Below are 57,671 nucleotides of genomic sequence, written 5' to 3'. Positions count from 1 at the left end.
CAGGCCGCTGCCGAGGCCGGTGGCCTTGGGGCCGGGGGCGAAGACGCGGACCGGACCGGGGACGGGGCGCTTGCCGATGCCGGTCACGCCGGTGTCGGCGTAGTCGACGGGGGTGGCGCGGCCGAGGTTCACGGAGATCAGATGGGTGGTGCCCTTGGTCATGGAGGACACGCTAGCCGAGCTGCCCCAAAGGGGCACATGGGTATTGACGCTCCAGTCAAAGCAGGCCTTATGCTCGAAGGGTGATCGAGGCACGTCATCTCCGGGTTCTGCGCGCTGTCGCCGGGACCGGGTCCTTCTCCGCCGCCGCCCGTGAGCTCGGCTGCACCCAGCCGGCCGTCTCCCAGCAGATGAAGGCGCTGGAGCAGTCGGCCGGCACCCCGCTGCTCATCCGCACCGGCCGCGAAATGCGGCTGACCCAGGCCGGTGAGGCCCTGGTCCGCCACGCCGCCGGGATCCTGGCCGGGCTGACCGCCGCCGAGGAGGAGGTCGCGGCCATCGCCGGGCTGCGCGCGGGCCGCGTCCGGCTGGTGTCCTTCCCCAGCGGCAGCTCCACGCTGGTGCCGACCGCGCTCGCGGCGATGCGCGCCGAGCACCCGGGGACGCGCATCTCCCTGGTCGAGGCCGAACCGCCGCGCTCGGTGGAGATGCTGCGCGAGGGCGACTGCGATCTGGCGCTGGCCTTCCGCTACGGGGGCTCCTCCGGGTCCGCCGCCGAGTGGGAGGACCTCGTGGTGCGGCCGCTGCTGACGGACCGGCTCGTCGGGCTGGTCCCCGAAGGGCATCCGCTGGCCGGGGCCGAACGGGTGGGCATGGCGGAGCTGGCGCAGGAGCCCTGGATCGCGGGCTGCCCGCGCTGCCGCCGCCATCTGGTGGAGGTGTGCGAGGGGGCGGGTTTCACCCCGCGCATCGACTTCGCCACCGACGACTATCCGGCGGTGGTGGGGCTGGTGGGCGCGGGGCTGGGCGTCGCGGTGCTGCCGGAGCTCGCGGTGGAGTCCGTACGGGCCAAGGGCGTGAGCACCTTGGTGGTGGAACCGGCCGTCGAGCGGGAGGTCGTGGCGCTGACCCTGCCCGACCTGGCCCGGGTGCCGGCCGTGGCTGCGACCCTGGCCGAGCTGGAGCGGGCCGCCGCGCGCTGACGGGGCCGCCGCGCGCTGACCGGGCGGCCGCCGCGCGGCTGAGCACACCCCGGGCAGGGGCGCACCTCCGACGACGGCCGGGGGCGTACGGCCGTACGGGTGCGGTCGGCGCCGGCGCGGCACGCCCGGGCAGCCGGGAGCTGCTGCCCGCCCGGGTGTGCCGGGGTCGGGAGAAACGTTCCTTCGGGCGTTTCCGGCGGCCCTCAGTGCGGAGCGATCGGTCCGATCGTGCTGGATGCGGGGATCAGGCGGTGGCGGGCTCGGCCCATCAGCTCCTCGCGTTCGTCCTCGGTCAGGCCGCCCCACACCCCGTAGGGCTCACGGACGGCGAGTGCGTGCGCGGCACATTCCGCGCGCACCGGGCATCGCATGCAGACCTCTTTAGCCGAGGCCTCGCGCGCACTCCTGGCCGCGCCCCGCTCGCCTTCCGGGTGGAAGAAGAGGGAGCTGTCGACTCCTCGGCAGGCAGCCAGCAGCTGCCAGTCCCAGAGGTCGGCGTTCGGTCCGGGGAGGCGGGAGAAATCTGCCATTGGTAGTCCTCTTGGTGCCGGTACTGAGGCGGATACGGTCCATGTCTCCACACCTACTGTCGTAGTAGATGTAAATATGACTCATTGGGAATCTAGCCTCAGACACATGCCAAACGGAAGGAAAGCCGCCAAATAGGGCATAGCTCCAGATGGAGGACACGCGGGTGGTGGTGTCCGCGTCGTGATCGCTTCCTCACGTAGAGTGCCGAAGGTGTCCGTCCGACCCGTAACTCTTTCGAGTGACCATCGTTGAGAGTGCGAAGGCGGTTGAACCAAGAAGTTCTCGGACAGGTGTCCGGGGACATCGACCGCACAGGTGACGATACGTACCAGCCTGGAGGCTCAAGGTGACGCGCATCAGCAGCTGCGGAGGGCGGTCATGACATCCGTCCTCGTCTGCGACGACTCCCCGCTTGCCCGAGAGGCGCTCCGCCGCGCGGTTGCCACCGTGCCCGGCGTCGAGCGTGTGACGACGGCTGCCAACGGCGAGGAAGTCCTCCGCCGCTGGGGTGCCGACCGCTCCGACCTGATTCTGATGGATGTACGGATGCCCGGACTCGGCGGTGTCGAGACGGTCCGCCGTCTCCTCTCGGCCGACCCCGGCGCCCGCATCATCATGCTGACGGTCGCCGAGGACCTGGACGGCGTGGCCCTCGCGGTCGCCGCCGGAGCCCGGGGCTATCTGCACAAGGACGCCTCGCGCGCCGAACTGCGGGCCACGGTCACCCAGGCCCTCGCCGACCCGACCTGGCGACTGGCCCCGCGCCGGCTCCGCTCGGCCGAGATGGGCGCCGCGCCCACGCTCACCGCGCGAGAGATCCAGGTGCTGGAGGGCATGAGCCACGGCCGGTCCAACGCGGAGATCGGGCGCGAGCTCTTCCTCTCCGAGGACACGGTCAAGACCCACGCCCGCCGGCTGTTCAAGAAGCTCGGCGCCTCCGACCGGGCGCACGCCGTGGCACTCGGCTTCCGCTGGGGCCTCGTCCGCTGACCCCCGGGTCACGGCCCGGTCCGCCGCAGACCGCGAGGCCGACGGCCGGCTGCTGAGAGCGGTCCCGTCCGCCTGGGGCGGACGGGGCGGCAGCACCACCTCTCCCCCCGGCTGCCGCCGGGGCGTCCCGGCGGTGCCCCTCCGCCCGGAGGCGGCGGCGCGCCCGGCCCCGTACGGCGGGCGCGGTCCTGTCGGTCCTACCCGGTGCGCACCCGGGGATCGGCGGGGCACAATCCAGGGGACGTGTCGCTTCGTGCGCGATGCCGCATCCTTGAGGGTGTGCCGCATTCTTGGAGATGTGGAGTCCTCGGGGAACCCTCGGGGACCATTCGGCCGAGCGGGGAGGGGAGGGCGCACATCATGAGTTCCGGCGCACCCGCTCATAACGCTTCGATGCACAACGCGGGCCACGGTGCCACGGATCCTCCGGCGCCAAGGCACCATGGATTGATGCGCGACGACGAGGCCCAGGGGTCCCCCGCGGCCACAGGCCCCACCGGCGCCGCCAAAGGCGGCGGTGCCGGGCCTGTCAGTGCGCTCGTACGCCGTGCGGTGGAGGGCGACGAACAGGCCACGCACGACCTGCTCGCCTTCGTGCACCCGCTGGCCATCCGCTACTGCCGCACCCGGCTGTCGCGGCTCCCCGGTGACGCTCGTCACTTCGTGGAGGACCTGGCGCAGGAGGTCTGCGTCGCCGTGCTGATGGCCCTGCCGCGCTACCGCGACACCGGCCGGCCCTTCGAGGCCTTCGTCTTCGCCATCGCCGCGCACAAGGTCGCCGACCTGCAACGGGCCGCCATGCGCCACCCCGGCAGCACGGCCGTGCCCTCCGACGAGATGCCGGAGCGTCCCGACGACTCGCTCGGCCCGGAAGAGCGGGCGCTGCTCAGCAGCGACGCCGCCTGGGCCAAGAAGCTGCTGGCCAACCTCCCGGAGAACCAGCGCGAGCTCCTCGTCCTGCGGGTGGCGGTCGGGCTGACGGCCGAGGAGACCGGACAGATGCTCGGCATGTCCCCGGGAGCGGTGCGGGTGGCCCAGCACCGCGCGCTCAGCAGGCTGAGGGCGCTCGCGGAGCAGTAGGAGGCCGAACGGTCGCATGCCTCGTAGGAACCAACGAATCTTCCGGTCGATCTTCATCGTGGAATGAGACGCGTCGGGATCCCGTTAGCATGGACATCCGCGCTGAGCAAGACCATTTGGGAAGGTGTCATGACCGCCGACGGAGTGCCCGACAAATTCGCCACGCTCGGACTGACCTACGACGACGTGTTGCTGCTGCCGGGCGCGTCGGACATGTCGCCTGACGCGATCGACACCTCCTCCCTCATCTCGCGCAACGTCCGGGTGAACGTTCCGCTGCTGTCGGCCGCCATGGACAAGGTCACCGAGGCCCGCATGGCCATCGCGATGGCCCGTCAGGGCGGCGTCGGCGTCCTGCACCGCAACCTCTCCATCGCCGACCAGGCCAACCAGGTGGACCTGGTCAAGCGCTCCGAGTCCGGCATGGTCACCGACCCGATCACCGTGCACCCGGACGCGACGCTGCGCGAGGCGGACGAGCTCTGCGCGAAGTTCCGCATCTCCGGCGTCCCGGTCACCGACCCGGCGGGCAAGCTCCTCGGCATCGTCACCAACCGCGACATGGCCTTCGAGTCGGACCGCAGCCGCCAGGTGCGCGAGGTCATGACCCCGATGCCGCTGGTCACGGGCAAGGTCGGGATCTCCGGTGTGGACGCCATGGAGCTGCTGCGCCGCCACAAGATCGAGAAGCTTCCGCTGGTCGACGACGCGGGCATCCTCAAGGGCCTCATCACCGTCAAGGACTTCGTCAAGGCCGAGAAGTACCCGAACGCGGCCAAGGACAAGGACGGCCGGCTGCTGGTCGGCGCGGCCGTCGGCGTCGCCGGTGACGCGTACGAGCGCGCCCAGGCCCTGATCGAGGCCGGTGCCGACTTCATCGTCGTCGACACCGCCCACGGCCACTCCCGCCTGGTCGGCGACATGGTCGCCAAGATCAAGTCGAACTCCGGCGTCGACGTCATCGGCGGCAACGTCGCCACCCGCGACGGCGCCCAGGCGCTCATCGACGCCGGCTGCGACGGCATCAAGGTCGGCGTGGGCCCCGGCTCCATCTGCACCACCCGCGTCGTCGCCGGCATCGGCGTCCCGCAGGTCACCGCGATCTACGAGGCCTCCCTCGCCGCCAAGGCGGCCGGCGTCCCGGTCATCGGCGACGGCGGTCTCCAGTACTCCGGCGACATCGCCAAGGCCCTGGTCGCCGGAGCCGACACGGTGATGCTCGGCTCGCTGCTCGCGGGCTGCGAGGAGTCCCCGGGCGAGCTGCTGTTCATCAACGGCAAGCAGTTCAAGTCCTACCGAGGCATGGGTTCGCTCGGCGCGATGCAGTCCCGCGGCGACCAGCGCTCCTTCTCCAAGGACCGGTACTTCCAGGAGGGCGTGGGCGGCGACGACAAGCTCATCCCCGAGGGCATCGAGGGCCAGGTGCCCTACCGCGGCCCGCTCTCGGCGGTCGTGCACCAGCTCGTCGGCGGTCTGCGCCAGTCGATGTTCTACGTCGGCGGCCGCACCGTCCCCGAGCTGCAGGACCGGGGACGCTTCGTGCGGATCACCTCGGCGGGCCTCAAGGAGAGCCACCCGCACGACATCCAGATGACGGTCGAGGCACCGAACTACTCCCGTAAGGGGTAGCAGGCGTCAGCGCAGGAGGCGGGTCCGGGTTTCCGGGCCCGCCTCTCGCCGTTGCCGGGGGCGCTCTGCCCCCGGACCCCCGCGCCTCGAACGCCGGCGGGGCTGCAATCGTGTCCGTACGGCGGTCATCGGAACGCGGGCCCCCGGCGTTCGGGGATACTGGACGGGCAGACCCAGAGGAAAGGCCACCACACGTGACTGAGATCGAGATCGGGCGCGGCAAGCGCGGCCGCAGGGCGTACGCGTTCGACGACATCGCCATCGTCCCGAGCCGGCGGACCCGGGACCCGAAGGAGGTCTCGATCGCCTGGCAGATCGACGCGTACCGCTTCGAGCTCCCCTTCCTGGCCGCCCCCATGGACTCGGTCGTCTCCCCGCAGACCGCGATCCGCATCGGCGAGCTCGGCGGCCTCGGCGTGCTGAACCTCGAAGGCCTGTGGACCCGCTACGAGGACCCGCAGCCGCTGCTCGACGAGATCACGGAGCTGGACGAGGAGGCCGCGACCCGCCGCCTCCAGGAGATCTACTCCGCGCCGATCCAGGCGGACCTGATCCGGCAGCGCATCAAGGAGGTGCGCGACTCCGGTGTCGTCACCGCCGCCGCGCTCTCCCCGCAGCGCACCGCCGAGTTCTCCAAGGCCGTCGTCGACGCGGGCGTGGACATCTTCGTGATCCGCGGCACCACCGTGTCGGCCGAGCACGTCTCGGGCGCCGCCGAACCGCTGAACCTGAAGCAGTTCATCTACGAGCTCGACGTCCCGGTCATCGTGGGCGGCTGCGCCACCTACACCGCGGCCCTGCACCTGATGCGCACCGGCGCCGCGGGTGTCCTCGTCGGCTTCGGCGGCGGCGCCGCGCACACCACGCGCAACGTGCTCGGCATCCAGGTCCCGATGGCGACCGCCGTCGCGGACGTGGCCGCGGCCCGCCGCGACTACATGGACGAGTCCGGCGGCCGCTACGTGCACGTCATCGCCGACGGCGGCGTGGGCTGGTCGGGCGACATCCCGAAGGCCGTCGCCTGCGGTGCGGACGCCGTGATGATGGGCTCCCCGCTCGCCCGTGCCACGGACGCGCCCGGCAAGGGCAACCACTGGGGCATGGAGGCCGTCCATGAGGACGTGCCGCGCGGCAAGAAGGTCGACCTGGGCACCGTGGGCACCACCGAGGAGATCCTCACCGGTCCCTCGCACAGCCCCGACGGCTCGATGAACATCTTCGGCGCCCTGCGCCGCTCGATGGCCACCACCGGCTACAGCGAGCTCAAGGAGTTCCAGCGGGTCGAGGTCACCGTGGCGGACTCTCAGCACAGTCGCTGACGGTCGTACGCGGGCACGTACGGACGTACGTACGCAGGAGGGCCGGCACCCCGTTCGGGGCGCCGGCCCTTCGGCGTGTCTCAGCCCCGGCCCTTGAGGCGGTGGCGCAGCACCAGGAGCCACGGGACGACGAACATCAGGCAGACGAGGCCGAAGCCGATCACGCTGGTCCAGTCGGGCCCGTCCGGGGTGATCTCCGCGTCGGTCTCGCCGAGCACGAGCAGGCCCAGGACGACCGTCAGGAACCCGGAGATCAGGCCCAGCAGCCACAGCACGACCGTGATCCCCGTCTTGCGGGCGGCCTTCGGCTCGGCCGGCTCCGCCTTGCGGGGCTGCGGGATGCGGGCGGGGTCGCGGGGCGGCATGCGGATCACCGAGGCGGGCGGGACGCCCGCGTCCAGGGGCGCCAGTTCGGCGGCGGTGATGCCGTGCAGGGTCGGCTCGACGGTGAGGGTGAAGCCGTCGTGGCCGACGAGGTGGCGGGCGCCGTCCGGGAAGACGTACATCAGGGAGCACTCGGCGTACCGGACGGTCACCTGGTTGTCCGGGCCGACCAGGCTGACGCCGTCGCCCGCCACGAGCAGGGCGACCTTCCGGTCCTCCAGCGAGGTGTAGCGGCGTCCGGTGACCGTGTCGGGGGAGGCCGCGGGGGCCGCGGTGAGCCCGGCCCAGTCCAGGTCCCTGCCGGGCACCTGCACCAGCGCGCCCGCCCACAGCTCGCGCGCCACCTCGTGGAGATCTGCGACGGTGACCGCCTCGATCTCGGCCCGCGCCTCGGCGACGGTGAGGTCGCGGTGGCGCATCAGCAGGTTCATGGCCTGGGCCGGGAGCTTGGCCGCGGCGAGCTCCGGGGCGTCGAACTGGGCCAGCGCGGCCGTCCGTACGGCTTCCAGGTCGGCCTTCTCGATGCGGCCGGCGCGCAGTTTCGCGAGGACGTCGACGAAGGCGCCGACCATCGCGTCCTGCTTCTCGGGGAGCGCGTCGGCGTACGCGACGACGGTCGCGGAGTCGGTGTCGCGCGAGCAGTACTCGGCGGCCGCGGTGTAGGAGTAGCCGCCCTTCTGGCGCAGGGCGCGGAACAGCTCCTTGCCCAGGATCTCGGTCAGCAGCCCGGCCTTGGTCGAGCGGGGCAGGACCGAGGTGAGGACCAGCCCGCCCTCGTCGCCGCGGAAGTAGGCGGGGGTGACGGGCAGGGCGGAGCTCGCCTCGGGGGTGGGTATCCACTCGCCGGTCGGCAGGGTGAGGTCGAGGCCCTCGGGGAGGGTGTCGCTGGTGATCCACAGGACCGCGTTCTCGGCGGTGAAGCGGGTCGTGGCCCAGTCGCGGACGTTGTGCGGGGTGATCCGGTGCAGGCCGGCCTCGGCGTAGTCGGTGAGGCCGTAGGAGCGGGAGCCGTAGCGCCACAGGGCCATGCCGTGGCCCGGGCCGCGGCTGCGGCCGGCGGCCTCGGTGCGCAGGATCTCCTTCTCGGTCTCGAGCCGGTCCATGGGCAGGTCGCGCAGGGCCGCGCAGACGCCGTTGAGGTACTCGACCACGTCGGCCGGGGTGCCGGTGACGTGGAAGTGGGTGTACGCGGCGGCGGTGGCGCCGTTGTAGTGCAGGTCGCTCAGGCCGTGCCGGTGCAGGGCGAGGTGCTCGACCAGGTGGGTGATCCCGCTGGTGGCGAGGGTCTCGTCGGCGCGGCCGACGCGGAAGAGCAGGCCGGCGGTGACGGGGCCGGAGCGCGGGGCGAGGAGCGTGCGGATGCCGTCGACGGTGGTGTGCGTGATGCCGTCGGCGTCGGTGGTGGCGGGGGGTGCGGTGGCTGCCGGGGCGGTGGTGTCCGGTGTGGTCGTGTCCGCGCCGGGGGTGTCCGGGCCGGTGGTGTCCGGTGCGGTGGTGTCCGGGCCGGTGGTCTCGATGTTCATGTGGTCCTCAGCCCTTCGCCAGTGCGGTCTTGCGGTGGCGCACGAACACGGCCTCGTGGTCGTTGCTCAGGTAGCCCCACGGGAACTCGCTGGCGTTGTCGCCGAGGGCGCGGAAGTGCGGAGCCGCCTCGGCGTGCCGGCCGGCGGCGCAGTGCGCGGCGGCGAAGGCGCTGTGGGCGTTGACGGCGTGGTGGGCGTCGGCGCGGAAGGCGGGGTGCAGCACGGACCGGGCCGCGGCGTCGAGCAGCCGCGCGTGGTTGCCCGGTTCGCGCAGGTACGCCTCCGCGCTGCCCTTGCTCTCCTTCTGCGACAGCTCCAGGTACTGCTCCATCTGGGCTATGGCCACCAGGGCCCCGCTGGGGCTGCCCTCCGGAGCCGCGGCCGCGCACTGCTCGGCGAAGCCGTGGGCGGCCTCCCAGCTGCCGCCCCACTTGGGGCAGATCTGCTGGAGCAGCTGCGACTGGCCGCTGTAGTGGTGCGGGTGGTGCTCGGTGAGCCGGTCGTAGCGGCGGCGGGTCTCGCTCAGGCCCAGTTCGAGGCCGCGGGAGGTGATGACGCGCAGGTACCAGGCCAGGGCGTACTCGGGGTACTCGGCGCAGACGTCGATGAGCAGGACCTCGGCGCGCCGCAAGTAGGCGTGGAAGTCGCGGAACTGGTCCTGCGACACGTGCTCGGCCCGGTGGCCGGAGCGGATGGCCCAGCCGATCTGGACCAGCCGGTCGGCGAGCAGGGTCCGCGCCAGCGGGTCGCGCGGCCCGCGGTCGGCGTGCGACTGGAGGAAGGTTTCCGCTCCGTCGGTCTCGGCGACGATCCTGCTGGCGAGGGCCCGGTCGTCCTCGGAGGAGAGCGATTCGAGACCGGAGTGGACGGCGTCCCAGTCCCCGCGGCGCACGGCTTCGCGCAGTGCGGCGAGGGAGGGGATGCGGTCGGCGGGTTCGAACACGGGCCGACCGGGAGGAGGAAGAGCAGACACGCGCGGATCATATGATCGGCCGCCCTGTCGCCAACAGGGTTTCAGGCCGCCTTCAGATCACGATCGTGCCTGCTCAGCGCGTTGTCCGGAGGCCGGACCTCAGTTGCCGGCCTTGCGGGCCGTCTGGAACGCGGCATATCCACCGAGGGCGAAGAAGAGGACCGAGATCGGGTCGAAGTTGTCCAGGAAGGACTGGTGCACGTCGGCGATCCTGCTGGTGAGCAGCTCGGTCACCGAGATCGGGAAGGTCTTGGAGATCAAGATCGCCTCGGCCAGGAGGTAGCCGACGTAGACACCGAGCAGCGTCAGCACGGCGCTCAGGGCCGGAAGGATCGGGTTGCGGCCGCCGAGGCGGGCCGCGACCAGACCGACGAGGAGGCCGACACCGGCGGCCGCGTAGCCGATCTGGTATTCGATCCCGCCCATGAGGCCGCCGTATGCGGCGCCCGCGATCAGAGCCGTGACGGCAGCCGCAGCGATCGCCAGGCCGAGGTTGCCGCTGCGGGCCGGAGCCGGTGCGGGCGCCTCGGTGTAGGAGTAAGGCGCGGGCGGCTGGAAGTTCTGGCTCATTGGGAAATCCCCCCCAGGGATTCGGGCGTACGGGTGCCACTCGGGCATAAGTACGAGATAAGTGACGCCGCAGGCTAGCAGTCGCTTCCGACATCCGCCGGGGGGATTTCGGCGCAGGGGGAGGAACCCTCAGAGGCGGTGGGCCGCCCCCACCGGGCTGGCGCCGCGGGTGTCCAGGAGCAACTGGGCCTTCACCGCGAGTCCTTGCAGGTCGTAGGTGCGGTGGTGCTGGAGAAGGATCGTCAGGTCGGCGTTCGCGGCGGCCTCGTACAACGATTCGGCACGCGGGACCGGCTGGTCCCGGACCCGCCAGCCCGCGATGTACGGGTCGTGGTAGCTGATGAGCGCCCCCAGGTCGAGCAGGCGGCTGGCGATCTCGCGGGCCGGGGAGCCCTCCTGGTCGGCGAGGTCGGGTTTGTACGTGACCCCGAGCAGCAGGACCCGGGCGCCGCGGGCGGATTTCCCGTGCTCGTTCAGCAGGGTGGCGGAACGCTGGATGACGTACTGCGGCATCCGGTTGTTGATCTCCTGCGCCAGGCCGACCATGCGCAGGGGGTGGCCGGGGGTGCGGGTGGTGTGGGGGAGGTAGTTGGGGTCCAGGGGGACGCCGTGGCCGCCGACTCCGGGGCCGGGGCGGAAGGCCTGGAACCCGTACGGCTTGGTCTCCGCGCAGCGGATGACGTCCCACAGGTCGACCCCGAGGTCGTGGCAGAGCACCGCCATCTCGTTCATGAGGGCGATGTTCACGTGCCGGTAGTTGGTCTCCAGGAGCTGTACGGTCTCGGCCTCGCGCAGGCCGCGGGCGCGCACCACCTTCTCGGCGAGGCGGGCGTAGAAGGCGTGCGCCGACTCGGTGCAGGCGGGGGTGAGGCCGCCGATCACCTTGGGCGTGTTGGAGATGCCGTGGGTCCGGTTGCCCGGGTCGAGGCGGCTGGGGGAGTAGGCCAGGTGGAAGTCCCGGCCCGCCCGGAGCCCGGAGCCCTCTTCGAGGATCGGGCGGAGGTGGTCCTCGGTGACGCCCGGGGCGACGGCCGATTCGAGGATCACGGTGGTGTGCGGGCGCAGCCGGGCGGCGAGCGCCCGGCCGGCCTCGCCGACGGCGGACAGGTCGAGCGCGCGGTCGGCGCCGAGCTGGGTGGGGGCGCAGATGACGGCGGTGCGGACCCTGCCGAGCTCGGCGGGGTTGGTGGTGACCCGGAAGCCGGCCGCCGACATGCGGCGGATCTCGGCGGCGGTGAGGGTGGAGTCCGTGACCGGACCGCTGTCGTAGCCGACCGTCTCGATCCCGGCGGCGACGGCCGCCTGGGCGAGGGGGAGGCCGAGATGGCCGAGTCCGATGACGGCGAGGTCTGCGGGCATGGGGGTGCCGTCCCTTCCCTGACACGAGGGGGATGCGCGCGCAAGCCCTGTGGACAGGGGGAGCCCCCAGGGAGCTGGCGCAATGTCAGACTAGGCGTATATATGACAGATATGTCGCATTCTGGGGTGGTGATCACCGTTGTGTTGTCCACAGGCGGTGGCTGATGTGGGTGCGGGCGGTCAGAATCGGGCTACGGGGGATGTGAGCGGGATCACCCGCACGACGCGGGGAGCACCCGCACCAACGGGAGGCAGCCGTGAGGACAGCGACACTCGGACCGGCGCAGCGCGCCGAGGACCTCGCCCGGATGGCCGAGCGGGAACTGGACGTCCTGGTCGTGGGCGCGGGAGTGGTGGGCGCCGGCACCGCGCTCGACGCGGTGACCAGAGGCCTCGCCACCGGGCTGGTGGAGGCGCGTGACTGGGCCTCGGGCACCTCCAGCCGCTCCAGCAAGCTGATCCACGGCGGCCTCAGGTACCTGGAGATGCTCGACTTCGCCCTCGTCCGGGAGGCCCTCAAGGAGCGCGGCCTGCTGCTGGAGCGCCTCGCACCGCACCTGGTGAAGCCGGTGCCCTTCCTGTACCCCTTGCAGCACAAGGGCTGGGAGCGGCTCTACGCCGGATCGGGCGTGGCGCTGTACGACGCGATGTCGGTCTCCAGCGGCCACGGGCGCGGCCTGCCGGTGCACCGGCACCTGTCGCGCAAGCGGGCGCTGCGGGTCGCGCCGGCACTGCGCAAGGACGCCCTGGTGGGCGCCCTTCAGTACTACGACGCCCAGATGGACGACGCGCGGTACGTGGCCACGCTGGTGCGGACGGCCGCCGCGTACGGGGCGCAGTGCGCCAATCGGGCGAGGGTGATCGCCTTCCTGCGCGAGGGCGAACGGGTGGTCGGCGCGCGGGTGCAGGACGTGGAGGGCGGAGGCGAGTACGAGATCCGCGCGAAGCAGATCGTGAACGCCACCGGGGTGTGGACGGACGACACCCAGGCGCTGATCGGGGAGCGCGGCCAGTTCCACGTACGGGCCTCCAAGGGCATCCACCTGGTCGTCCCGAAGGACCGGATCCATTCGAGCACCGGGCTGATCCTGCGGACCGAGAAGTCGGTGCTGTTCGTCATCCCGTGGGGGCGGCACTGGATCGTGGGCACCACGGACACCGACTGGGACCTGGACAAGGCGCACCCGGCGGCCTCCAGCGCGGACATCGACTACCTGCTGGAGCACGTGAACTCCGTGCTGGCGGTGCCGCTGACCCGCGATGACGTGCAGGGCGTGTACGCGGGCCTGCGGCCGCTGCTGGCGGGCGAGTCGGACGCCACGAGCAAGCTCTCGCGCGAGCACACGGTGGCGCACCCCGTGCCGGGGCTCGTGGTCGTCGCGGGCGGCAAGTACACGACGTACCGGGTGATGGCGAAGGACGCGGTCGACGAGGCGGTGCACGGGCTGGACCAGCGGGTCGCGGACTGCGTGACGGAGGACGTGCCGCTGGTGGGCGCGGAGGGCTACCGGGCGCTGTGGAACGCCCGGGCGAGGATCGCGGCCCGGACGGGCCTTCACGTGGTGCGGGTGGAGCACCTGTTGAACCGGTACGGGTCGCTGACCGAGGAACTGCTGGACCTCATCGCCGCCGATGCGGGGCTCGGCCAGCCGGTGACCGGGGCGGAGGACTACCTCCGGGCGGAGATCGTGTACGCGGCCTCGCACGAGGGCGCCCGGCACCTGGACGACGTACTGACCCGGCGGACGCGGATCTCCATCGAGACCTTCGACCGGGGGACCCGGTCGGCGCGGGAGTGCGCGGAGTTGATGGCCCCGGTGCTGGGCTGGGACAAGGGGCAGATCGAGAAGGAAGTGGAGCACTACGAGAAGAGGGTGCAGGCGGAAAGGGAATCGCAGCGCCAGCCGGACGACCAGACGGCGGACGCGGCGCGGCTGGGGGCGCCCGACATCGTTCCGTTGTAAGTCCGGGATGCGGAAGGGGGAACCGCGGACCCGGGGCGCCCGTCCGTTGCGTAGTGAGGAACAATGAGGGTTCTGCCGGGGCGGGTTACCCGACGGATTCTGCCGGAGCGGGGCACCGGGAACCCCGGCGGCTGCCGGGACGGCCGCAACGGCCGGGGCAGCCGGAGCAGGCGGCACGATCGCAGAGGGGACGCATGTCGAAGCCGGAGCACACCGAGCAGCCGGGGGCGGGCAAGACCGATCCGGCTGGGCCTTCCGAGGCTGTGGCCGACGCGGAGCCTGCGGCGGTTGAGGCTGCCCCCAAGAAGCCGAAGCCGACGCGGCCGGCCAAGGCCGAGCCTGCGGATGCCGAGCCCGTAACGGCCGAGGGCGATCCCGGGAAGCCTGAGGACGAGCCTGCGGCGGCGGAGGCCGAAGCCGAACCTGCGGATGCCGAGCCGGCAGCGGCCAAGGCGGATCTGGCGAAGCCTGCTGCCAAGCCTGCGGCGGTGAAGCCGGCTGCGGTCAAGGCTGACCTGACGAAGTCTGCCGCCGCGGCGGAGGCCATAGCCGAGCCTGCGGATGCCGAGCCTGTGGATGCCGAGCCCGCGGCGGCCGAGGCCGATCCGGTGAAGCCTGAGGTCAAGCCTGCGGCGGCGAAGGCCGAGGCCGAGCCTGCGGAGGCCGAGCCTGCGGATGCCGAGCCCGCGGCGGTGAAGCCGAGTGGGGTCAAGGCCGATCTGGCGAAGCCTGTCGCCGCGGCCGAGGCCGAGCCGGTGGAGCCCGCGGTGGCGAAGCCGGCCGCCGTCACTCCCGCGGCGAAGGCGGATGCCGTGGCCGCCGAGGTCAAGGCCAGGGCCGAGGCCGCCAAGGCGGCGGGCAACGGGCAGGACGAAGGGCGGCTGCTCGCCGGCCGCTACCGGCTCGGCGCCGTGCTCGGCAAGGGCGGCATGGGCACCGTATGGCGTGCCGAGGACGAGACCCTGGGCCGGACCGTCGCCGTCAAGGAGCTCCGCTTCAGCAGCGGCGTCGACGAGGACGAGAAGCGACGCCTCATCACGCGAACCCTCCGCGAGGCCAAGGCGATCGCCCGGATCCGCAGCGGCGGCGCGGTCACCGTCTACGACGTCGTCGACGAGGACGCCCGTCCCTGGATCGTCATGGAGCTCATCGAGGGCTCCTCGCTCGCCGAGTTCGTCCGGGAGAACGGCCCGCTCACCCCGCACCGCGCCGCCGAGGTCGGCCTCGCGGTGCTCGACGTCCTGCGCGCCGCGCACCGCCAGGGCATCCTGCACCGGGACGTGAAGCCGTCCAACGTGCTCATCGCGGGCAACGGCCGCGTCGTCCTCACCGACTTCGGCATCGCGCAGGTCGAGGGCGACCCCTCCGTCACCTCCACCGGCATGCTCGTCGGCGCCCCCTCCTACATCTCGCCCGAGCGCGCCCGCGGCCACAAGCCCGGCCCGCCGGCGGACATGTGGTCGCTCGGCGGTCTGCTGTACGCCTCGGTCGAGGGCGTGCCCCCGTACGACAAGGGGTCCGCGCTCGCCACCCTCACCGCGGTGATGACCGAGCCGGTGGACCCGCCCAAGAACGCCGGTCCGCTGACCGACGTCATCTACGGCCTGCTCGCCAAGGACCCGGCCCAGCGCCTCGACGAGGGCCGGGCGAGGGCGATGCTCACGGCCGTGCTCAACGCACCGGAGCCCGCGCCCAAGCCCGTACCGGTCCCGGCCGAGGAGCCCCGGCAGATCTCGCTGGCCCACGCCAAGGAGGCGGCCGACAAGGCCGCCGCGCAGAAGGCAGCCGAGAAGGCGGAGAAGAAGGAACGCGAGCGGCGCGACCGCGAACAGCGCGAACGGGCCCGTGCCGCGTTGAAGTCAGCCCGCAAGGCGGCGGCAGCGCCGGCCGTTTCGGCCGCGGAGGCCCCGGCGTCGCCCGCCCGGCCGGCCCCGGTCCCGGCCCCGCTCACCGACGTCATGCCGCGCCGGACCATCGCGCTCGCGATAGCCGGTGTGATCGTGGCGCTGGCGGTCGTCGGCTCGCTGATCGCCTACGCGGTCAGCGGCGACGACAAGGGCGGCCGCAAGGAAGAGGGCAAGGGCGGCCAGGTCACCCCGGCCGCGTCGGCGGGCCAGTCCGCGAACCCGTCCTCGGGCGCCACCCCGGGCGGCACCGGGGAGACGCCGAAGGGAGCCGACCCGAACGGCGGTGCCAACGGCAGTGCCAACGGCGGCGCCGCGAACGGCGGCCAGCCGGGCCAGGGTCAGCAGACGCCGGGCAGCGGCCAGGGGCAGGGCGCCACGCCCGGCTCCCCGGGCGGCGGGGTCCCACAGGGCTACGCAGTGGTGACCAACCTCGGGTTCCACTTCTCGATGGCGATGCCCGAAGGCTTCAAGCAGACGGCCACAGCGGGCGAGAACTCCGGAGCCATATACAGCCGTGACGGCGGCTTCCCGCGCATCCAGGTGGACCACACCTCCAGCCCGGGCGAGGACGCCAAAGTCGCCTGGCTCAAGTCCGCCCCGCTCGTACAGGGCAGCAGCAAGGGCTACCGCACCATCAGCATCGACGCGGTGGAGTACCGGGGCTACCCGACCGTCGCGGACTGGCAGTTCGAGCGGGAGCAGCAGGGCATCAAGGTCCGTGTCCTCAACCGCGGCTTCAGGGTGGACGCGAAGAACGGCTTCGCCATCATGATCAGCTGCGCCGCCGACCAGTGGGACGGCCCCGAGTGCACGCAGATGCGCAACACCGCGTTCGAGACCTTCCAAGTCCTCGGCTGACGAGCCTTGCCAGGCCCGGGACGCGGGCGGCTCCGGCGACGTATCGTGTCAGCGGGGCCATGGGGGGCCCACGCACTCGGGGGAGGCGATGTGGAGGACTACGCGGGTCGGATCCTGGCCGACCGCTACCGCCTGCCCCTGCCGCCGACGGACGAGTACGAGCTGGTCGAGACCCGCGCCTTCGACACGCGCAGCGGGCAGGAAGTCCTGGTCCGGCAGGTGCCGTTACCGGAGGTCGTGGACGCCGAGCTGCTGGACGGCCACCGGGCCCCGGCCGCCGGGCGCCGCTCGGCGGCCGACCTGCCGGCCGTGCGGCGGGCGATCGAGGCGGCCCAGGCGGCGGCCGCCGTGCCCGACCATCCGCGGCTGGACCAGGTCTTCGACGTGTTCGCCGAGGGCGGGTCGCTGTGGATAGTGAGCGAACTGGTCCCGGCCCGGCCGCTGGCCGCGCTGATCGCCGATGAACCGCTGACCCCCTACCGGGCGGCGGAAGTGGCCTCGGACGTGCTGACCGCGCTGCGCGTGCTGCACGCGCACGGCTGGACGCACCGGAACATCACCGTCAGGACGGTCCTGGTCTGCGACGACGGGCGGGTCGTCCTGACGGGGCTGGCGGCGGGCGCCGCCGAGGACGCGCTGTGCGGGTACGACCCCGTGCCGGATTCCGCCTCGCCGGGCGGCGCGGGGTGGGACGCCCCGGAGCCTTCCGGTGGCCAGGCCTTGGCCTTCGGCTACGGGCCCGAGGAGTCCTACGGTCACCAGCTCGGGCCCGGTCCTGGGCCGGAGTTCGGCGCGGCGGGCACGGAGCCCGGCCCCGGCCAGGGCCCTGGGCCGGAGTTCGGCGCGCCGCGCACGGAGCCCGGGCTCGCGCCGGGTCCTGGGCCGGAGTTGGGTGCGGCGGGCACGGAGCCCGGCCCTGGGCTGGGGTTCGGCGCGCCGGGTGTGGAGCCCGGGCTCGCGCCGAACGGCCCCGGCCTGGAGTTCGGTGTGCGGGGTGTGGAGCCCGGCCCCGGGCAGGGCCCCGGCCCGGAGTTCGGTGTGCCGGCCGTGGAGCCCGGGCTCGGGCAGGGGTACGCGCCGGGGCCCGCTGATGCTCCGCTCGTGGCTCCCGGGTACGACACCGGGCCCCGCTACCGCGACCACATCACCCCCGAACGGCCCGGCGAGCGGCCCGGCGAGCGGCCCGACGCCAAGGCCGCCGCGCGGGCCGGGGCCATCGCCGCCTACCGGGCGGGGGCGCGGGCCGCGGCGGCCCGGGTCAGCGAGGAGCGCAAGGCCGGGGCCGGACCCGCGCCGGAGCCGCGGCCCGAGGGCTCGACGCTCCCGCAGGGGTACTCGTACCCGTACGGGGGCCCGCAGGGCGGTGGCACCACGCCCTGGCACGGCACGACCCCGCGCCGCCAGGCCCTTCCGGCAGCCCACCGGCCCGGCCAGGAGCCTCCGGCGCCGGCGCAGGGCGGAGCGCAAGCGGAATCGCAGCTTCACCCCCAGCAGGGCCCCCAGAGCCCGCACCGGCCACCGGAGCCGCGGCCTCACGCGCAACAAACACCCCAGAGCCCGCCGTGGCCCCAGCCGCAGCCCGAGTCCCAGCCCCCCGCCCGGCCCCAGCCGCCGAGCCCATCCGCGCGGGCCGTCCTGCCCGCGCAACTCGCCCTGCCCCAGGGCTACCGCCAGGCCGAGGCCGAGGCCGAGGCCGAGTACGCGGACCAGGCCGCCCGGCCCGGGGCCCGCCCCGCCCGGCAGCCCCTCGGCGACGGCTGGGGCGGCGGCGGCCCCCGCACCGGGCTCGACGCCGAGCGCGCCCGCCAGACCCGGATGGCCGTCGTCGGGGCCGTCACCGAGCGCTGGGCCCCCGAACAGGCCCGCCCCGTCACGGGCCCGTGGCAGCTGGCCGCCCCCGTCGGGCCCGCCACCGACCTCTGGGCCCTCGGCGCCCTGCTCTACCGCGCCGTGCAGGGGCACGCCCCGTATCCGGAGGACAGCGTCGCCGAGCTCGTCGACATGGTCTGCTCCGAACCCCCCGCCTTCGCCGAGGAGTGCGGTGCGCTGCGCCCGGTGGTGGAGTCGCTGCTGCGCCAGGACCCGACCGAGCGCCCCGAGTTCGAGGAGCTCCGCGGCTGGCTGCGGTCGCTCGTACGGTCCGCCCCCGAGCCGGAAACCGGCTTCGCCGCGCTCCCGATGCCGGAGCCGGATCCCGCGCGGCTGCCCGTCGTGCGCAGGCGCGGCGAACTGCACGGGCGGCACCGCAATCCGGCGGCCCCCCGCAAGCCCCGCGCCCTGGGCCGGACGCTGCTCGCCGGGATCCTCGTGCTCCTCGCGGGAGCCGTGGCGTACGCGATGCTGTTCATGCCCCGGGCCCCCTCGGAGGGCGAGGGCGGCGAGGCCAGGACGCCGGCGACCCAGGGCCCGGCGGGCACTCCCGGAGCCTCGGCCAACACCCCCACCGGCACGCCCGAGTCGAAGCCCGCGCCGCAGACGACCACGCCCCCGGCCAGTCCGGCGGCCCCGGCCCCGGCCGGTTACACCAGTCAGCAGGACCCGGAGCACTTCGAGATCGCCGTTCCCGACGGCTGGGAGCGCCGCGGCATCAACGAGGCCGGCCAGGTGCGGTACACCAGCGGCCAGTTCGCCCTGACGGTGGTCCCCGGCCGGGACAAGGTCGAGGGCAATCCGGACCCGGCGGCCTACCAGAAGGACAAGGAGCAGGAGCTGACCCCGTACCGCACCTCGACCTGGTCCACCGTCAGCGAGGTCAAGAGCACGAAGGTCGGCCAGCAGCTCCGGGCCACGGGCAAGTACACCTGGATCGACGGCAACGGCAGCAGCGTCGTCGCCCGCAACTACGTCGTGGCGCTCGGCGGCAGCTACCACGTGGTCGTCGTGACGGGCCCGCAGGACGACGAGGCGAAGGTGACCGAGGTCTTCGAGAAAGCCACGGCGAGTTACCGGGCGGGCGGCTGAGACCGTACTGACGGGGGATCAGTACGGCAATTGCGTCACAGTGCTGTCTCACCACGCCCGCGTGGTTCCGGCAGCGCCCAGGGGCTCCGTAATCTGGCCCGAAGTGCACAGAGCGGCGGGATTTCGTGGAACAGCAGACAGGTGCGGGCGCCGTGCTCGCGAGCCGGTACCGGCTCGTCGAGCCTATCGGCAGCGGCGGCATGGGCAAGGTGTGGCGCGCGCATGACGAGCTGCTCCACAGGACGGTCGCCGTCAAGGAACTGACGGCGGGTCTGTACGTCGCCCAGGCCGACCGGGACGTCCTGCACGCCCGGACGCAGAAGGAGGCGCGGGCCGCGGCCCGCATCCAGCATCCGGCGGTCGTCACCGTCCACGACGTGCTGGAGCACGACGACCGGCCGTGGATCGTCATGGAGTACATCGACGGCCCCTCGCTGGCGGAGGCGGCCAAGGCGGCGGGCCGGATCGAGCCGCGCGAGGCGGCCCGGATCGGGCTCCACGTCCTGGGCGCGCTGCGCGCCGCGCACGCGGTGGGCGTCCTGCACCGGGACGTGAAACCGGGCAACGTGCTGCTCGCCAAGGACGGCCGGGTCCTGCTCACGGACTTCGGGATCGCCGCGATCGAGGGCGATTCGTCCATCACGCGCACCGGCGAACTGGTCGGTTCCATCGACTACCTGGCGCCCGAGCGGGTCACCGGCGGTGCTCCCGACCCGGCCTCCGACCTGTGGTCGCTCGGCGCGACCCTGTACACGGCGGTGGAGGCCCGCTCGCCGTTCCGCCGTACGTCGCCCATCTCCAGCCTCCAGGCCGTGGTGAACGACGAGCCGCCGGCCCTGCGCCAGGCGGGCGCGCTGGGCCCCGTCATCACCGCCCTGCTGCGCAAGGACCCGGCGCACCGGCCCTCGGCCGTGGAGGCCGAGCGGATGCTGCTGGAGGCGATGGAGGGCCGGGAGCCCAAGGCGGCGCAGGCGTACGTGCCCACGCGCGCGGTGACCTCGGAGGAACTGGCCCCGGCGCAGGAGCAGCCGCAGGAGCCGGCCGCGCCCGTGGACGGCGCCCGGACGGCCCCGATGGCGGAGCCCCCGGCGCCCGTGCCGGCGTCCGCCTCCGACGGGCCGGCCAAGGGCCGGCTCAAGCGGGCGGCGGCCGTGGCCCTGGTGGCGGCGCTGATCGGTGGCGGCGGTGTGTTCGGGGTGCTCAAGTTCACCGGGGACGACGGCGGCAAGGGCGGCGACCCCGACAAGAACGTGAGCGCGCCCGACGGGAAACCGGGCAAGGACGGACACGCCGCGCCCCCGGCCGGGTGGACGCAGGTCACCGACCCGGCGGGCTTCACCCTGTTCGTCCCCGACGGCTGGCAGCGTCAGAAGAACGGCGACCAGATCGACTACACCCCGGACAACGGAAACCACTTCATCCGGATCGCCGCCGACCCCACCCCGGACTACGCCAACCCGTACATGCACGTGCTCGACCTGGAGAAGCAGGTGCAGAAGCGGACGGACTACAAGCGGCAGTGGCTGAACCAGAACACCTTCCGGGGCAGCACCCACGCCGCGCTGTGGGACTTCACGTGGACCGAGAAGGCGAACCACCCCGGGCCGCGCCGGGCCATCGAGCAGATGTACGTGGCCACGGACGGCACGGAGTACGCGGTGTACATGGCGGGGCCCGCCGCCGACTGGAGCACCACCCGGCAGCAGTTCGACACGGTGCTCAGCGGGTGGCAGCCGCCCGGCGGGGCCCGCTGAGCCCGGTCCGGTCGGCGCCGGACGGGCCGGTGCCGTAGATCCTGCCAGCGATCGCTGGCGGAAATGGCAAAATCCGGTTACCCACGGGTACCCAAAGGGTCCCGCGCGCAATACGCTCACCGCCATGACGGACTCGCAGGCCCCCGCCGCCCCTCACCGCGCCGCACCGCAGCCCACCAACCCGGTCGCCCCGGCCCCGGCAGGCGCCCGCACCGCCGCCGACGTGGTGACCCCCGACCTGGTCACCCGGCTGACCCGCGGAGTGATCGGGTCCGGCCGCACCGCCAACCACACGCCCTTCACCGGCGACCTGCTGGCGGAACTGCCCGAGGCCACCCCCGAGGACGTGGCCGAGGCCTTCGGCCGGGCCCGCGCCGCCCAGAGCGCCTGGGCCGCCGTCCCCGTACGCAAGCGGGCGGGCGTCCTGCTGCGCTTCCACGACCTGGTCCTGGCCCGGCAGGCCGAGGTCCTCGACCTCATCCAGCTGGAGACCGGCAAGGCCCGGCTGCACGCCCACGAAGAGGTCCAGGCCGTCGCGGTGGCCGCCCGCCACTACGGCCGCAAGGCCCCCTCGTACCTGCGCCCCAAGGGCCACACGGGCGCCATGCCCACCCTCACCAAGGTCACCGAGCTGCGCCAGCCGCGCGGGGTCGTCGGCCAGATCGCCCCCTGGAACTACCCCCTGGAGCTGTCGGTCGGCGACGCCCTGCCCGCCTTCGTCTCGGGCAACGCGGTCGTCATGAAGCCCGACACCGAGACCGCGCTGACCGCCCTGTGGGCCCGCGACCTGCTGATCGAGGCCGGACTCCCCGCCGAGGTCTTCCAGATCGTCCTCGGCGAGGGCCCCGTCGTCGGCCCCGAGGTGGTCCGCCACGCCGACTACGTCTCCTTCACCGGCTCCACCCGGACCGGCCGCGAGGTCGCCCAGGGCGCCGCCGCCCGCCTCGTCGGGGTCTCCCTCGAACTCGGCGGCAAGAACGCCATGCTCGTCCTGCACGACGCCGACATCGAGAAGGCCGCCGCCGGCGCCGTCCGCGCCTGCTTCTCCTCCGCCGGCCAGCTGTGCATCTCGATCGAGCGGCTCTACGTCCACGCCTCGATAGCCGATGCCTTCGTGGAGCGGTTCGCCGCCCGCACCAAGGCCATGCGCCTGGGCAGCGCCCTCGCCTACGGCGCCGACATGGGCTCCCTGGTCGGCGAGCGCCAGCTGGAGACCGTACAGCGGCACGTGGACGAGGCCGTCGCCAAGGGCGCCACGCTCGTCGCGGGCGGCACCGCCCGCCCCGACATCGGGCCGCTCTTCTACGAGCCCACCATCCTCGACGGGGTCGAGGCACCGATGGCGGTCTGCGGCGAGGAGACCTTCGGCCCGGTCGTGTCCATCTACCGCTTCACGGACGAGGACGAGGCGATCTCCGAGGCCAACGCCACCGCCTACGGCCTGAACTCCAGCGTGTGGACCAAGGACTCCCGCCGCGGCCACGCCGTCGCCGCCCGCCTGCGCACCGGCACCGTCAACATCAACGAGGGCTACGCCCCCGCCTACGGCAGCGCCCAGGCGCCCATGGGCGGCATGAAGGACTCCGGCCTCGGCCGCCGCCACGGCTCCGAGGGCATCCTCAAGTACACCGAGGCCCAGACCGTCGCCCACCAGCGACTGCTCCCGATGGCGCCCTCGCTGGGCATGGACGACGAGAAGTACGCGGCGTTCATGACCCGCAGCCTCCAGATCATGAAGGCCCTCCGACTGCGTTAGGGGCACGCCCGTGTCGTACGACTACGACGTCATCGTCATCGGATCGGGCTTCGGGGGATCGGTATCCGCCCTGCGGCTCACCGAGAAGGGGTACCGGGTCGGCGTCCTGGAGGCAGGGCGCCGGTTCACCCGCGAGAGCCTGCCGAAGAACAGCTGGGACCTGCGCAACTACCTGTGGGCTCCGGCCCTCGGGCTCTACGGGATCCAGCGCATCCACCTGCTCGGCAACGTGATGGTCCTCGCGGGCGCCGGCGTGGGCGGCGGTTCCCTCAACTACGCCAACACCCTGTACGTGCCGCCCGCCGCCTTCTTCGAGGACCGGCAGTGGGCCGCCATCACCGACTGGCGCGAGGAACTCGCCCCGTACTACGACCAGGCCAAGCGGATGCTCGGCGTACGGCTCAACCCGACGCTGACCCCCTCCGACGTCCACCTCAAGGCCGCCGCCGAGAAGATGGGCGTCGCCGACTCCTTCCACATGGCCCCGGTCGGCGTCTTCTTCGGGGACGGGAAGGACGGTCAGGAAGGCGCGGGCCCCGCGAAGGTCCGGCCCGGCGAGGAGGTGCCCGACCCCTACTTCGGCGGCGCCGGCCCCTCCCGCAAGGCCTGCACCGAATGCGGCGAGTGCATGACCGGCTGCCGCCACGGCGCGAAGAACACCCTGAACGAGAACTACCTGCACCTCGCCGAACGGGCCGGAGCCGTCATCCACCCGATGACCACCGTCACCGGGCTGTCCGCCCACCCGGACGGCGGCTACCGCGTCCGCACCGTCCCCACCGACGCCCGCCGCAAGGGCCGCGCGAAGGTGCTGCGCGCCCGCTACGTGGTCGTCGCGGCGGGTACGTACGGTACGCAGACCTTGCTGCACACGATGAAGGACCAGGGCGAACTGCCGCACCTGTCCGACCGGCTCGGCGAGCTGACCCGGACCAACTCGGAGGGCCTGGTCGGCGCGCAGACCGACGACCGCCGCTACCGCAAGCGGCACGGCAAGGAACGGCGGGCCGACTTCACCCGGGGCGTGGCCATCACCTCCTCGGTGCACCCCAACGCCGACACCCACATCGAGCCCGTCCGCTACGGCAAGGGCTCCAACGCCATGGGGTTCATGACCGTCCTCCAGGTCCCGTACGGCAAGCACCGGGTGCGGGCCTGGCTGGCCAGGAACGCGAAGCACCCCGTACAGCTGGCGCGCTCGCTGTCCAACCGGCGCTGGTCGGAGCGGACCATCATCGGCCTGGTCATGCAATCGCTGGACAACTCCCTGACGACCTACCGCAAGCCCGGCGGCATCGGGAAGGGGCTGCTCACCGCCCGCCAGGGCCACGGCGCCCCGAACCCGGTGCAGATCGAGGAGGCCACGCAGGCCGCGACCCTGCTGGCCGAGGAGATCAACGGCTTCGCGGGCAGCAACATCGGCGAGCTGATGGGGACCCCGCTGACCGCGCACTTCCTGGGCGGCTGCCCGATCGGCGCCTCGGCGGCGGAGGGCGTGGTGGACCCGTACCACCGCCTCTACGGGTATCCCGGCATCTCGGTGGTGGACGGCGCCGCGGTCTCCGCGAACCTCGGGGTGAACCCGTCGCTGACGATCACGGCGCAGGCGGAGCGGGCCATGTCGTACTGGCCGAACAAGGGCGAGCGGGACCCGCGGCCCGAGCAGGGCGCGGCCTACACCCGCCTCGCTGCGGTGGAACCCTCCCGCCCGGCGGTCCCGGAGGAGGCCTTCGGCGCGCTGAGGCTGCCGTTCCTCGGCATGCCGGAGGTCCCGCCGAAACGGGAGCACGGGGACGCGGTGACGCAGTGATGCGGTGACGCGGTGATGCGGCGACGCAGTGACGCGATGACCCGGGGGCGAGGTGACCCGGGGAGGAAATGACGCAGGGACTGCGCTCCCCCTCCGAGCGCAGTCCCCGCGTGCAAGTGGTGACACGTGATCCGCCCGGATGGTTGTACCGGAACCCGGCAGGCGGGACTGTGGCGTCAGTCACACAGTGGCCTGAGCAGTGGCGGCGCGGGTCCGGCGGCCGAGGGGCACGCGGGAAAAGGAACGGCCGGTCCGGGGCGTCCCCCGGGCCGGCCGTCCTTCTAGCGGGGTGACCGGGCTGCTGTCCCCTGCCGTCCGGTCACGCGAAGGAGCGAGGTCCCACGACGCACGCCCCACGGGGGATGCGTCTCATCGCTCCGGCGGAGCCACGCGTGGTGTCGCGGTCCGCGACTGGCTGGCGCGGACAACCACACCAACGAAGGGCCGTGGGGCCGGTCACGGTCCGATCGAGTGACGAACGGCCGATCGCAGCCCGTGCCGCGGGCCTCACACGCGGCCCCGGCAGAGCTCCAGCAGGGTCATGGCGAGCGCGGTCCCCGGCTTTCCGAGAGCATCGCTCCAGTGCGAGAGCACCTCCATCTCGCGGGACAGGTGCACCCGCCGGCCGCCGGAGGAGATCCGGGCCTCCTGGATGACCGTGGAGACGGCCATCCGCTCCTGGATCAGGCCGATGATCCGGTCGTCGAGGGCGTCGATGCGCATCCGGGAGTCGGCGATCAGCTGCTCGGGGGCGGTGGTCGCGGTGGCGGTGGCGGTGGCGGTGGCAGTGGTCATGGTCTTGTCTCCTGTGGGTGTCATGCCGGCAGGAGCGGAAACGCAAGAGCGCCCCGGTCCTGTCGGACCGGGGCGCTCCGGGAAATCAGTGGCTCAAGCGAGCATCACGAGGACCCATGGCGACCGGACCGACCGGTGCCATAGGTAAAGAGGAAGCTCAGCTGCTTGCGCATGGATCGGATTATGGGCTTCCGTCCCCCTCGCGGCCAAGCCGGTTCGGATGGTGAGACGAAGAGGCCCGTACGTCCCCCGTTAGAATCGACAAAACAGCCACCTCTTCCGCCGGAAGGCCGCCCCGTGCCAGAAGCACCCTCCGCCGCCCACGACAGCGCCCCGGACACGGTTCTCGTCGTCGACTTCGGCGCCCAGTACGCCCAGCTCATCGCCCGCCGCGTCCGCGAGGCACGGGTCTACAGCGAGATCGTGCCGAGCTCGATGCCCGTCGCCGAGATGCTGGCCAAGAACCCGAAGGCGATCATCCTCTCCGGCGGCCCGTCCTCCGTGTACGAGGAGGGTGCCCCGCAGCTCGACCGCTCCCTGTTCGAGGCCGGCGTCCCCGTCTTCGGCATGTGCTACGGCTTCCAGCTGATGGCGGTCACCCTCGGCGGCCAGGTCGACAACACCGGCGCCCGCGAGTACGGCCGCACCCCGCTGGCCGTCTCCAAGGCCGGCTCCACCCTCTTCGAGGGCACCCCCGAGCACCAGCCGGTGTGGATGTCCCACGGCGACGCCTGCTCCGCCGCTCCCGAGGGCTTCACCGTCACCGCGTCGACCGACGTCGTGCCGGTCGCGGCCTTCGAGAACGACGAGAAGAAGCTGTACGGCGTGCAGTACCACCCCGAGGTGATGCACTCCACGCACGGCCAGCAGGTGCTCGAGCACTTCCTCTACCGGGGCGCGGGCCTGTCCCCGACCTGGACCACCGGCAACATCGTCGAGGAGCAGATCGCGGCCATCCGCGAGCAGGTCGGCGACAAGCGCGCCATCTGCGGCCTCTCCGGCGGCGTGGACTCGGCGGTTGCCGCGGCCCTCGTGCAGAAGGCCATCGGCTCCCAGCTGACCTGCGTGTACGTCGACCACGGCCTGATGCGCAAGGGCGAGACCGAGCAGGTCGAGAAGGACTTCGTCGCCGCCACCGGCGTGCAGCTGAAGGTCGTCGACGCCCAGGAGCGCTTCCTGAACGCGCTGGCCGGCGTCTCCGACCCGGAGACCAAGCGCAAGATCATCGGCCGCGAGTTCATCCGCGTCTTCGAGCAGGCCCAGCTGGAGATCCTCCAGGAGGAGGGCCCGGCGGTGGCCTTCCTGGTGCAGGGCACCCTGTACCCGGACGTGGTCGAGTCCGGCGGCGGCACCGGCACCGCGAACATCAAGTCCCACCACAACGTGGGCGGGCTCCCCGACGACATCGAGTTCGAGCTCGTCGAGCCGCTGCGCCAGCTGTTCAAGGACGAGGTCCGGATGGTCGGCCAGGAGCTCGGCCTGCCGGACGAGATCGTCCAGCGCCAGCCCTTCCCCGGCCCGGGCCTCGGCATCCGCATCGTCGGCGAGGTCACCAAGGAGCGCCTGGACCTGCTGCGCGAGGCCGACGCCATCGCCCGCCACGAGCTCACCGCCGCCGGCCTGGACCGCGAGATCTGGCAGTGCCCGGTCGTCCTGCTCGCCGACGTCCGCAGCGTGGGCGTCCAGGGCGACGGCCGCACCTACGGTCACCCGATCGTGCTGCGCCCCGTCTCCTCCGAGGACGCCATGACCGCGGACTGGACGCGCATGCCGTACGAGGTCCTCGCGCGGATCTCCACCCGCATCACCAACGAGGTGCCGGACGTGAACCGCGTGGTCCTGGACTGCACGAGCAAGCCCCCGGGCACCATCGAGTGGGAGTAGTCCCCGCCCGCACGTGAGACGAAGCCGCCGCTCCCTCCGGAGCGGCGGCTTCGTCGCGTGTATGGCCAGTTGACGGCCGCGCCGGTACCTTGCGCCGCGACTCGAAGGAGGGCGCATGCCGGATCAGCCCGTACCCGAACCCGCACCCGAACCCGTGCCCGTGGAGCGGCTCGGCTTCGAGATGCCCCCCGTGCACGACACCGTCGAGGAGGCGCGCGCCCACCGCAAGGAGCGGCTCGCCGGGGCGCTGCGGCTGCTGGGGCGGCTCGGGTACGAGGACGGGGTGGCCGGGCAGGTCACCGCGCGGGACCCCGGCTTCGAGGACTGCTACTGGGTGAACCCCTTCGGGCGGGCCTTCGGCTCCCTCACCGCCGGGGACCTGCTGCTCGTCGACGGGGGCGGCCGGGTGCTCCAGGGGGAACGCCGGGTCAACGAGCTGGCCTTCGCCGTGCACGCGGCGGTCCACCGCCGGCGCCCCGAGGCCGTGGCCGTCGTCCGCGCGCAGGCCCCGTACGGCAGGGCCCTGGCCGCCCTCGGCGAACTGCTGGCCCCCGTCACCGCGGAGGCCTGCGCCTTCTACGAGGACCACGCGCTGCTGGACGAGTTCACAGCGCCCGGGGCAGGGGCCGACGACGCCGACCGGATCGGGCGCGCACTGGGCCCGTACAAGGCGCTGATCCTGCGCAACCGCGGGCTGCTGACGGTCGGGGACTCGGTGGAGGCCGCGGTGTGGTGGTTCATCGCGGCGGAGCGGGCGGCGCAGGTGCAGCTGATCGCGCGGGCGGCCGGGAAACCGGTGCTCATCGACCACCACAGCGCGGTCGCCACCCGCGAGCGGTTCGGGTCGGATCTCGCCGCCTGGGTGAACTGCCAACCGCTGCTCCACAGCGGTGACACGCCGGTGGCGTCAACATCATGAACCGTTAATCACCTGCTCTGACATCGTGCGCAATCCGGAACACTGCCGCAGTGGTGCACAATTCGCTGGCATTGCACCGTAGTTCAGAGAGGCGGCACGTACGTGGCTGTCCAAGAGATGTCCCGGGGTTCCCATACCGTCGCCTGCGCCTGCGACGACTGCGCACGGGAGGGGCACCGCCGCGCCGTGGCGGCCTTCCTGGAGAAGCGCGACGAGTTCGCCTCCGGGCAGGGGGTGCCGGCCGCCGTGGCGCACTCGCTCGGAGCGTCCCGCCAGTGGGTCTCCGACGAGCTGACCCTGTCGGCCCGTACCGTCGCCGACCGCGGCCGGGAGGCGGGGAACTCCTGGCTGTACCTGTTCTCGCGGCGGGCCGTGCTCGCCGTGTGGATCGCCGCCGGGGTCCTGCTGCTGGTCCAGGTCGGCACCGCGCTCGGCACCGGATGGAGCACGGCCCGCACCGCCGGGCTGCTGACCGCGCTCGTGCTGGCCGGGCTGCTGACGGTCGCGGCCCGGGCCCAGTCGGTGCGCGGCGGGCTGCTGGCCCCGCTGGTCGGCGAGGACAACCGGCTGTCCACCTCCAAGGCGGTGCCGAGCGCGTGGGTGGTGCTGACGGCGTTCGCCGCGCTGCTGCCGGCGCTGCGGCTGGCGGCCTCGGCTCCCGGCCCGGAACGCGAGGCGCTGTACGCGGGTCTCGCGCTGGACCGGGCGCTGCCGCTGCTGGCGGTGGTCGCGCTGACCTCGGGGGTGGCCGTGCTGGTCCGCCGGGTGGTCGCCGTACGGATCATGGGCCAGCGGCTGCAGAAGCTGCCCGCGGACCGGCCGCGCGGGGTGGACCTGCTGACGGACGACGCGGGGCGCGGGAGCTTCCCGGACGCGCAGTACGTGCTGGTCTCGACCGTGGTGCTGGCCTACGCGCTGGTGTCGCTGGCCCGGTTCCCGGACCGGCTGCCGCAGCTGCCGTGGGCGCTGGCCCTGCTGGTGGTGCTGTCGGCCGCGGTCTACCTGGCGGGGAAGTACGCGGAGGGCAGCCGCCCGCTGGTGCTGTCGGTGGTGCGCAGACGGGAGCCCGGGGACCTGGACGCGGCCGTCCGCCCCGGCGACGACATCGAGATCCGGGGCGTGGGCTTCGTGCCGCCGGGGGCGCAGACCCCGGAGATGCTCGCCCGTTTGGTGGTACGCATCGGGGCGGTGCATGTGCACGTACCGCTGGTGCCGGTTCCGGGCGGGTTCACCAACCCTTCGGACGCGGTCCTCACGGTGCCGGTGCCGGCGGAAGTGGAACCCGGCCTCATCGAGATCCAGGTGGTGACTGCCGCAGGAGTGGAATCCAATCGCTGCACGGTCGACGTGGCCGAGTGAACGCGGTAGACATGGTGCGTGACTCGAACTGAAGTCCTCGCCCGGGTACGCGAACAGTCCTCCCGCTACGCCCTGCTCCGCGAACAGGCCTCTCGGTACGCGCTGCTCCCGCTGCGGATCTTCCTCGGCGTGACCTTCGTCTATGCGGGTCTGGACAAGCTGACCGACTCCGCGTTCCTGTCCGTGTCCGGCGACGGCTCCATCGGACAGACGATGGAATCCTCGCGCGACGCCGCCGCGATCCCCGGTCTGGTGGACATGGCCCTGGAGGACCCCGTCGGCTTCGCGGTCGCCATGGCCATCGGGGAACTCCTCGTCGGCCTCGGTGTCCTGGCCGGCCTGCTGACCCGCGTCGCCGCCGTCGGCGGCGCGCTGATCTCGCTGAGCCTGTGGCTCACCGTGTCGTGGGCGGTCCCCCGCTACTACTACAGCCAGGACCTCATCTACCTCATGGCCTGGATCCCCTTCATCCTCGCCGGGGCGCCCTACCTCTCGCTGGACTCGCTGATCCGGTCGCGGCGGTCGCGCCGCACCGCGTAGGTCACCATCCCGACCAGGGCGGCCAGGCACAGGCCGCCCACGGCGAGCGGCACGACGACGAACCAGGGCACGTCCGCCTCGCCGGAGACGTCGAGCAGGTAGAGCACGCCCGCCACCGTCAGGGCCGCTCCCGCGACCAGCCGTCCTGGCTGGAACTCATGACGCCGCACGGGCCACCTCCACCTGTCCCACACCCGCGTTGAGGTGCAGCTCGATCGTCCCGCCGGCCTCGGTGCCGGCGGCGGGCGGCAGCGTCGCCCGCTGCGTCTCGCCTCCGCCGCGGACCCGGAAGTCGCGGCTGGTCTCCCCGGGCATGTGGATGTCGCCCAGCCGGATCCCGACCTCGGCCTCGGCCGTGACCTCCCGCGGCAGGATCACCTTCAGCCGGCCCGCGTCGAGGGAGGCCCTGACGGCCACGGTCGTGCCCTTCGCCACGTCCAGGCGGCTCAGGTCCAAGGTGGCCAGCCCGGTGCCCGCCTCGTACGCGGGCCGTACGTCGGCCACCGCGGCCGGACGCCACTCGATCCGCTGCCAGTCGGTGCCGATGTCGCGGGGCAGCACGGCGGCGACGGCGAGCAGGCCCGAGGTGAGCAGGGCCAGCAGGACCGTGCCGAAGCCGGTGCGGCCGAGCAGGGAGCTGACCGCGAGGCCCAGGCCGAAGACGACCAGGGCGGCGGCGAGCCCGGTCTGCAGGGCATCGCCCAGCGGACGGCCCTGCCAGTTGACGGCGGTCGCGGCCGTTCCGGCGAGCAGGGCCAGCAGGAAGACCCGGCCGCCGATGCCGCCGTACGGGCCGCCGTACGGGCGGGCCGGGGCTGCGGCCGGCTTGGCCGTCGCAGGCGCTCCCGCGCCGACGGGCGCTGGTTCGGCGTCGTCGGGGCCCCACAGGTACCCCGTGGCGCCGACCGGACCGGTCGTACCGTCCTTCACCAGCGGGTCCCGCCACCAGGACGGGCCGCCGGGGGCCGGCGGAGCCTTCGTCTCCGGCGGGGCGGGCGAGTGCGCCGGCCGGCTCGCGGCCGGGGCCTCCGCCTCCGGGGCGGCCGTGTGCCGGCGCCGCTGCGACCAGTACGAGGCCCCGCCCAGCGCCAGGATCACCAGGACGGAGAAGACCGCGAGGCCGCCGTTGTCCAGCATCGACAGGAACAGCGCGCAGCCCACCAGCGCGGCGAACACCGCGGCCAGGGTGGCGCCCTCGACGCGGCCCGTCAGCAGCTTCTTCGCCTCGCTGTCCTCCTCGCCCTCCAGCGGCAGCAGCAGCCACGCGAAACCGTAGAAGATCAGGCCGACGCCGCCCGTGACCGCGAGGACGCCGAGGACGATCCGGAAGACCACGGGGTCCAGGTCGAAGTACCGGCCCAGGCCGCCGCACACCCCGGCGAGGACCTTGTCCCGCTTCGCGCGGCGCAGGGGCGGCCGGGCGTCGGCCGTGTGCGGGGCCCCGGGATCCGCCGGCGGGGCATCGTGAACTTCGGTCATGGGTCCATGGTGACGGGCGGTGCAGGCCCGCGGAATCCGGCCCGACCCTGGCACAACCCTGATATCCCCCCGACAGAACTGGGGGGCTGCCCTGATGCCGCGCCGCCCCCGCGCGTGTGACCATCGGTGACATGCCCGTAGCAGCCGCTCCCCGCACCCCGCACGCAGCCGAACCGCCACCGGGCTCCGAGACGCACCAGCGCAAGCTCTACCGCAGCGCCGACGGCCGGATGCTCGGCGGTGTCGCGCGCGGTCTCGCCGGGCACCTCGGGATGCCGGTGCTCTGGGTCCGGCTCGCCTTCCTCGGGCTGTTCCTGTGGGGGGACGGGCTCGGCGTACTGCTGTACGCGGCGTTCTGGGTGTTCGTACCGCTGGGCGTCGGCGGACGCAGCGGGCACCGCTCCTGGTTCGAGACCCTGTCCGACGGCAGCCGCCGCCTGCGCAAACCCGAGAAGGGGCAGATCACCGCCCTGATCGCGCTGTGCGTCGGCGCCGGCATCTTCGTCTCCAAGGTCCAGCTCGGCGGCACCTCCGGCCGGTACGTGTGGCCGACGCTGCTCGTCGGGGCCGGTGTGGTCCTCGTCTGGCGGCAGGCCGACAACGCCCGCCGCGCCCACTGGAGCGCGGCCGCCGGCCGGCACGGGAACCTGCTCCAGGTCGCCCGGGCCCTGGCGGGCGTGGTGCTCGTCGGTGTGGGCCTGACCGTCTTCATCGTCGTACGGGGCTCCGCCGCGCAGCTCGGCAACGTCCTGACCGCGACCCTCGCCGTCCTCGTCGGCGTGGCCCTGCTCGCCGGACCCTGGCTGATCCGCATGACCCAGGACCTCTCCGAGGAGCGGCTGATGCGCATCCGCGCCCAGGAACGCGCCGAGGTCGCCGCCCACGTCCACGACTCCGTGCTGCACACCCTCACCCTGATCCAGCGCAACGCCGAGGACGTGGGAGAGGTGCGCCGCCTCGCGCGGGCGCAGGAGCGCGAGCTGCGGAACTGGCTGTACAAGCCCGAGGGCACCGGCAAGGACGAGGCGGAGGAGCCGGCCACCCTCGCGGAGGCCGTGAAGAAGACCGCCGCCGAGGTGGAGGACCACCACGGCGTCCCCATCGAGGTCGTCGTCGTCGGCGACTGCCCGCTCGACGAGGGGCTCGCGGCGCAGGTCCAGGCCGCGCGCGAGGCGATGGTCAACGCCGCCAAGTACGGTGGCGAGGGCGGGCCGGTCCAGGTCTACGCCGAGGTGGAGGGGCGGACGGTGTTCGTGTCCGTACGGGACCGCGGGCCGGGCTTCGACCTCGACGCGGTACCCGACGACCGCATGGGCGTACGAGAATCGATCATCGGCCGGATGCAGCGCAACGGCGGGACCGCACGGCTGCGGTCCGCGCCCGACGGCGGCACGGAAGTCGAGCTGGAGATGGAGAGGGCGGCGAACGCACCATGACCGAGGACAGCGCTGTGAAGGAGACCAGGCGGGTCCGGGTGGTCCTCGTCGACGACCACCGGATGTTCCGCACCGGGGTACAGGCGGAGATCGGCGAGACCGAGCGGACCGGCGTCGAGGTCGTCGGCGAGGCCGCCGACGTCGACCAGGCCGTCACCGTCATCACCGCCACCCGCCCCGAGGTGGTGCTCCTGGACGTGCACCTGCCCGGCGGCGGCGGGGTCGAGGTGCTGCGGCGCTGCGCCCCCCTGATGGCGGCGGCCGAGGCCCCCGTCAGATTCCTGGCGCTGTCGGTGTCCGACGCGGCCGAGGACGTCATCGGCGTCATCCGCGGCGGAGCCCGCGGGTACGTCACCAAGACCATCACCGGAACCGACCTGGTGGACTCGGTCTTCCGCGTGCAGGACGGCGACGCGGTGTTCTCGCCCCGGCTGGCCGGCTTCGTGCTCGACGCCTTCGCCTCCACGGACGCGCCGCCGGTGGACGAGGACCTGGACCGCCTCACCCAGCGCGAGCGCGAGGTGCTCCGGCTGATCGCGCGCGGCTACGCGTACAAGGAGATCGCCAAGCAGCTGTTCATCTCGGTGAAGACGGTGGAGTCGCACGTCTCCGCGGTGCTGCGCAAACTCCAGCTGTCCAACCGGCACGAGCTGACCCGCTGGGCGACGGCCCGCCGCCTGGTCTGAGCAGGTGTGATCCACGCCGCAGGGGGCGGGGGCAACCGGGCCGCGGCACGTGGCACTCTTGGGTCTCGTGATGAGCCTGACCGGGACCCCCCTTTTCGTGACGGTGGTCGTACTGACCGTGCTCGCCGTCGTCCTGCCGCTCGCCGTGTGGAGCAGGGTGCGCGGCCCCGTCGTCGTACGCGTGGCCACCCGCGCTCTGATGGTGGTCTTCGCGCAGGTCACCGCCATCGCCCTGGTCTTCATCGGCCTCAACCAGCAGATGAACTTCTACACCTCCTGGGGTGACCTGCTCGGCACCGGCACGTACGTCACGGCCGCCCCCGACCTCGGCCCGGACGGGCTCGGCGGGAAGAAGGCCGCGGAGGCGCCCAAGGTGCGCCAGAAGTTCGAGCCGGTCGAGGGCCTCGGCGGCCGGGTCCAGAAGACCGACCTCGACGGCAAGATCTCCGGGGTCAAGGGCGACGTGCTGGTGTGGCTGCCGCCGCAGTACGACGACCCGGCCTACAAGGACAAGAAGTTCCCGGTGGTCGAGCTGATCCCGGGCATACCGGGCACGGGGAAGTCCTGGTTCCAGGGGCTCAAGGTGCACGAGGTGCTGGAGCCGCTGATGAAGGAGGGCAAGGTGGCCCCCTTCATCCTGGTCTCGCCGCGCGCGATGCTCCTCGGCAACGGCGACACCGGCTGCGCCAACCTCCCCGGCAAGGTCAACGCCGACAGCTGGTTCAGCGTCGACGTCCGCAAGATGGTCACCGACAACTTCCGCGCCTCGGACGAGGCCCGCACCTGGGGCGTGGCCGGATACTCGGCCGGGGCGTACTGCGCCGCCAAGCTGGCGATCGCCCACCCCGACCGCTACAGCGCGGCCGTCTCCCTGTCCGGCTACAACGACCCGGGCCAGGAACCCTCCTCGCTGGTCGGCCAGGACCCCGAGCTGCGCCGCACCCACAACCTGAAGGCCCTGCTCAAGGCCGCGCCGACGCCGCCGGCGGTCTCGCTGTGGATGTCGGGCGCCGAGCAGGACGGCTACCTGTCCGGCACGGACCTCAAGGCGATCGCCCAGAGCCCGACCGTGGTGCACGCGGAGAAGGTGACCGGCGGCCACAACCTCGACTCGTGGTCGAAGCAGCTGCCGCAGACCTTCGGCTGGCTGAGCAAGACGGTCAAGGCGCCGTAGCCGCGCTCATGCGGGGCGCTCGTACGGGGCGCTCACGCTGGGCACTCACGCGGGACGGGACGCGCCGGCCCAGGGCATCGAGTCGATCGGCGCCACCCGGACCGTCGAGCCGGGACGCGGGGCGTGGATCATCTGGCCGTTGCCGATGTACAGGCCCACGTGGGTGACTCCGGAGTAGAAGAACACCAGGTCGCCGGGGGCCAGTTGGTCGCGGGCCACGCGCCGGCCGCTGTTGATCTGGGTGTAGGTGGTGCGCGGCAGGGAGACCCCGGCCGAGCGCCAGGCCGCCTGGGTCAGCCCCGAGCAGTCGAAGGACCCGGGGCCCGTGGCGCCCCAGACGTACGGCTTCCCGATCGCCCCGCGGGCGAAGGCGATGGCCCGCGCGGCGCGGGAGCCGTCGGACGCGGCCGGCGGGGTGCTCGGCGGACCGGCGGGGGAGCCTTCGGAGCCGGCGGGGGCCTTGGAGCCGGCGGGGGAGGCGGGGGCCGACTGGGCCTCGTACGCGGCGCGCTGTTCGGCGGTGAGCTTGGCCAGCAGGCGTCTGGCGGCCTCCAGCTTCTTCTCGACCTCGGCCTTGTGCCCGGCGATCTCGGCCTGCCGGGAGCGCAGTTCCGCCAGCCGTCCGGCGGCCTGGCCCCGCAGCTTGCCGACCTCGTCGAGCCGGCGGCGTACGGAGGAGATCTCGGCGGCGTTGCGGTCCCCGGTGCGGGTGATGAAGGAGGCCTGGTCGAGGTAGGCCTGCGGGTCGTCGGCCGTCGCGAGGCGGACGGCGGTGCCCAGGGTCCCCCCGGTGCGGTACTGGCTCGCGGCCATGGACCCGAGGGCGCTGCGGGCGGTGTTGAGCCGGTCGGCCTTGCGGGCGGTCTCGTCGCGCAGGCCGGTCAGCGCGCGCTGGGCCTCGTCGGCCTTCTCCTTCGCCCCGTTGTACCGCTCGGTCGCGGCCCCGGCCTCCTCGTAGAGCCGGTCCACCTCGGCCTTGACCTGGGCGGGGGTCAGCTGGGGGTCGGCCTGGGAGGTGCCTTCGAAGGCGGTGGCGGTGGCAGCGCCCGCGAGGGCGAGGGTGGCGGCGGTCCGTACGGTGCCGCCGGAGAACGGGCGCTGCCTGGGCTTTCGGTGACTGGCCACGGGGGCCTCACGTCCTTCCTCTCTCGGTGCTTGGAGGAGGACGCTAGACCCGCAGGTAACGGGCGGATGACGGGATGATCGTAAGTGGCTTGATACGACCGGGGATGGCCGCTCGGGACCGGTCCGGATCAGCGCCAGAGGACGGCGACAAAGATATTGATCACGGTCAGACCGCCGACCGCGCCGAACAGCGCCTTCTCCACCTGCTCCTCGTCCCGCTTGACGTAGACGAGGGCGAGGATCACGAAGAGGATCGCGAGCTTCACGCCGATCTTGATGTTGTTGACGGCGGTGCCGTCCATCTCGCGGAAGCCGACGAGCAGGACGCCGGTGACGAGCATGGTGAGGGCGCCGTGCAGCATGGCGGGCGTGAAGCGGGCGGTGCCCGCGCCCATCGCCTTCATCTGGGTCAGGAAACCGCCGAGGAGCGAGGCGATACCGATGATGTGCAGGCCGACGAAGACATTGATCAGTACGTCCATGGCCCCGAGCGTACGGGGTGCCCACAGGCCGGTTCCGGGCGGCCGGTCAACCTCAGTTCGGGTTTTGCGTACAGTTGGTCCATGGCCGCCGACGAGCTCCACCACCCCGACGCCGCCCGGATCGAACTGGTCGAGGTCCTGGCCGCCCTCGGCCACCCCGTACGGCTGGAGATCGTCCGTACCCTCGCCGGATCCGGGACGGAGGTCTTCTGCGGGGCGGTCGCCGAAGGCCTGCCCCGCTCCACGGTCACCCACCACCTGCGCACCCTGCGCGAGGCCGGGGTGATCTGCCAGCGCCCCGAGGGACGCAAACTCTTCCTGACCCTGCGCCGCCAGGACCTCGACCAGCGGTTCCCCGGTCTGCTGACCCTGGCCGTCGGCGAATTTCCGGTCACGGAACCGGCTGTCGGTCCCGCCCCCTAGACTCGGAACGCGATGAGCAGCCTCTTTGACGACAGTTTCCTGGTGGACTTCACCCCCTCCGACGAGGTCCCCCCGCCGCCCGAGGACCACCCCGCCCCGGAGCCGGGCGCGGACGATCTCTTCGGGGGCCAGTTCGACATGCCAGTCGGCAGTGGGGGGCCCGGGGACGCGTACTACCGCGACGGCGCCCCCCGGCCCGTCATCGACCCGGCGACGCTCCTGGACGGGCTGAACGAACAGCAGGCCGCGGCCGTGGTGCACGCGGGCTCGCCGCTGCTCATCGTGGCCGGCGCCGGATCCGGCAAGACCCGGGTGCTCACCCACCGCATCGGGCACCTGCTGTCCGCACGGAACGTCCACCCCGGCCAGATCCTGGCGATCACCTTCACCAACAAGGCCGCCGGTGAGATGAAGGAGCGCGTCGAGAGCCTGGTCGGCCCGCGCGCCAACGCCATGTGGGTGTCCACCTTCCACAGCGCGTGCGTACGCATCCTGCGCCGCGAGTCCAAGCGGCTCGGCTTCACCTCCTCGTTCTCGATCTACGACGCGGCCGACTCGAAGCGCCTGATGGCACTCGTCTGCCGGGACCTGGACCTGGACCCCAAGAAGTTCCCGCCCAAGGCCTTCAACGCCAAGATCTCGAACCTGAAGAACGAGCTGATCGACGAGGAAGCCTTCGCCGACCAGGCCGCCGACGGCTTCGAGAAGACCCTCGCCCAGGCGTACGCCATGTACCAGGGGCGGCTGCGCGAGGCCAACGCGCTCGACTTCGACGACATCATCATGACCACGGTCCACCTGCTCCAGGCGTTCCCGGACGTCGCCGAGCACTACCGGCGCCGCTTCCGGCACGTCCTGGTCGACGAGTACCAGGACACCAACCACGCGCAGTACACGCTCGTGCGCGAGCTGGTGGGCACCGGCTACCCGGACCTGCACCCGGCCGAACTGTGCGTGGTGGGTGACGCCGACCAGTCGATCTACGCCTTCCGCGGCGCGACCATCCGCAACATCCTCCAGTTCGAGGAGGACTACGCGGACGCGAAGACGATCCTGCTGGAGCAGAACTACCGCTCCACGCAGACGATCCTCTCCGCCGCCAACGCCGTCATCGAGCGCAACGAGAACCGCCGCGCCAAGAACCTGTGGACCCAGGCCGGCACCGGCGCCGTCATCACCGGCTACGTCGCGGACACCGAGCACGACGAGGCGCAGTTCGTCGCCGAGGAGATCGACCGCCTCACCGACGCCGGTGACGCCAAGGCCGGCGACGTCGCGATCTTCTACCGGACCAACGCGCAGTCCCGCGTGTTCGAGGAGATCTTCATCCGCGTCGGACTGCCCTACAAGGTCGTCGGCGGCGTCCGCTTCTACGAGCGCAAGGAGGTCCGGGACGTCCTCGCCTACCTGCGCGTCCTGGCGAACCCCGAGGACAACGTCCCGCTGCGCCGGATCCTGAACGTACCCAAGCGCGGCATCGGCGAGCGCGCCGAGGCGATGATCGACGCCCTCGCGATGCGCGAGAAGATCACCTTCCCGCAGGCGCTCCGGCGCGTGGACGAGGCCTTCGGCATGGCCGCGCGCTCGACGAACGCGGTGAAGCGGTTCAACGTGCTGATGGAGGAGCTCCGCACGATCGTCGACTCGGGCGCCGGCCCGGCGGTGGTGCTGGAGGCGGTGCTGGAGCGCACGGGCTACCTCGCCGAGCTCCAGGCGTCCACCGACCCGCAGGACGAGACGCGGATCGAGAACCTCCAGGAACTGGCGGCGGTGGCACTCGAATTCGAGCAGGCCCGGGAGGCCGCGGCCACCGAAGCGGCCGAGACCGGCGCCCCGGCCCCCGGCCCGGGCACCCTGGCCGAGTTCCTGGAGCAGGTCGCCCTCGTCGCCGATTCCGACCAGATCCCCGACGAGGACACCGAGGGCACGGGCGTCATCACGCTCATGACCCTGCACACCGCCAAGGGCCTGGAGTTCCCGGTGGTCTTCCTGACCGGCATGGAGGACGGGGTCTTCCCGCACATGCGGGCACTGGGCCAGACCAAGGAGCTGGAGGAGGAGCGCCGCCTCGCCTACGTCGGCATCACCCGGGCGCGCGAGCGGCTGTACCTGACCCGGTCGAGCATGCGCAGCGCGTGGGGCACGCCCTCTTACAACCCGCCGTCCCGGTTCCTGGAGGAGATTCCGGCGGAGTACCTCCAGTGGAAGCGGACGGGCGCGACCCAGAAGCCGGCGGGGCCGATGCGGAGCTCGGGGTACGGGTCGTCCGGGTCGTCCGGCTCGGGGAAGGCGACCTTCGGCACCTCGCCGGAGTCGTTCCTGTCCTCGTCGCGTACGAAGTCCGGCCCGTCCGGGTTCGCGACGCGCCGGGCAGCCGACAAGCCGGTCATCAACCTGGTGGTCGGGGACCGGGTCACGCACGACCAGTTCGGGCTCGGCACGGTCATGGAGGTCAAGGGAGCGGGCGCGGACGCGCAGGCCACCATCGACTTCGGGGACGACAAGCCCAAGCGGCTGCTGCTGCGCTACGCGCCGGTGCAGAAGTTGTAGGCGGGCGGTCCGGGCCGCCGGGGGCCGTCCAGGCCGCCGGGGCCGTCGGGCCACCGCGGGGGTCCGTGCCACGACGGCGTGGGGCAGGGGTCCGTGCCACGAGGGCGTGGGGCAGGGGTCCGTGCCACGAGGGCGTGGGGCAGGGGTCCGTGCCACGAGGGCGTGGGGCAGGGGTCCGTGCCATGGCGGCGTGGGCCCCGCCCGCTTGTTACGCGGGGTTCAGGCCGTGGGCGCGGAACCACGGCATGGGGTCGATCGCGGACCCGCCGCCCGGCCGCACCTCGAAGTGCAGGTGCGGTCCGGTGGAGTTGCCGGAGTTGCCCGAGTACGCGATGACCTCGCCGGCCTTGACCTTCCCACCACGGATCTTGGTGCTGCTCAGGTGGCAGTACCAGGTCTCGGTGCCGTCGGGCGCGGTCACTATGGCCATGTTCCCGTACGCGCTGTTGTACTGGGTGCGCACGGTGCCGTCGGTGGCGGCCATGACCGGGGTTCCGTAGCCGACCGGGAAGTCGATGCCGGTGTGCACGGACATCCACATGCCGCCGGACTGTCCGAAACTGGCGCTGAGGCCCTGCTGCGCGACGGGGATAGCGAACTTGGGGCGGGCCGCCTCCTTGGCCGCCGCCTCCTCCGCCTTCTTCTTCTTCTCGTCCTCCTGGCGCTGACGCAGGTCGATGCGCTCCTGCGTGCGGCTCGCGCGGTCCGCGAAGTCGCCCGCGTCGGCGCTGAGCGCGGCCAGTTGGGTGTCGAGCTTGGTGTTCGCCGCGACCGGCTTCACCGAGGCCGGGTCGGGCGCGGCCATCGTGGTGGTGTCCTCGGCGGGCTTCTCCGTGCCGGTCAGCCCGCCGACCGAGGCCGCCGCGACACCGGCGACGCCCATCACACAGGCGGAGGGAACGGCCACGGTCAGCAGGGCGGAACGCTTCGCCGGGGTGCGGCGACGGCTGCTCGCCCGGCTGCTGCTCGCCTTGGCGGCGGTCTTCGCGTTCGCCTTGGCGTTCGCCTTGGCGGCGGTCCGGCGCGCACTGCGCGGCTCGCCCGGCGTCGACGGCGGGGCCACGGGCATGGCCTGGGTGGGGAAGTCGTGCACCTCGGCCGAAGGCAGGAGCTCGGGCTCCTCGCCGGGAACGGCCTCGAAGACGGCGGTCTCGCTGTACGCCTCGGGCGTGGCGGGTGCTTCGGGCTCGGCCTCGGGTCCGGCGGCGGCCTGGGGTTCGTAGGCGTAGCCGGTGCCGTCGTAGGGCTGCTGGTGCTGCTGGTGCTGCTGGTGCTGCTGGTGGTGTTCGTGCTGCTCGTGCTGCTGGTGCTGCTGGTGTTCGGGCTGCTGGTGCTCGTACTGGCCCGGGTACTGCTGCGCGGGCTGGTACTCGTACGCGTACTCGTTCGGGTAGCCGGCCTCGGTGGGGGCCGGGGTCTCCGTGACGGTGTTCCAGGCGGTGGCGTCGTAGGCGCCGGTCTCGGTGCCGGTGGTGCCGTAGCCCGGCAGTGCCCAGTGCCCGGTCTGCTCGGCCGAAGCGTCGTAGCCGAAGGAGGCGGGCTGGTAGTCGGTGTAGCCGGGGTGGTCCGCACCCGGCGTGTTCCAGGCACTCGCGTCCCACTGCCCGGTGGTGTCCGCGGGGACGCCCTGGCTGGGGATCGTGGGCAGGTAACTGTCCTGCGAGGCCCATGCGGTGGTGTCGTACGCGCCGGTCTCGTAGGAGCCGTAGGCGGCGTAGTTGACCCCCTGGCCCTGCGTTTCGTAGGAAACGTAGGCCGAGTCACCAGCGAAAGTGGTGGTGGTAAGGCCGTCGTACCCGGGATCGGGGTACTGGCCCGACGAGGGGCGGTCGTTCACCAACTTCTCTTTCGCCTCGGCAGTGGGGGGCCTGGGTGGCCGGGGAATTGGAGGTTCCCCGGAGGAGAGCAGTGGCGTGACTGTACCCGGCGGTTACTCGCAACGACAATCTTCGCGGGGGTTCCGTAGCTGCGGAACCGGGCATTCGGCCGTCTTTCGGTCGCCGAAATGCAGACCCTTGGCCTTGAGTTCGAAATCCGTTCGACTTTTTGTCGGATGCGGTCTAGGCGACGGAGGCGGCGTCCGCGCTCTCGGCGGATGCCGGAACGGGCCCGTCGAGGGCGCGCCGGACGGCCGCGATCACGGCGGGGTGAGCGGGCAGGGCGAGGTGCCCGATACCGGTGACCTGCACGTTCTCCACCTGCAGATCCGGATGCTCGATGCGCGCCGTCCCGACGGGAGTCATCAGCGCGTCGAACTCGCTCCAGAAGGCCACGCACCGGGTCGCGCAGCCGGGCGCGGGCTCGGCCAGCTCGGACACCACCCGGGAGTCCGGGCGCATCTGCCGGACCAGGGGGTGCGCGTCCATGAAGGGGGCGACCAGCGTGCCGGAGTGGGGGGTGCCGAGCGTGACGAGCGTGCGGACGCGGGCGTCGCCGCCGAGGCGCTGCACGTAGTACCGGCCGACGAGCCCGCCCAGGCTGTGCCCGACCAGGTCCACCCGCTGCTGCCCGGTGCGCTCGCACAGTTCCTCGACGCGCCGGGCGAGATGGCGGGCCGTGACCCGCAGGTCGCGGGTGAAGGGCGAGTAGTTGTACGCCTCCACGTGCCGCCGGCCGCCGGCTCCGAGGGCGCGCCGCAGCAGGACGAAGACGGACCGGTTGTCGGTGAACCCGTGGAGGAGGAGGACGGGCGGCCGTGTCGCGGGCGGGCGCGGGACGACCTTCTCCTGGCACACTCCGGTGGGGTAGAGGAGCAGGTGCCCGCCGAGGACCACGACCTCCAGGGCGCCGGCCCGCAGTGCGGCTCCGGACAAGGTCGACCAGGACGACCAGGACGACAAGGACACGGACAACGGCACGCACAGCCCCACCGGCGGCCTCCCCTCGGCCTCTTGGGACTGCGGCCGGTCGCGCCACCGTGCCGTGCGGCTGTCGGCACGGTGGCGCAATGCCGTCCCACGTGTGATTTCCCCCTCGTGAGGGACCGCGAAACGGCGGCGTGCGCGATGCTGTACTTAACGTTCGTTCACTCGGGAGGCAGTGCGATGGGTGTGACCGGTCCGATCCGTGTGGTGGTGGCCAAGCCGGGTCTCGACGGCCACGACCGCGGTGCGAAGGTGATCGCGCGGGCGCTGCGGGACGCGGGCATGGAGGTCATCTACACCGGCCTCCACCAGACCCCCGAGCAGATCGTGGACACCGCCATCCAGGAGGACGCCGACGCGATCGGCCTCTCCATCCTCTCCGGCGCCCACAACACGCTCTTCGCCCGCGTGCTGGAACTCCTCAAGGAGCGGGACGCGGAGGACATCAAGGTCTTCGGCGGCGGCATCATCCCGGAGGACGACATCGCCCCCCTCAAGGCGAAGGGCGTGGCGGAGATCTTCACCCCGGGCGCGACGACGACGTCGATCGTGGACTGGGTCCGCGCCAACGTCCGCCAGTAGCCTCCGGCGGTCAGAGGTTCCTCAGCTGCCCGCTGGCGCTGCTTGCTGCCCGCTGCCGCTGCCTGCTGCCCGACCCCGTCGACTTCGACCTCGCGGGGCGATCCTCGGCTGCCTGCTGCCTGCTGCCTGCTGCCTGCTGCCTGCTGCCTGCTGCCTGCTGCCTGCTGCCCGACTCGGTCGACTTCGGCATCGCGGGTCGATCCCAGCCTCGCCGGCGTTTGAGGCGCGGGGTCTGGGGCGGAGCCCCAGGCCTTGAGCCGAGCCGGCGCTAGGGGGACGGGTCCGGGCGGAGCCCGGGAAACGGAGAAAGGGCGGGGCGGGGACCAGCTCCGCGCAGCGGCGCCCCGGCCCGGGCCCCGGCGATCCGGCCTCGGTAACCCGGCCCCCAGCAACCCGGCGCCGACGACCTGGTCCCGGCGGCCCGCTCAGCGACCCTGCCCGACGACCCGGCCCCGGCGGCGGCGAACCTGCCCTAGCGACGGCGACCCCTCCCGCCCGGCCCCCGGAGATCCCGCCTCGGCGACCCGGCCTCGGCGACGCCGGCCCGGCGACGGCGACCCAGCCCGCCCGGCCTCGGTATCCGGGCCCCCGGAGACCCCGTCCCGGCGGCGCGGCCCCCCGCGAGGGGTCACGCCGGGGCGAGTTCCGCCAGCATCGCCGCCCGCAGGTCAAGCGTGGCGACCAGCCGCTGAAAGGCCTCGGCCCAGTACGCGGCTGCGCCCGGCGACGCCTCCGGCGGGTCCTCGACGGAGGCGGTCAGCGCCTCCAGCCGCCCGGCCTCCGCAGGATCGAGGCAGCGCTCCGCCAGACCCATCACCCCGCTGAAGCTCCACGGGTAGCTCCCCGCCTCACGGGCGATCTCCAGCGCGTCGACCACCGCCCGGCCCAGCGCCCCGGCCCACGGCACCACGCACACCCCGAGCAGCTGGAACGCCTCCGAAAGCCCGTGCGCCCGTATGAACTCGGCCACCCATCGCGCCCGTTCCCCCTCGGGCAGGGTCTCCAGCAGCTTCGCCCGCTCCGCCAGCGAGGCCGTCGCCGGACCCGCGGCGGGCGGCGCGGACGGCGGCCCGAGCAGCGCCCGCGACCACTGCGCGTCGCGCTGGCGCACCGCGGCCCGGCACCACGCCGCGTGGAGTTCTTCCGCCCAGCCCTCGCCCTCGGCCACCGGCAGCGCCAGAATCTCCGCCGGGTCGAGCCCGCCGAACCGCTCCCGCCAGCAGTCCAGCGGTGCGGCCTCCACCAGTTGCCCGAGCCACCAGGCCCGTTCCCCGCGTCCGGCGGGCGGCCGCTTGACCACCCCGTCCCGCAGCATCCCCGCGTCGCACTCGGCCGGCGGGGTCACCCCCTCGGGGCCCACGCAGGCCAGGGCGCGCTCCGCCATCCGCCCCGCCAGCGCCGACCGCGGCAGCGCCGACAGCAGCTCGGCCGCCGTCGCCCGGACATTGCGGCTGCGGTCACCCAGAGCCGCCTCCAGGAACGGTTCGTCCCCGTCCGACAGCCCCACCCGCAGCGAGTCGAGGAACATCAGCCGGTCCTCGGCCCGTTCGCCGGCCCAGGTCGTCTCCAGCAGGCGCGGCGCGGCCGCGGCCTCGTGGGCCCGTATCGCGCCCAGCAGCGCCACCCGCTCCGCGAACAGCCCCTCCTCCCAGAGCCGTTCCACCCCCGCCCGGTCCGTCACCTCCGGCAGCTCCCCGGCCCCGCCGGACCCGCCGCGCAGGGCGAACCGCCAGTCGGGATTCATCCGGGCCAGCCACAGCCCCCGCGCCCCGGCCAGCGCCAAGGCCTGCGGACGCAGGTCCGTACGGGCCCGGGCCGCGTCCAGCAGGGCCGGCAGCAGTGCGGCCGGTGCCCGGTAGCCGTGCCGCCCGGCCGCGGCAAGCCACTGCGGCAGCAGCTCGGTCAGGTCCGGGGCGGCTCCGCGCCGCCCGCCGCCGCTGCCCGCGCCCGTGCGGCCGGCGAGCAGCTGGGCCAGCCGCCGCCGGGCCGCCTCCGGAGGCGCCGGACGCGGGTCGCGCGCCGCGGGCTCCGGCCGGGAGCGCGCCTGCGCAGGTCTGAGCCCGGCCCGGCGCCGTACGGTGTGCACGGCCGCCGCGTCCAGCAGGGACTCCGGCGAGCCGGCCGGCCCGCCGCCCGGGCGCCGGTCGGTGCCCAGCAGCGCGGCGCCGACCAGCTCATCCCACTCCCTGTACGCCTCCGCGTGCCCCTTGCCGTATCCCTCGTCACCCTTGTCCATCAGGCCCCTCCCTCGTCACTCGTCCTCGGTCGAGGACCGCGCCCCGGTCCCGTCCCCTGCGCGGGACCGGAGCTGTCGATGCCCCGTCCGGGTCCTGTCCGGCCGATCAGGCCGGACAGGACCGCACTGCTCTCAACTGGCGTGGTTGTCGTCCACAAAAGCCCCCCGGCTCCTCGTCGTCACACGTCGGCGCCCCCGCGCCGCCGCGTCCTCCCCGTCCCCCTCCGCCGTCCCTGCCGGACGGCATACGGGCCCCCAGGCCCCCAGCGATCTCCTTGATTTCCGGCCCGGCTCAGACCAGGGCGACCGGCTCGGGCGAGTCCGGCTGCCAGGCCGTCAGCGGCGTGAAGCCGCGGTGGCCGCATTCGCCGAACACCGTCACCGGGCCCCCGCCCGACAACGCGGCCAGCTGCCACAGCCCCGAGCGCGAGCGGCCACCCGCGAGGGTGACCGGCAGGGCGGAAGTGCCCTGCGCGTCGGCCAGTTGCCAGCCCAGCTCACCCGGTACCGGGATCACCGGTCCGAGCACCACCGGCCAGGACTCCAGCCACGGATCCTCCCGCAATGCCGCCCCGTAGGCCTCCAGGGCGGCCCCCGTGCTCACCCCCGCCGGTATCTCCCGGCACGGCTCGGCCGCAGAGAACCTCTCCCCGAGGTCCGCCCGCAGCCCCGCCGACCCGGGCCGGAAGCGGGCCTCCGCCTCCAGCACCAGCCCCACCGGCAGTGCCAGCCCCGGTGGCCGCCCGGGCGGTCCGAAGTCCAGCACCAGAGCGGGACGCCCGCCCGCCAGCCCGCGCAGCCATATCCGGCGGGTGGTGAGCCGGCCGTCCGGTGACACCGAGTCGTACTGGGCGAGCACCAGCCAGCGGTCCCGTACGGCCTCCCCCTCCCCGGAGGCCGGCAGTCCCACCCTGCCGCGGACGGTCGCCGCCAGGGGATCGGGCAGCCCGGCCACGCCCAGCCAGGCCCGGTCCAGCAGGTGCAGCAGCGCCGCCTCCTCCAGCATCCGGGCGGGCCAGCCGGGGCCGCAACTGGGTATCGTCCCCAACTCCCGCACCCGCCCGGCCAGTCCGGGCGCCTGGGCGTCGACCATGCGGGCGGCGGTCTCCTCCCACGCCGCGTAGCCCGCCTGCTCCTGGCCCGCGAGGCCGCCGCGCAGCAGATCGGCCAGCCGCTGCTCCAGCTCGGTGACCCCCGCGCCGATCCGGGCGGCCCGCCGCTCCGCGCGCCGCCGTGCCCCCTCCTCGTCCACCGGCCGGCCCGCCCCGGCGGCCGGACGTGCGGCCTTCGCCGCCCGCTCCGCCAGCCACTGCGCGGCCCATTCCGGCGCCTCGCCCGGCTCGCCGATCCCCTCGGCGGACCAGAGCAGCAGCAGCCCCAGGGCGTGCTTGCACGGGAACTTCCGGCTCGGGCAGGAGCACTTGTACGCCGGTCCGGCCAGGTCCACGACCGTCCGGTACGGCGTACTGCCACTGCCCTTGCAGTACCCCCACAGCGAACCGGAAGCGGAACCTCCGATCTGCGACCAGGGCCCCGCCCCGCCGAGTCTGCTTCCCGCCTTGCGTGAGGCATCGTCAGGAGCCAGAGCCAGTACCTGTTCCGCTGTCCAGCGGACCCCCTGCTCAGTCATGTGTCCCACCGTAGAGACCCCCACTGACAATCGCCCTGACCTGCAACAAGACTATGAACAAGGCCCGTTGTCAGTGGTGTGGTGCACCGTGGGATCAGCAGTCGGAAGCGGCTGCCGAGCATTGGAGGGGGACCATGACCACGCCCGAGAACAGCACCGGCACCGAGGCCCTGCGACCGCACGCCGAAGACGCCTTCGCACACGAACTGAAAGCCCTGGCGGACGCCGACGACCGGCCCCGCCCGACCCGCTGGAAGCTCTCCCCGTGGGCCGTCGCCACCTACCTGCTCGGCGGCGAACTCCCCGACGGCACGGTCATCACGCCCAAGTACGTGGGGCCGCGCCGCATCGTCGAAGTCGCCGTCACCACCCTCGCCACCGACCGCGCCCTGCTCCTGCTCGGCGTCCCCGGCACCGCCAAGACCTGGGTGTCCGAACACCTCGCCGCCGCCGTCAGCGGAGACTCCACCCTCCTCGTGCAGGGCACCGCCGGCACCCCCGAGGAAGCCATCCGGTACGGCTGGAACTACGCCCGCCTGCTCGCCCACGGGCCCAGCCGCGAGGCCCTCGTCCCCAGCCCGGTCATGCGGGCCATGGCCGACGGCATGACCGCCCGCGTCGAAGAGCTCACCCGCATCCCCGCCGACGTCCAGGACACCCTCATCACCGTCCTGTCCGAAAAGACCCTCCCGATACCGGAACTGGGCGAAGAGGTGCAGGCCGTACGCGGCTTCAACCTCATCGCCACCGCCAACGACCGCGACCGCGGGGTCAACGAGCTCTCCAGCGCGCTGCGCCGCCGCTTCAACACCGTCGTCCTGCCGCTGCCCGCCACCGCCGACGCCGAGGTCGACATCGTCGCCCGCCGCGTCGACCAGATGGGCCGCGCGCTCGACCTGCCGGCCGCCCCCGAGGGCCTGGAGGAGATCCGCCGCGTCGTCACCGTCTTCCGCGAGCTGCGCGACGGGGTCACCGGCGACGGCCGTACCAAGGTGAAGTCCCCCAGCGGCACCCTCTCCACCGCCGAGGCCATCTCCGTCGTCACCGGCGGCCTCGCCCTCGCCGCCCACTTCGGGGACGGCGTACTGCGCCCCTCCGACGTGGCCGCGGGCATCCTCGGCGCCGTCGTCCGCGACCCGGCCGCCGACAAGGTCGTCTGGCAGGAGTACCTCGAGGCCGTGGTCCGCGAGCGGGACGGCTGGAAGGACTTCTACCGCGCCTGCCGGGAGGTGACGGTATGAGCCCGCGCGCACAGGTGCCCCTCCTGCTGGGCGTACGGCACCACGGGCCCGGCTCGGCCCGCGCCGTGCGGGCCGCGCTGGACGCGGCACGGCCCGCCGCCGTCCTCGTCGAGGGGCCGCCCGAGGGGGACGCGCTGATCGCACTGGCCGCCGATCCCGGGATGCGGCCGCCCGTGGCCCTGCTCGCGCACGCCGCGGACGACCCGGGCCGTGCCGCCTTCTGGCCGCTGGCCGACTTCTCCCCGGAGTGGGTCGCGATCCGCTGGGCCCAGGAAGCCGGCGTACCGGTGCGGTTCATCGACCTCCCGGCCGCCCACTCCCTGGCCGGGGCGGGGGACCAGGATCCGGACGGGGACGCGGACGAGGCCGAGGGCGGGGCCGTACGGGTGGACCCCCTCGCGGTGCTCGCCGAGACCGCCGGGTACGACGACCCCGAGCGCTGGTGGGAGGACGTGGTCGAACACCGGGGCGCCGGCGGCGCGGGGGAGTCCGCGATCGGCGCGTTCGAGGCGCTCGGAGAGGCCATGGGAGCCCTGCGCGAGGCGTACGGGGACGGCGGCCACACCCGCGACCTGGTGCGCGAGGCGTACATGCGGCAGCGGATGCGGGCCGCCCGCCGGGAGTTCGGCGACGCCTACGCCGTGGTGTGCGGCGCCTGGCACGTCCCCGCGCTGCGGGCCAGGACCACCGTGGCCGCCGACAAGGCCCTGCTCACCGGGCTGCCCAAGGTCAAAGTGGAGACCACCTGGGTGCCCTGGACCCACCGCAGGCTCGCCCGGGCCGGGGGCTACGGCGCGGGGATCACCTCGCCCGGCTGGTACGCCCACCTCTTCGCGGCCCGGGACCGGCCCGTGGAACGGTGGCTGACCAAAGTCGCCGGACTGCTCCGGGAGGAGGACCGCCAGGTCTCCTCGGCGCACGTCATCGAGGCGGTCCGGCTGGCCGACACCCTGGCCGCGATGCGCGGAAGACCGCTGCCCGGACTGACGGAGACGCTGGAAGCCGTCCGGGCGGTGATGTGCGACGGATCCGACATACCGCTCGCGCTGATCGAGGACCGCCTGGTCGTCGGCGACGTGCTCGGCGAGGTCCCCGACACGGCGCCCGTCGTACCGCTCCAACGCGATCTGACCCGCCAGCAGCGCTCCCTGCGGCTCAAGGCCGAGGCACAGGACCGCGAGCTCGAACTCGACCTGCGCAAGGACACCGACACGGCGAAGTCGCTGCTGCTGCACCGGCTGCGGCTGCTCGGCATCGAGTGGGGCACCCCCACCGCCTCGCGGGGCAGCACCGGCACCTTCCGCGAGACGTGGCGGCTGCGCTGGGAGCCGGAGCTGTCCGTGCGGGTCGCCGAGGCCGGCGTCTGGGGCACCACCGTCCTCGCGGCGGCCACTGCCAAGGCCGAGGCCGACGCCGCGGGCGCCGGGGAACTGGGCGAGGTGACCGCCCTGGCCGAGCGGTGCCTGCTGGCCGGGCTGTCCGAGGCGCTGCCCGCGGTGCTGCGGGCCCTAGCGGACCGGGCCGCGCTGGACACGGATGTGGCGCGGCTGGCCAAGGCCCTGCCCGCGCTGGCCCGATCGCTGCGGTACGGGGACGTCCGCGGCACCGACGCGGCCGCCCTGGGCACGGTCGCGGCCGGGCTCGCCGAGCGGATATGCGTGGCGCTGCCGCCCGCCTGCTCCCTCGGCCTGGACGCCGAGGCGGCGGCGGAGTTGCGCGGCCACGTCGACGGGGTGCACGGGGCGGTCGCCCTGCTGTCGGACGCCCAGGAAGGGCTGCGGGAGCGCTGGTCCGCGGTGCTGCGGACACTGGCCGGCCGGGACGCGGTACCCGGCCTGATCCGCGGCCGGGCGGCCCGGCTGCTGCTCGACGAAGGGCGGCTGCCGGCCGAGGAGACGGCCCGGCTGATGGGGCTCGCCCTGTCCCCGGCGGCCTCCCCGGCCGACGCGGCGGGCTGGATCGAGGGCTTCGCGGGCGGCAGTTCGGGCGGCGGAACGCTGCTGGTCCACGACGAGCGGCTGCTCGGCCTGATCGACGCCTGGCTCGTGGGCGTGCCGGAGCGCGCCTTCACCGACGTACTGCCGCTGCTGCGCAGGACCTTCGGGGCGTACGAGCCAGGGGTGAAGCGGACGCTCGGCGAGCTGGTCCGCCGGGGCCCCGGCGGTTCCGCGGCCGCGGTCGCTACGGGCTCGGCCCCGCCGGGCTTCGCCCCGGACCTGGACCCGGTCCGGGCGGAGGCAGTGGTGGACCTGGTCCGCATGCTGCTCGCCCCGGCCGGGGTGGACGTGCCCGCCTGAGCGCGTGGCGCTCACGGATCGGGGCTCCGCCCCGGACCCCGCGCCTCAAACGCCGGCCGGGCTGGATTCCGCCCCGGCTGGGTGGGTGGCCGCGGCTTACGGATCTGGCCCGCGCTGGTGGGTGCGGCTTACGAGGACATGACGAGTGCAGGGGGACGGACAGATGACCAGTACGAAGAGCCCGGTGGTGCGCGGCGAGGCCGGCGGGACGCCCGTGCCCGGCACGGCGAGCAGCGCCGGTCTGCGAGGTGCGGCCGACGCGGATACCGCCCACCCCGCCGGCGGCGAGCGGCTGCGGCGGTGGCGGATGGTGCTGGGCGGGGGCGAGGCCGACGGGACGGGGTGCGCGCTGACCGGCCGGGACGCGGCGATGGACGCCGCGCTCGGCGCGCTCTACGGCGGAGGCGGCTCGGGCGGCTCCCGCAAGACCTCGGGGGAGCGGTCGGCGGGCCTCGGCGGCTCGGCGCCCCACGTGGCCCGCTGGCTCGGGGACATCCGGACGTACTTCCCCAGCTCGGTGGTCCAGGTCATGCAGCGGGACGCCATCGAGCGGCTCGGCCTGTCCGCCCTGCTGCTGGAACCGGAGATGCTGGAGGCCGTCGAGCCCGACGTCCACCTGGTCGGCACCCTGCTCTCCTTGAACAAGGCGATGCCGGAGACGACGAAGGAGACCGCGCGGGCCGTGGTCCGCAAGGTGGTCGAGCAGCTGGAGAAGCGGCTCGCGACCCGCACCCGGGCCACGCTCACCGGCGCCCTCGACCGGTCCGCCCGGATCAGCCGCCCCCGCCACCACGACATCGACTGGGACAGGACGATCCGGGCCAATCTCAAGAACTACCTGCCCGAGTACCGCACGATCGTCCCCGAGCGGCTGATCGGATACGGCCGTGCGGCCCAGTCGGTGAAGAAGGAGGTGATCCTCTGCATCGACCAGTCCGGTTCGATGGCGGCCTCCGTCGTCTACGCCTCCGTCTTCGGCGCGGTCCTCGCCTCGATGCGGTCGATCGCCACCCGCCTCGTCGTCTTCGACACCGCCGTCGTGGACCTGACGGACCAGCTGGACGATCCGGTGGACGTGCTCTTCGGCACCCAGCTGGGCGGCGGCACCGACATCAACCGCGCCCTCGCCTACTGCCAGTCGAAGATCACCCGGCCCGCCGACACCGTCGTCGTCCTCATCAGTGATCTTTACGAGGGCGGCATACGCAACGAGATGCTCAAGCGGGTCGCCGCGATGAAGGGGTCCGGGGTCGAGTTCGTGACCCTGCTGGCCCTGTCCGACGAGGGCGCCCCCGCCTACGACCGGGAGCACGCCGCCGCCCTCGCGGACCTCGGCGCACCGGCCTTCGCCTGCACCCCCGACCTGTTCCCGGAGGTGATGGCCGCGGCCCTGGAGAAGCGGCCCCTGCCGGTGCCGTGACGGGCTTCCTCACGTGCCCCGACGGGCCGCTGTGAATGGGCTGATCGCACGAACTTCCAGCTCAACCGTGAGGCGTTCTGTGACAGGTATCACCGCTCAGGTGTGATCTGCGATTTAGGGACCCACGTCCCACGGGGATAACCTGCGGGACGGACATGCCGCGTCCACGGTCACCGTGTGCGCCTTCCTTGTGACAGCGCCGTCACGTTGCCCTCCGCGGCACGCCCACGCAGATAGCAGATAACCGCGAATCACTGCGAATCTTTGAAGACAAGGGACGGACGCGCGTGGACCTGTTCGAGTACCAGGCGAGGGACCTCTTCGCCAAGCACGGTGTACCGGTGCTGGCCGGTGAAGTCATCGACACGCCTGAGGCGGCTCGCGAGGCCACCGAGCGGCTGGGCGGCAAGTCGGTCGTCAAGGCGCAGGTGAAGGTCGGCGGCCGCGGCAAGGCCGGTGGCGTGAAGCTGGCCGCCACCCCGGACGAGGCTGTCGCCCGGGCGACGGACATCCTCGGCATGGACATCAAGGGCCACACGGTCCACAAGGTGATGATCGCCGAGACCGCTCCCGAGATCCTCGAGGAGTACTACGTCTCGTACCTCCTCGACCGGACCAACCGCACCTTCCTGGCCATGGCCTCGGTGCAGGGCGGCATGGACATCGAGGAGGTCGCGGAGAAGACCCCCGAGGCCCTCGCGAAGGTCCCGGTCAACGCCAACGAGGGCGTCACCATCGAGAAGGCCCGCGAGATCGTCGCGCTGGCGAAGTTCCCCGCCGAGGTCGCCGAGAAGGTCGCCGAGGTCCTCGTGACCCTGTGGGCCACCTTCATCGCCGAGGACGCGCTCCTCGTCGAGGTCAACCCGCTCGCGAAGGTCGCCAACGGCGACATCATCGCGCTCGACGGCAAGGTCTCGCTCGACGAGAACGCCGAGTTCCGCCAGCCGGGCCACGAGGCGTTCGTGGACCACGCTGCCGCGAACCCCCTCGAGGCCGCCGCCAAGGCGAAGAACCTCAACTACGTGAAGCTCGACGGCGAGGTCGGCATCATCGGCAACGGCGCGGGTCTCGTCATGAGCACCCTCGACGTCGTCGCCTACGCCGGCGAGAACCACGGCGGCGTCAAGCCCGCCAACTTCCTGGACATCGGCGGTGGCGCCTCCGCCGCCGTCATGGCCAACGGTCTCGAGATCATCCTCGGCGACCCGGACGTCAAGTCCGTCTTCGTCAACGTCTTCGGTGGCATCACCGCGTGCGACGAGGTCGCCAACGGCATCGTCCAGGCGCTGAAGCTGCTCGAGGACCGGGGCGAGGCGGTCACCAAGCCGCTGGTCGTCCGTCTCGACGGCAACAACGCCGAGCTGGGTCGCAAGATCCTCTCGGACGCCAACCACCCGCTGGTCCAGCGCGTGGACACCATGGACGGCGCGGCCGACAAGGCCGCCGAGCTCGCGGCTGCGAAGTAAGGGCAGAGGTCACAGACTCACATGGCTATCTTCCTCAACAAGGACAGCAAGGTCATCGTCCAGGGCATGACCGGTGCCACGGGCATGAAGCACACCAAGCTGATGCTGGCTGACGGCACCAACATCGTCGGCGGCGTGAACCCGCGCAAGGCCGGCACCACCGTCGACTTCGACGGCACCGAGGTCCCGGTCTTCGGCTCCGTCGCCGAGGCGATGGAGAAGACGGGCGCCAACGTCTCCGTCCTCTTCGTCCCGCCGGCCTTCGCCAAGGCCGCCGTCGTCGAGGCGATCGACGCCGAGATCCCGCTGGCCGTCGTCATCACCGAGGGCATCGCGGTGCACGACTCCGCCGCCTTCTGGGCGTACGCGACCGCCAAGGGCAACAAGACCCGGATCATCGGCCCGAACTGCCCGGGTCTGATCACCCCCGGCCAGTCCAACGCCGGCATCATCCCGGGCGACATCACCAAGCCCGGCAAGATCGGTCTCGTGTCCAAGTCCGGCACGCTGACCTACCAGATGATGTACGAGCTGCGCGACATCGGCTTCACCTCCGCCGTCGGCATCGGTGGCGACCCGGTCATCGGCACCACGCACATCGACGCCCTGGAGGCCTTCGAGGCCGACCCGGACACCGAGCTGATCGTCATGATCGGCGAGATCGGCGGCGACGCCGAGGAGCGTGCGGCGGACTTCATCGCGAAGAACGTCACCAAGCCGGTCGTCGGCTACGTCGCGGGCTTCACCGCCCCCGAGGGCAAGACCATGGGCCACGCCGGCGCCATCGTCTCCGGCTCCTCCGGCACCGCGCAGGCCAAGAAGGAGGCCCTCGAGGCCGCCGGCGTCAAGGTCGGCAAGACGCCGACCGAGACGGCCAAGCTGGCCCGCGAGATCCTGAACGCCGCGCAGTAGTCGTACGCGGTAGCTGTAGCACGGGCGTGGCCCGCACCCTCCGGGGGTGCGGGCCACGCCCGTTCCTCATTCGCTGCGCGGGACGAGCCGGGCGGGACCGGCCGCCGGGTCGGCGCGCAGCTTGTCGTGGAGCTGCCTGCTCCGCTCGGTGAGCCGCTGGGGGCCGCTGTGCGGGGGCACGCCGGAGACGCTGGCGCCCGGCGCGTCGGGGGGCGCGTACTCCCTGGGCGCGGTCGTCACCGTGTACGTGGTCGCGACGGCGATCACCGCGGTCAGGCCGAGGACCGCGCGCGTCCACCGCCGGGCGCGGTGCTCTCCCGCGAGGCGCACCTCGGCCGCCGGGCGCGGATCGATCCGTACGGGCGGCTCCAGCGTGCCGAACCGCTCGTGCAGCAGCGCGGACTGCTCCTCGGGCGGTACGTCGACCAGCTCGGGGATCAGGTCGGCCAGCTCGTCGTGCGCGTGGAGCAGCCGGTGGGCGGCGGTGGGGGTGCTTGCCTCCGTCTCCGCGGCGGTGTCGGGCAGGTCGAGGCCGACGCCGTCGTACAGCAGAACGGTCCGGCGGTGGGCCGGGGCCAGCGCGAGCACGGCGTCCAGGAGGATCCGGTCGGCGGGCTCCACGGGGGACTTGCCGGGCTTCTCGGCGGTCCGGTGGACGCGCCGGAGCCGGCGCCAGGGGGAGAGCGCGTACTCGTACGTGGCCGCGCGCACCCAGCCCACCGGGTCGGGGTCGGTGGCCACGGCGGGCCACTGCGCCCAGGCCTGCTGGAAGGCCCGCTCCACGGCCTCGCGCGCGAGGGCCCGGCGGCCGGTGAGCAGGTACGCCTGGCGGGCGAGGTCGGCGGCGGCGTGGGCGTAGAGGGCGTCGAAGGCGGCCGCCGCGGGTGCGGTGGGCCCGGGGGCGGGCTCGGCGGGCTGCTCCCCGCCGGGCTCCGCCGGGTGGGCGAGGGCCTCGGCGCCGGGCTCGTCCGGGTCGGCCGGGGGGTCGGCCGGGGTGTGGTCGGGCCCGGTGGCGGTGGTTGCGGAGCCGCCGGGCCCGAGCCCACCGGAGCCCGCTCCTGCTCCTCCTCCCGCTCCCGATCCGGCCATGGCAGGGGTCTTGGCCTCGTGCCGGGGCAGTGCGGCGGTCGGCTTGGCCGCCCGCTTGGCCGCGGGCCTGGGCCGGGTGCCGGAACCGGCCGGTCGCCCCTGCCCGCCGCCCGCCGAGGCCCGTACGGCCCCGATCGCCCGCAGCGAGGATCCCCGTAGGGCCCCGTCGTCCTGGGCCACGTCCGGACGGACGGCCTCCGGCTCCTCCGGGAGCGAGGCCTCCGCGGCGTTTTCGGGGGCCCCAGCCACCGCTGTCCCGCTGTCCGGCGGCGGCGCGAGGTCCAGCAGGAGCTGTGCGTACTCCGTGCGTTTTCGCCCCCGGGGGTCCGTACGGCCCGATTCCCAGGAGCGCACGGTGCCCGGGGCGACGCCCACCACCGCCGCGACCTGCTCGTGCGTCAGGCCCGCCGCTTCGCGCAGTCCGCGCCGCTCCTCGGGGGAGGGGAGGCCCAGCTCGTTGACGCTCCGTGTCATGTCACACTCCCCGCGACCCGCCAGCCCTGGGCGAAAAAGTACATAAGCGTATATTGAGCGACACCACGGGCATTCGCCTGTTACCCGCCCATAGCGCGTGTCGTTGGCACCATGGCGGGGTGACCCAAGTGACCGAACGCGGCACCCCGTTGCCCACGGCCCCACGGGCCGGCGGGCGGCGCCGTTCGCCGGCGGCCGCAGCCTGCGTGGTGGGCGGCGCCGTGGCGGCCGGACTCGGGCTCGGCTTCCTCGCCGTGCTCGTCATCGTCCTGTGGATCAGCTCCCCCTACCCCGACAGCGGCCCCGGCGGGGCCCTGCACCTCGCCGCCGGGCTGTGGCTGCTCGCTCACGGGACGGAGCTGGTGCGCTACGAGACGCTGTCCGGCGTGCCCGCGCCCGTCGGCGTGACCCCGCTGCTGCTCGTCGCGCTGCCCGTGCTGCTCATCCGGCGCGCCGCCCGGCTGGGCAGCGCGTCGGGGGAGGCCGAGGGGGAGGAGGAGGTGCTGCCCGCCGGCGCGGTCTTCTCGGCGGTGCTCTGCGGCTATCTGTCGGTGGGAACCCTCGCCACGGTGTACGCGGCGGGCGGCCCCATGCCCGCCGACCCGCTGAGCGCGGCCTGGCACATCCCGCTGGTCGCCGCGCTGGCCGCCGCCGCGGGGGTGTGGGGGGCCCGCGGGCGTCCGCTCGGACCCCTGCCGTCGTGGGTGCCCGGGGGCGTACGCAGGGCCATCGCGCGCCCCCGGTACGCGCTGGCGCTCCGGTCCGGCGCGGGCGGGGCCCTCGTCCTGCTGGGCGGCGGCGCGCTGCTGGTCGGCGCGTCGCTCGCGTGGCACGGCGCGGAGGTCCAGGGGTCCTTCCTGTCGCTGACCGAGGTGTGGTCGGGCCGGTTCGCCGTCCTGCTCCTGGCGGTGGCGCTGATCCCCAACGCCATGGTGTGGGGCGCGTCGTACGCGCTGGGCCCCGGCTTCGCGCTCGGCGCCGGCGCGACCGCGACCCCGCTGGGCTTCACCGGTTCGCCCGTGCTGCCCCGGTTCCCGCTGCTGGCGGCGCTCCCGCCCGAGGGGGCCGGGACGCCGCTGACCTGGGCGGTCGGCGGGGTCCCGCTGGCGGCCGGGCTGGCGGTGGGCTGGTTCGCCGTACGCCGGGCGCGCGAGGTCTCGTACGGGGAGACCGCGCTCACGGCGGCCCTGGGGGCGCTGGTGTGCGGCCTGACGACGGCCGGGCTGGCGGCGGCCTCGGAGGGTCCGCTGGGCTCGCGGGAGCTGGCCGCGTTCGGGCCGGTGTGGTGGGCCGCGGGGGCGGCTGCCGCCGCCTGGACCCTGGTGTCGGCGGTTCCGCTGGCGGTGGCGGTGCATGCGTGGCGGACGCGGCCGGCGGGGTTCTACGGCGTGGACGGCGTTGACGGCCTTGACGGCCCGGAGGGGGACGACTGGCACGACAGCGGCGTACGGGAGATCCGCTGGGCCGCGCTGCGGCGGGCGGCGGGCACCCTGGTCCCCGAGTTCTCGGTGGCCACCCCGCCGGAGCGCCCGGCCGCGCCGGATCCCGAGCCCCAGCCCGCGGCCCCGCCTGCGGCCGGAGCCCTGGCGGTCGTACCGGCCCGGCCCCGTAAACCCCGGGCCGTACGGGTGGTGCCGGGCCTCAGCCTGGACCTGACCCCGATCCCCCTCACGGCGCGCCCGCCGACCCCGCCGCCTCCCCCACTCGTCCCGCCGGTAACCGGGGCCCGCGTCATGCCCCGCCGCAGGCCCCCGCAGTAACGCGCTTCCCCTGCGGGGGGCTCGGGGGGTGCGGCCTCGGCTGCGCCGTGCTTACCGGGGTGTGGGGCGGGACCGCGGCTTTCCCTGCGGGGGGCTTGGCCGGGTGCGGCGCCGTTGCTGGGGCTCTGCCCCAGGCCCCGCGCCTCAATCGCCGGCGGGGCTGGTTTTGGCGTCGGGTGTGGGCCGGGGCCGCTCCGGAGCGTCTCCTCGGCTCGCGCACTTGACCCCAGCTGCGAAAGCGTTGCCTGGGTTGCGCGCTCGTCCTGCGGGGACTCTCCTGCGCGTCCCCGTCCCACGCCGCGGCTTCGGAAGCTAGGCCTGGCGGTTGTTGGGGACTC

General features: G+C 73.2%; 43 protein-coding genes (1 of these 43 running past the window's edge). 27 read left to right on the top strand and 16 right to left on the bottom strand.

Going from position 1 to position 57,671, the window contains the following annotated elements:
* On the bottom strand, positions 1–162 hold the 5' end (the start) of the coding sequence (locus tag AB0D94_RS27500) for an MOSC domain-containing protein (protein WP_362056652.1). Its footprint begins 534 nt before the window's first position; 162 of the gene's 696 nt are visible here — the first part of the coding sequence; the start codon lies at positions 160–162; the stop codon falls past the left edge of the window.
* An 80-nt stretch (positions 163–242) separates the two neighbouring features.
* Between AB0D94_RS27500 and AB0D94_RS27495 the strand changes: the two genes are divergently transcribed.
* Entirely contained in the window at positions 243–1,142 is a 900-nt protein-coding gene (locus AB0D94_RS27495; protein ID WP_362056650.1) for a LysR family transcriptional regulator, read from the top strand.
* Positions 1,143–1,345: 203 nt separating this feature from the next.
* Here AB0D94_RS27495 and AB0D94_RS27490 read toward each other — a convergent pair whose 3' ends face one another.
* Positions 1,346–1,672, bottom strand: coding sequence for a WhiB family transcriptional regulator (locus AB0D94_RS27490; RefSeq protein WP_079429335.1), 327 nt, complete (start codon positions 1,670–1,672; stop codon positions 1,346–1,348).
* A 379-nt stretch (positions 1,673–2,051) separates the two neighbouring features.
* On the opposite strand from AB0D94_RS27490, the gene AB0D94_RS27485 reads away from it, so the two are divergent.
* The 4 genes from AB0D94_RS27485 to AB0D94_RS27470 all read left to right on the top strand — a co-directional run bounded on the left by AB0D94_RS27485 (position 2,052) and on the right by AB0D94_RS27470 (position 6,691).
* Complete coding sequence (locus tag AB0D94_RS27485; protein ID WP_003948568.1) at positions 2,052–2,663, top strand: response regulator transcription factor; 612 nt, start codon at positions 2,052–2,054, stop codon at positions 2,661–2,663.
* 450 nt (positions 2,664–3,113) lie between these two features.
* Positions 3,114–3,743, top strand: coding sequence for a sigma-70 family RNA polymerase sigma factor (locus AB0D94_RS27480; protein WP_362056647.1), 630 nt, complete (start codon positions 3,114–3,116; stop codon positions 3,741–3,743).
* Between the two features lie 129 nt (positions 3,744–3,872).
* Positions 3,873–5,372 (top strand): IMP dehydrogenase, encoded by a 1,500-nt coding sequence (gene guaB / locus AB0D94_RS27475; protein ID WP_362056645.1) that lies wholly within the window; start codon positions 3,873–3,875, stop codon positions 5,370–5,372.
* Between the two features lie 194 nt (positions 5,373–5,566).
* Complete coding sequence (locus AB0D94_RS27470; RefSeq protein WP_362056643.1) at positions 5,567–6,691, top strand: GuaB3 family IMP dehydrogenase-related protein; 1,125 nt, start codon at positions 5,567–5,569, stop codon at positions 6,689–6,691.
* 80 nt (positions 6,692–6,771) lie between these two features.
* On the opposite strand, the gene AB0D94_RS27465 is transcribed toward AB0D94_RS27470, so the two are convergent.
* The 4 genes from AB0D94_RS27465 to AB0D94_RS27450 form a co-directional block, all read right to left on the bottom strand.
* On the bottom strand, positions 6,772–8,598 hold the full coding sequence (locus AB0D94_RS27465) for an insulinase family protein (protein WP_362056641.1): 1,827 nt from the start codon (positions 8,596–8,598) through the stop codon (positions 6,772–6,774).
* Positions 8,599–8,605: 7 nt separating this feature from the next.
* Positions 8,606–9,571 (bottom strand): hypothetical protein, encoded by a 966-nt coding sequence (locus AB0D94_RS27460; RefSeq protein ID WP_362056639.1) that lies wholly within the window; start codon positions 9,569–9,571, stop codon positions 8,606–8,608.
* A gap of 99 nt (positions 9,572–9,670) precedes the next feature.
* Positions 9,671–10,141, bottom strand: a complete 471-nt coding sequence (locus AB0D94_RS27455; protein ID WP_362056637.1) for a hypothetical protein — start codon at positions 10,139–10,141, stop codon at positions 9,671–9,673.
* A 129-nt stretch (positions 10,142–10,270) separates the two neighbouring features.
* Positions 10,271–11,500: a nucleotide sugar dehydrogenase gene (locus tag AB0D94_RS27450; protein WP_362056635.1), complete on the bottom strand. Its 1,230-nt coding sequence runs from the start codon at positions 11,498–11,500 to the stop codon at positions 10,271–10,273.
* Between the two features lie 257 nt (positions 11,501–11,757).
* Here AB0D94_RS27450 and AB0D94_RS27445 point away from each other — a divergent pair, with 257 nt between their 5' ends.
* The 6 genes from AB0D94_RS27445 (at position 11,758) to AB0D94_RS27420 (ending at position 24,510) form a co-directional block, all read left to right on the top strand.
* Positions 11,758–13,464, top strand: a complete 1,707-nt coding sequence (locus AB0D94_RS27445; RefSeq protein WP_362056633.1) for a glycerol-3-phosphate dehydrogenase/oxidase — start codon at positions 11,758–11,760, stop codon at positions 13,462–13,464.
* A 194-nt stretch (positions 13,465–13,658) separates the two neighbouring features.
* Positions 13,659–16,229 (top strand): serine/threonine-protein kinase, encoded by a 2,571-nt coding sequence (locus AB0D94_RS27440; protein WP_362056631.1) that lies wholly within the window; start codon positions 13,659–13,661, stop codon positions 16,227–16,229.
* Positions 16,230–16,319: 90 nt separating this feature from the next.
* A complete protein-coding gene (locus AB0D94_RS27435; RefSeq protein ID WP_362056629.1) occupies positions 16,320–19,190 on the top strand; it encodes a protein kinase in 2,871 nt (956 codons plus the stop codon).
* A 125-nt stretch (positions 19,191–19,315) separates the two neighbouring features.
* Complete coding sequence (locus tag AB0D94_RS27430) at positions 19,316–20,944, top strand: protein kinase (protein ID WP_362056627.1); 1,629 nt, start codon at positions 19,316–19,318, stop codon at positions 20,942–20,944.
* A 124-nt stretch (positions 20,945–21,068) separates the two neighbouring features.
* Positions 21,069–22,700 carry a succinic semialdehyde dehydrogenase gene (locus AB0D94_RS27425; protein WP_362056625.1) on the top strand — a complete coding sequence of 544 codons (1,632 nt, stop codon included), beginning with the start codon at positions 21,069–21,071 and terminating at the stop codon, positions 22,698–22,700.
* Between the two features lie 10 nt (positions 22,701–22,710).
* The gene (locus AB0D94_RS27420) at positions 22,711–24,510 is read left to right on the top strand and encodes a GMC family oxidoreductase (protein ID WP_362056623.1); all 1,800 of its coding nucleotides are present in this window, start codon (positions 22,711–22,713) and stop codon (positions 24,508–24,510) included.
* 507 nt (positions 24,511–25,017) lie between these two features.
* Here the strand turns inward: AB0D94_RS27420 and AB0D94_RS27415 are convergent.
* Positions 25,018–25,305, bottom strand: a complete 288-nt coding sequence (locus AB0D94_RS27415; protein WP_362056621.1) for a chorismate mutase — start codon at positions 25,303–25,305, stop codon at positions 25,018–25,020.
* Positions 25,306–25,602: 297 nt separating this feature from the next.
* On the opposite strand from AB0D94_RS27415, the gene guaA reads away from it, so the two are divergent.
* The 4 genes from guaA (at position 25,603) to AB0D94_RS27395 (ending at position 30,007) form a co-directional block, all read left to right on the top strand.
* Complete coding sequence (gene guaA / locus AB0D94_RS27410) at positions 25,603–27,189, top strand: glutamine-hydrolyzing GMP synthase (protein WP_362056619.1); 1,587 nt, start codon at positions 25,603–25,605, stop codon at positions 27,187–27,189.
* Between the two features lie 115 nt (positions 27,190–27,304).
* Entirely contained in the window at positions 27,305–28,108 is an 804-nt protein-coding gene (locus AB0D94_RS27405) for a class II aldolase/adducin family protein (protein ID WP_362056617.1), read from the top strand.
* Between the two features lie 102 nt (positions 28,109–28,210).
* Positions 28,211–29,467, top strand: a complete 1,257-nt coding sequence (locus AB0D94_RS27400) for a hypothetical protein (protein WP_362056615.1) — start codon at positions 28,211–28,213, stop codon at positions 29,465–29,467.
* A gap of 18 nt (positions 29,468–29,485) precedes the next feature.
* Positions 29,486–30,007 (top strand): DoxX family protein, encoded by a 522-nt coding sequence (locus AB0D94_RS27395; protein ID WP_362056613.1) that lies wholly within the window; start codon positions 29,486–29,488, stop codon positions 30,005–30,007.
* Here the strand turns inward: AB0D94_RS27395 and AB0D94_RS27390 are convergent.
* A complete protein-coding gene (locus tag AB0D94_RS27390; RefSeq protein WP_362056611.1) occupies positions 29,953–30,177 on the bottom strand; it encodes a hypothetical protein in 225 nt (74 codons plus the stop codon). The two genes, AB0D94_RS27395 and AB0D94_RS27390, sit on opposite strands and share 55 nt — an antisense overlap.
* On the bottom strand, positions 30,164–31,486 hold the full coding sequence (locus tag AB0D94_RS27385) for a PspC domain-containing protein (protein WP_362056609.1): 1,323 nt from the start codon (positions 31,484–31,486) through the stop codon (positions 30,164–30,166). The genes AB0D94_RS27390 and AB0D94_RS27385 overlap by 14 nt, the downstream gene beginning before the upstream one ends.
* Positions 31,487–31,617: 131 nt before the next feature.
* Between AB0D94_RS27385 and AB0D94_RS27380 the strand changes: the two genes are divergently transcribed.
* From AB0D94_RS27380 to AB0D94_RS27370, 3 genes are all read left to right on the top strand, one after another.
* Positions 31,618–32,922 (top strand): PspC domain-containing protein, encoded by a 1,305-nt coding sequence (locus AB0D94_RS27380; protein WP_362056607.1) that lies wholly within the window; start codon positions 31,618–31,620, stop codon positions 32,920–32,922.
* Positions 32,919–33,608: a response regulator transcription factor gene (locus AB0D94_RS27375; RefSeq protein ID WP_362056605.1), complete on the top strand. Its 690-nt coding sequence runs from the start codon at positions 32,919–32,921 to the stop codon at positions 33,606–33,608. The genes AB0D94_RS27380 and AB0D94_RS27375 overlap by 4 nt, the downstream gene beginning before the upstream one ends.
* Before the next feature lie 70 nt (positions 33,609–33,678).
* A complete protein-coding gene (locus tag AB0D94_RS27370) occupies positions 33,679–34,782 on the top strand; it encodes an alpha/beta hydrolase-fold protein (RefSeq protein WP_362056603.1) in 1,104 nt (367 codons plus the stop codon).
* Positions 34,783–34,827: 45 nt separating this feature from the next.
* Here the strand turns inward: AB0D94_RS27370 and AB0D94_RS27365 are convergent, their stop codons facing one another.
* Complete coding sequence (locus tag AB0D94_RS27365) at positions 34,828–35,907, bottom strand: NlpC/P60 family protein (RefSeq protein ID WP_362056601.1); 1,080 nt, start codon at positions 35,905–35,907, stop codon at positions 34,828–34,830.
* A gap of 128 nt (positions 35,908–36,035) precedes the next feature.
* Complete coding sequence (locus AB0D94_RS27360) at positions 36,036–36,389, bottom strand: hypothetical protein (RefSeq protein WP_362056598.1); 354 nt, start codon at positions 36,387–36,389, stop codon at positions 36,036–36,038.
* A gap of 81 nt (positions 36,390–36,470) precedes the next feature.
* Here AB0D94_RS27360 and AB0D94_RS27355 point away from each other — a divergent pair, with 81 nt between their 5' ends.
* The gene (locus AB0D94_RS27355; RefSeq protein ID WP_362056596.1) at positions 36,471–36,812 is read left to right on the top strand and encodes a helix-turn-helix domain-containing protein; all 342 of its coding nucleotides are present in this window, start codon (positions 36,471–36,473) and stop codon (positions 36,810–36,812) included.
* A gap of 12 nt (positions 36,813–36,824) precedes the next feature.
* Positions 36,825–39,362, top strand: coding sequence for a DNA helicase PcrA (pcrA, locus tag AB0D94_RS27350; RefSeq protein ID WP_362056594.1), 2,538 nt, complete (start codon positions 36,825–36,827; stop codon positions 39,360–39,362).
* A gap of 208 nt (positions 39,363–39,570) precedes the next feature.
* Here pcrA and AB0D94_RS27345 read toward each other — a convergent pair whose 3' ends face one another.
* Positions 39,571–41,199 (bottom strand): M23 family metallopeptidase, encoded by a 1,629-nt coding sequence (locus AB0D94_RS27345; RefSeq protein WP_362056592.1) that lies wholly within the window; start codon positions 41,197–41,199, stop codon positions 39,571–39,573.
* Between the two features lie 223 nt (positions 41,200–41,422).
* A complete protein-coding gene (locus AB0D94_RS27340; protein WP_362056590.1) occupies positions 41,423–42,220 on the bottom strand; it encodes an alpha/beta fold hydrolase in 798 nt (265 codons plus the stop codon).
* Positions 42,221–42,406: 186 nt separating this feature from the next.
* Here AB0D94_RS27340 and AB0D94_RS27335 point away from each other — a divergent pair, with 186 nt between their 5' ends.
* A complete protein-coding gene (locus tag AB0D94_RS27335) occupies positions 42,407–42,808 on the top strand; it encodes a cobalamin B12-binding domain-containing protein (protein ID WP_362056588.1) in 402 nt (133 codons plus the stop codon).
* A 628-nt stretch (positions 42,809–43,436) separates the two neighbouring features.
* Here AB0D94_RS27335 and AB0D94_RS27330 read toward each other — a convergent pair.
* Both AB0D94_RS27330 and AB0D94_RS27325 read right to left on the bottom strand, forming a co-directional pair.
* On the bottom strand, positions 43,437–45,044 hold the full coding sequence (locus AB0D94_RS27330) for a DUF5691 domain-containing protein (protein WP_362056586.1): 1,608 nt from the start codon (positions 45,042–45,044) through the stop codon (positions 43,437–43,439).
* 292 nt (positions 45,045–45,336) lie between these two features.
* Positions 45,337–46,674 (bottom strand): SWIM zinc finger family protein, encoded by a 1,338-nt coding sequence (locus tag AB0D94_RS27325; protein ID WP_362056584.1) that lies wholly within the window; start codon positions 46,672–46,674, stop codon positions 45,337–45,339.
* A 134-nt stretch (positions 46,675–46,808) separates the two neighbouring features.
* On the opposite strand from AB0D94_RS27325, the gene AB0D94_RS27320 reads away from it, so the two are divergent.
* From AB0D94_RS27320 to sucD, 5 genes are all read left to right on the top strand, one after another.
* The gene (locus tag AB0D94_RS27320) at positions 46,809–47,915 is read left to right on the top strand and encodes an AAA family ATPase (protein ID WP_362056582.1); all 1,107 of its coding nucleotides are present in this window, start codon (positions 46,809–46,811) and stop codon (positions 47,913–47,915) included.
* Positions 47,912–50,212 (top strand): DUF5682 family protein, encoded by a 2,301-nt coding sequence (locus AB0D94_RS27315; protein WP_362056580.1) that lies wholly within the window; start codon positions 47,912–47,914, stop codon positions 50,210–50,212. The genes AB0D94_RS27320 and AB0D94_RS27315 overlap by 4 nt, the downstream gene beginning before the upstream one ends.
* Positions 50,213–50,519: 307 nt before the next feature.
* On the top strand, positions 50,520–51,632 hold the full coding sequence (locus AB0D94_RS27310) for a VWA domain-containing protein (protein ID WP_362056661.1): 1,113 nt from the start codon (positions 50,520–50,522) through the stop codon (positions 51,630–51,632).
* Positions 51,633–51,919: 287 nt separating this feature from the next.
* Positions 51,920–53,098: an ADP-forming succinate--CoA ligase subunit beta gene (gene sucC, locus AB0D94_RS27305; RefSeq protein WP_362056578.1), complete on the top strand. Its 1,179-nt coding sequence runs from the start codon at positions 51,920–51,922 to the stop codon at positions 53,096–53,098.
* Between the two features lie 21 nt (positions 53,099–53,119).
* On the top strand, positions 53,120–54,010 hold the full coding sequence (gene sucD / locus AB0D94_RS27300) for a succinate--CoA ligase subunit alpha (protein ID WP_362056576.1): 891 nt from the start codon (positions 53,120–53,122) through the stop codon (positions 54,008–54,010).
* Positions 54,011–54,076: 66 nt separating this feature from the next.
* Here the strand turns inward: sucD and AB0D94_RS27295 are convergent, their stop codons facing one another.
* Positions 54,077–55,573, bottom strand: coding sequence for a helix-turn-helix domain-containing protein (locus AB0D94_RS27295; protein WP_362056574.1), 1,497 nt, complete (start codon positions 55,571–55,573; stop codon positions 54,077–54,079).
* 119 nt (positions 55,574–55,692) lie between these two features.
* Between AB0D94_RS27295 and AB0D94_RS27290 the strand changes: the two genes are divergently transcribed.
* Positions 55,693–57,333 (top strand): DUF6350 family protein, encoded by a 1,641-nt coding sequence (locus AB0D94_RS27290; RefSeq protein WP_362056572.1) that lies wholly within the window; start codon positions 55,693–55,695, stop codon positions 57,331–57,333.
* Positions 57,334–57,671: the final 338 nt, after the last annotated feature.

The sequence above is a fragment of the Streptomyces sp. NPDC048255 genome (assembly GCF_040652415.1).
Taxonomy (GTDB): domain Bacteria; phylum Actinomycetota; class Actinomycetes; order Streptomycetales; family Streptomycetaceae; genus Streptomyces.
Note: the sequence above shows the minus strand (reverse complement) of the source record. Positions and strands in the feature narration are given on the sequence as shown.

Coding starts and splice junctions, on each gene's coding strand:
- AB0D94_RS27490 (WP_079429335.1), bottom strand. CDS start 1,672: ATGGCAGATTTCTCCCGCCTCCCCGGACCGAACGCCGACCTCTGGGAC.
- AB0D94_RS27485 (WP_003948568.1), top strand. CDS start 2,052: ATGACATCCGTCCTCGTCTGCGACGACTCCCCGCTTGCCCGAGAGGCG.
- AB0D94_RS27480 (WP_362056647.1), top strand. CDS start 3,114: ATGCGCGACGACGAGGCCCAGGGGTCCCCCGCGGCCACAGGCCCCACC.
- guaB (WP_362056645.1), top strand. CDS start 3,873: ATGACCGCCGACGGAGTGCCCGACAAATTCGCCACGCTCGGACTGACC.
- AB0D94_RS27465 (WP_362056641.1), bottom strand. CDS start 8,598: ATGAACATCGAGACCACCGGCCCGGACACCACCGCACCGGACACCACC.
- AB0D94_RS27455 (WP_362056637.1), bottom strand. CDS start 10,141: ATGAGCCAGAACTTCCAGCCGCCCGCGCCTTACTCCTACACCGAGGCG.
- AB0D94_RS27450 (WP_362056635.1), bottom strand. CDS start 11,500: ATGCCCGCAGACCTCGCCGTCATCGGACTCGGCCATCTCGGCCTCCCC.
- AB0D94_RS27440 (WP_362056631.1), top strand. CDS start 13,659: ATGTCGAAGCCGGAGCACACCGAGCAGCCGGGGGCGGGCAAGACCGAT.
- AB0D94_RS27425 (WP_362056625.1), top strand. CDS start 21,069: ATGACGGACTCGCAGGCCCCCGCCGCCCCTCACCGCGCCGCACCGCAG.
- AB0D94_RS27415 (WP_362056621.1), bottom strand. CDS start 25,305: ATGACCACTGCCACCGCCACCGCCACCGCCACCGCGACCACCGCCCCC.
- AB0D94_RS27405 (WP_362056617.1), top strand. CDS start 27,305: ATGCCGGATCAGCCCGTACCCGAACCCGCACCCGAACCCGTGCCCGTG.
- AB0D94_RS27385 (WP_362056609.1), bottom strand. CDS start 31,486: ATGACCGAAGTTCACGATGCCCCGCCGGCGGATCCCGGGGCCCCGCAC.
- AB0D94_RS27380 (WP_362056607.1), top strand. CDS start 31,618: ATGCCCGTAGCAGCCGCTCCCCGCACCCCGCACGCAGCCGAACCGCCA.
- AB0D94_RS27375 (WP_362056605.1), top strand. CDS start 32,919: ATGACCGAGGACAGCGCTGTGAAGGAGACCAGGCGGGTCCGGGTGGTC.
- AB0D94_RS27370 (WP_362056603.1), top strand. CDS start 33,679: ATGAGCCTGACCGGGACCCCCCTTTTCGTGACGGTGGTCGTACTGACC.
- AB0D94_RS27360 (WP_362056598.1), bottom strand. CDS start 36,389: ATGGACGTACTGATCAATGTCTTCGTCGGCCTGCACATCATCGGTATC.
- AB0D94_RS27355 (WP_362056596.1), top strand. CDS start 36,471: ATGGCCGCCGACGAGCTCCACCACCCCGACGCCGCCCGGATCGAACTG.
- pcrA (WP_362056594.1), top strand. CDS start 36,825: ATGAGCAGCCTCTTTGACGACAGTTTCCTGGTGGACTTCACCCCCTCC.
- AB0D94_RS27335 (WP_362056588.1), top strand. CDS start 42,407: ATGGGTGTGACCGGTCCGATCCGTGTGGTGGTGGCCAAGCCGGGTCTC.
- AB0D94_RS27330 (WP_362056586.1), bottom strand. CDS start 45,044: ATGGACAAGGGTGACGAGGGATACGGCAAGGGGCACGCGGAGGCGTAC.
- AB0D94_RS27325 (WP_362056584.1), bottom strand. CDS start 46,674: ATGACTGAGCAGGGGGTCCGCTGGACAGCGGAACAGGTACTGGCTCTG.
- AB0D94_RS27320 (WP_362056582.1), top strand. CDS start 46,809: ATGACCACGCCCGAGAACAGCACCGGCACCGAGGCCCTGCGACCGCAC.
- AB0D94_RS27315 (WP_362056580.1), top strand. CDS start 47,912: ATGAGCCCGCGCGCACAGGTGCCCCTCCTGCTGGGCGTACGGCACCAC.
- AB0D94_RS27310 (WP_362056661.1), top strand. CDS start 50,520: ATGGTGCTGGGCGGGGGCGAGGCCGACGGGACGGGGTGCGCGCTGACC.
- sucD (WP_362056576.1), top strand. CDS start 53,120: ATGGCTATCTTCCTCAACAAGGACAGCAAGGTCATCGTCCAGGGCATG.
- AB0D94_RS27295 (WP_362056574.1), bottom strand. CDS start 55,573: ATGACACGGAGCGTCAACGAGCTGGGCCTCCCCTCCCCCGAGGAGCGG.